This window comes from Candidatus Limnocylindrales bacterium, from assembly GCA_035559535.1.
GTDB lineage: Bacteria > Moduliflexota > Moduliflexia > Moduliflexales > JAUQPW01 > JAUQPW01.
Map to the genome: position 1 here is coordinate 1 of DATMBG010000038.1, position 57,671 is coordinate 57,671.

Consider the following 57,671-nt stretch of genomic DNA (forward strand, 5'->3'; position numbering starts at 1 on the left):
TCATTACTCCGGCAGGTTGCCCCATTCGGGTATCTCTGGATCAAAGCCCGCTTGCGGCTCCCCAGAGCTTTTCGCAGCTTGCCACGCCCTTCTTCGCTTCTTAGCCCCAAGGCATCCACCGCCTGCTCTTAGTAACTTGACTGTACAACTTTAGGCTTCAGATACTCAGTTACTTCTTTACTTAAACTTTTCAAAGAACAAAAAATGAAACACTTATTTCATGAGTTTATAACTACTTCCGTAAACTTAATATAGCATCTGGCTTTAACATTATCAACAGCTTCTTCCACTTTCTTTCCAATCTCGACTTACCCACCGTTCCGGTTTGAAATCCAATAGGTGCCTACCATGTTACTTGCTCTTTTCAAAATTAGCAAGGGGTTTCTTTAACTTTCTTTATAAATTATAGTTGTCCGGGATAAATCTATGATTTGTTTTTTTCTAAGTTTCAAAATCGAAATTCAGGATAATGGACCTGGGAGAATCTAGGCTATTCTTACTCTTTTGGACAGGAAGGCTGGCCTGGACTATACCTTTTTTTTTGTTGATAAAGGAGCCAGAGAAGGCAGATCAGACAGAGAACAAGTATTAAGGTTCGATTCACTCTTCTAAGGGTCAGGACCAGGTGCTCAATGTCGGCTCCCAGATAGTAAACCAGAGTGGTATTAAGGGGGATACTTATCACCGATGCCAGTCCATCCATCAAGAGGAACATTTTTGGTTTCATCCCCATGGTCCCGGCCATAAAAAAAGTTACCGGTCGAATTCCGGCAAAAAATCGGGCCAGAAAAACCGCCTTATCTCCATATTTGTCGAAATACTCCCTGGTTTTCTGGATTTTATCTTTGGTTAAGAAGGTATGCAGAAATTTAATCCCTAAGACCCGATCTCCCCATTTCCGACCCAGCAGATAAATGATTCCATCGCCGGTTAGTGCTCCTATAACCAGGACAACTATGGTCATATAAAGGTTTGTGTACCCTTTATAGGCCAGGAATCCTCCGGCTACAATAACGGTTTCTTCCGGAAGAGGGAGACCCAGACCACAGAGTAATAAAACCACAAAAATACCTGCATAGGTAAACTGTTCAAGGTAGACAGATAGGAGATCTAACATTCTTATAATCCATACTCCAGGGCTTTTCGGTGGACCGTTCTGACCCCAACTCCTAATAATCTCGCTGCCTTAGTTTTATTTCCTTTGGTTTCTTCCAGGGTTTTTTTATAAACCAATCGTTCGATTTCTGCCAGGGGGGTTCCGATCTGAATCACAATACTTTTTTCATTCCGGGACGGTGTTTTTACATAGGCGGGTAAATTTACGGGAAGGATATAGTTTCCATTGGTAGATAACATGGCGGATTCTATACAGTTCTCTAATTCTCTTACATTTCCAGGCCAGTCATAGAGGGACAAAAGATCCAGGGCTTTATGATTAATTCCCTGAATAGCCAGGTCGTGTTTTTTATTAAATTTTTCTATAAAATGGGTTACTAAAAAAGGTATATCTTCTTTCCGCTCCCGGAGCGGAGGTAAATCGATCTTAACCACATTTAGTCGGTAGAAAAGGTCTTCACGAAACTTACCTGCTTTAACAGCCGCCCAGAGGTCTTTGTTAGTTGCTGCAATGACCCGGATATCTACCTTGAGAGTTTTATCGCCACCAACCCGTTCAAACTCTCCTTCTTGTAAAACTCTTAAAAGTTTAACCTGGGTTGTAGGGGACATTTCACTGACCTCATCTAAAAAGATGGTCCCTCCGTGGGCCAATTCAAATCTCCCCTTTCTTTTTGAAACGGCTCCGGTAAAAGCTCCCCTTTCATGTCCAAATAATTCGCTTTCTAAAACACCTTCACTTAAAGCCCCACAATTAACCTTGATAAAAGGCATCGAAGCACGAGGACTGTTGTAATGGATGGCATTGGCAATAAGTTCTTTTCCGGTACCACTTTCTCCGTAAATCAGTACATTACTTCGCCGGGGAGAGACCTGCCGAACGATCTCGAAAACCTTTTTCATAAGGCTACTTCGACCAATAACGTTGGAAAACGTATAGTTGGCCTCTAAGGTTTGCTGTAACTGTCTGTTTCGGAGTGAAAGAACCTGAACCTCTAAAGCTTTCTCAATAAGAATTCCCAACTTCCGCAGATCCAGAGGTTTTGTAAGAAAATCATAGGCTCCTTCTTTCATGGCCTGAACGGCCAGTTCGATATCTCCAAAAGCCGTCATCATAATGAATTGGATATCCGGCTTTTCTTTTTTAATCTCCCGAATCAGATCCAGACCATATAATTTAGAAAGAAGTAGATCTGTTAATAAAAGATTAACGTCTTCCTTTTTAGCTATTTCCAGGGCACTCAGCCCATCATAGACCACAATGACTTCGTAGTCTTTCTTTTTCAAATATTGACCCAACCCATCAGCTACATTGACGTCATCTTCGGCAATTAAAATGGTTTTTTTCAAGGCTCTCCCTCCCTTTAATTTTATGGCTTTATAGATGGTAACAATCTGAGTCGTTCATCCTCTGTAAAAACGACTCCAGTTGCTACTACCGGCTATTTTTCTGAACTGATGGGAAGTTTGATGATAAAAGTTGTTCCTTTACCTTTCTCGCTAACAACCTCAATTTTGCCGTTATGACTTCGGACGATTTTTTGAGCAATCGGCAAACCCAAACCCGAACCTTGTTCTTTAGTCGTATATAAAAAATCAAAAATCTTTTCTAAATCTTCTTTAGGAATTCCACATCCGGTATCTGAAACTTCCACCTCAATATACTTTTCAACCCTTCGGGTCAGGATTTTCAAGTTTCCCCCTTCCGGCATGGCCTGGATGGCATTTCGAATCAGATTGAGCAGGACAAGCCTGAACTGATCTTCATCCAGCTCTATGAGAGGAAGTCCTTCCTCCAGTTCTGTTTGGATAATTACCTTAGACAAACGGGCTACCGGATATTGAAAATCCACTACCGATTTAATAACCTGGTTAATCTGAAGGGAAACTTTCTCAGGAGGAGGAAGCCGACCCGAGTTTAAAAAACTACTTAAATTTCGATCTAATCTCAGAATTTCTTCTTGTAAGGTCGCAATCAGATGATCTACTTCGGGGGATCTGTTTTTAATCTCTTCTATCTCGCTTTTCAGAAGCTCAAAATGGACATTCATAGAGGTCAAAGGATTACGGATCTCATGGGCTACCCAGTTGGCCAGACTGCTTACGGTGAACAACCGACTCTGGTGAACTATTTTTTCAATAAGCATGATTTTTTGGGTCACGTCGGTGATCAGCAACAAAGCTCCGCGATAGTGTCGGTCTTCCTCACTAAAAATAGGTATGATATTGATATTTAAGATTCGCTCCTGCGGTTCGGTCAGGATAACTTCTACATTGCTTAAAACCACACGTTCTTTGAGGGCTTTAGAGAATAACGCCAGTAAGTTGGCCTGGGGGATAATTTCATCAATTTTACGATTCCTGGCTTCCTTGCCACGAATGCTAAATAACTGTTCAACATTGGAATTGAAAACCCTGACCCGATTATTCTCATCGACCAGAATCAATCCATCTCCTAAATTCTCGGATTTATCCGAAAGGGCCGCTTTAATAGCTCGTATATCCATGGATTCGCTTAAGTAAAGATTCCCGTTGAGTCTCCTGATTCAGGTTTTCCTAAGAGGAAATTTAAGTTCTGTGTCCTTGTTTTCTAACTGATAGAGTAGACAAGGTTCTTAAGTTAGTCAAGGTTTTTTGAACAGTTGGATTAATTTTTCCTAATGGATCTCAGTTTCAGAATGGAACACTAAAAAAATAAGGCCGCCTCTTCAAGGCGGCCTGGCGAGTTCTCCCGAAGCCTTTATGTGGGTCGTTTAGAGTTCCTGTCTCTGCTGATTTCGGAGTCTTGCTTTAACCGGATATGAAAAACCTGAATTTATTTCAGGTTGTCCAGACTGGATGATATTTTCAGCCTGTTGAATAAGGATCACACGATCCATAATGATCATCAGGTTCTCGGTAGAACTTTCCGAGTAAGAAAGAATCTCTGAAAGATAGCCCGGAATCAGTTCTTCCTTATAGTATTCTGGATATCGGGCATTGTCCTTTTCATATCTCTGGCCATTCCATACATAGATATCCGTCCAGTAAGCCCATTGGGAATGAGATCCAGAAGTTCCACCCACCGAATCTACCAAAAGTTCGAAAATTCCATCCTGGTTAAAATCCCGAAGGCGTACCCATTGGTTAAATACCTCGGTTTGAAGGTGATCCCCGGAAAACCAGAAGATCTCGCGAATATCCTGATAACTACTGGCTCCTGAGGAACATCCTAAAATGAGATCAGGACGTTGATCCTGGTTGAGATCCCGAATATCTACGACATAGTAAAAATCCCCTGTTATTTCGGAGACTGCAATGGGTTGGTAGTAATCGAAAAATTTTTTAAGGATCGTCGCCCGATAATAATTTCCTGATATAACTCTGGGGACCAGGAGAATCTCTTCCTGGAGATCTCCATCAAAATCTATTCCAAAGATTTGTAAAGATTGCTCAAGATTAACAGGGTTTCCATCAAAATCTTTCATCTTTGTAACGGAAACAAACCCGCTCTGAGAAGGATCTTTAAAATCATCTTGCCAGATCACCAATTCAGAAAGTGGGATAGATTCTTGAGCTTCTTGGAAAGATTTTTCATAATCTGTTCCTTCGTTAAAGGCATATTCCCTGAAATCAATCTTTTGGGAATGGGCAGATTTTTTTATAGATTTTATGGACAACCCAGGAATAAAGCTCCTGGCCTCAGCACTCTCTCCCAATGATAAGAGATAAAACAACCCTACCAGGTACATCACGAACCCTCGTCTCATCAATAAGTTTTTCTCCCTTAACATAGTAGATCTTTCCTCTTCATCTTTTAAGATACCTTAACTCTTTTAACTTTTCCGCTCTTTCTTTTATCTATTGCGTATTTCATACCATCTCAAAAGTTCCATTTTAGATCTGTTTTTCCCCCTCCTTTTGTTGATCTGAAGTCGAGATTTTTAGCCTTTTCGCCTTCAATCAGGAAAATATTTACCAGCTGGAATATAGCTTTTTCCCGGAAATATTTTATAAACCCTGCCAATCTGGCAGGATTTGAAAAGATTTCCCTTAAATCATGCTTATTTTGACAGGCCTCATCTTTGCAATGGAGTTCAACAGGATCATTTTGACCTGGAGCTTCTTCCTATTTTTAAAGGCTTTTTTATTGACAGTCTCTGTGGAGTTGAATAGATTCTTAGTAAAATTTGTGGAGCTTAGGCGGGCAGATGCCTGTAGGGGAACGTGGGTATACAAGGGTGCGGTGAGTTTTTCAATGGGACTGCGTCTGCGTGTTCCCATGTTTCTCTGTCTCTAATAACCATGTCCCCCCGTTTAACAACGGATCTCGTTTGTGAAGTTTTATGTAAAGAGGGTTTACTGACCGATAAACAAAGGGATTTTATAAAATCACGGGAATCCGACTATACCCGAACCCTCCAGAGTAAATTAGCTAAAGAAGGGGAGAACGGTCAGGGAACTCCTCCCCATATTGTAGATGTTATTGCGTTCATGCAGTTGAAAATGGCATCGGATCAGACGAAGCTGATCACCGAAGAAGTTATTATGCGTTGCATGGCGAAATATTGGGGATTACCCTTTCTTAAGATCGATCCCCTTAAATTAGATTTAGATGTTGTTACTTCCTATATACCCGAACCCTTTGCCCGCCGGCATAATATACTCCCCATTGTCGTCACTCCCGATGAAACGGTCTTGACCATTGCCACCATAGATCCCTGGGATGTAGAAACTCTGGAAAATATTCAGCGGGTCAGTGGTATGAAACTGGAATTGGTGATCAGTACCCGGAGTGACATTCATAAAATCATCAAGGAATTCTTTGGATTTAAACTCTCTGTAAAGGCAGCAGAAGGGGAATTGGGACATCGGATTGATATTTCAAATCTGGAGCAATACACGGAGGTGGGGACCCAGTTAACCGAGCGCCACATTATTAATGCCGTTAATTTACTGTTTAATTATGCCTTTGAACAACGGGCAAGCGATATTCACATTGAACCCAAAAGAAAATATAGTCAAATCCGGTTGAGAATTGATGGGATTTTACATAATGTACATCAGATGCCCAAAGCCGTTCATGCGGCCTTTGTATCCCGAATTAAAACTTTATCTCGTATGGATATAGCCGAAAAGCGCCGCCCCCAAGATGGGCGAATTAAGACCAAATATAAGGACAAGCACATGGAACTCCGGGTTTCTACTTTGCCGGTTGCTTTTGACGAAAAGGTCGTTATTCGAATTCTGGACCCGGATATGTTGATTCAGAAAATTGAGCATCTTGGATTTCCACCCGAGGATGTAGATCAGTATCTTTCCTTTCTGGATTGTCCCCATGGAATTATACTTCTTACCGGACCTACCGGAAGTGGTAAGACCACAACCCTGTATTCCAGCCTGGCCAAATTATCCTCTCCAGAGATCAACATTGTAACCATTGAAGATCCTATTGAAATGATCTATGAAGAATTTAATCAGGTGGCCGTCCAGCCCGGTGTAGGAATTACCTTTGATTCCTGTCTGCGGAATATTTTGCGTCAAGACCCGGATGTTATCATGGTAGGAGAAATTAGAGACCGTGAAACGGCTGAGAATGCCATTCATGCAGCTTTAACCGGACATCTGGTGTTTAGTACCCTTCATACCAACGATGCTCCTTCGGCTATAACCCGCCTCATGGATATGGGGATTGAACCTTTTCTCATCGAGTCCTCCCTGATAGGGGTTGTAGCTCAACGTCTGGTTCGTCGAATCTGCCCTTACTGTGAAAAAGCTTACTTAGCCGATGCAAAAGAAATCACACTCTTAAATTCGGCGATTCCTATAAAGATGTTTCATCATAAGCCTTTACAACTCAAGCGAGGTATGGGATGTACCTCTTGCCGAGGAACCGGTTATTTAGGCAGAGTCGGGATTTTTGAAATTATGGCGATTAATGAAAAAATTCGAGAACTGATTAGGGTCCGTGCCGGTTCAGAGGATATTAAAAAATTGGCGATTCAAAACGGAATGAAAACCCTAAGGCAAAGTGCTTTTCAGAAGATGCTGGAAGGTATTACGACTCTGGAAGAGGTTATTCGCGTAACAGGAACTCCGTAATACTGGGGATGGTAGACTGTGGACCGTAAACGATAAGCAAGAAGCAGGGGATCCCCCCTCTTGCTACGACGGACGATCCACGGTCTGCTATCCATTGCCCACGGTTTTTAATTGGACATGTTGCAAGGATTCACACCCCTTCTTTATCATTTGTATGAAAAAAAACTCCTCTCAGAAGTTAAGAAGGATCGACGACCCTATCATGTAGGACTTATTTTAGATGGAAATCGTCGATACGCCCGGGAAAAAAAATTAGAAAACCTGTCGGAAGGATACAAAAAGGGGGCTGATAAACTAGACGAGGTTTTATGCTGGTGCGAAGAACTGAATATTAAGATGCTTACCATCTGGGTTTTATCGACCGAGAATTTATTTCGTGAAGCAGAGCAATTAACCCAGCTACTCCAGGTTATCGAAAATAAAATTCTCTCCATTGCCCAGAGCCCCTGGACCCACCGAAAACAGGTTCGAGTACGGGCCGTCGGAAAAATGGAGCTCCTTCCCGAGTCTACCCGACAGGCCATTGCTTATGCCGAAGAGGTAACCCGGAATTATCGATCTTTCTTTCTTAATATTGCCGTTGGATATGGAGGAAGACAAGAAATTGTAGATGCCATCAAAAAGCTTCTGGAAGCTCGCCTGGTACAAGACGAATCCCTTGAAACCATTGTAAACAGCCTTACACCCGATGAAATCAGTAAGTATCTGTACACCTATGACTTACCAGATCCCGATTTGATTATTCGGACCAGTGGGGAGATTCGATTAAGTGGATTTCTACTCTGGCAAAGTGCTTATAGCGAGTTCTACTTCTGTGATGTAAACTGGCCGGCTTTTAGAAAAATCGATTTTCTAAGGGCCATTCGAAGTTATCAACAACGACAGAGGAGATTCGGGATGTGAAAAAGGTCAGGAGAAGAAGTTCCTCAAGTTTGGGAGTTTTTAAACGAGACGATTATACCCGGGTTTTAAAAGAATTTCGTAGTATTAGGGATCTTTAAAAAGATTAATTAAATTTAACGCAAATAAACACCGACTCAGTTTCTGTTTATCGGTGTTTATCGGCGGTTAGAAGGATGAAAAAATTCATCTTCCTTTTGTCTTTGCTCCTCTTTCTCACAGCCTGTCCTGCACCCCAGGCACCTCCCCCCGGTAAACTACCTCCCACCCAAAGAATTCCCGCCACAGCCGAAGAGGCTTACTATAAAGGACTTGAGAATCTCAACCGGGGAAATTTTGAATCGGCCATCCAATTTTTTAATCTGACCATCCAGAAAAATCCAAAATACGCCAGGGCTTTTCAAGGCTTAGGGGATGCTTATGCCGCTCAAGAGAAATACGAACTGGCCGAGAAGAATTACTTAGAAGCTCTGGAGTTGGATCCCAGGTCCCTTCCAACCCTCTTAGGTTTGGGTTCTGTTCAGGTTAAACAAGGAAACCGTCAGAAAGCTTTGGAAACTTATCGAAAAGCCCTGGAGATCAGTCCGCAGAATCCGGTTGTTCTCAATAGATTGAAGGCACTTCAATCCACCGATTTTGATGTCCACTTTCAGAAAGGACTTGAGCTTAAGCAACAGGGTCGGTTGGATGCCGCCCTGGAAGAATTTCAAGCCGCTCAACGCTCTTCTCCTCAACAAGTAGGACCCCTGGTCGAAATAGGTTATATTTTTTTGGAAAAGCAAGATTACGAGGAAGCTGAGAAGTATTTTCAAAGAGCTTTGGCTATGAATCCCGACTTTGTTTTTGCCCTCTTAGGCGCAGGTAGGGTCCGGTTGGCTAAAGGAGACCGGGAAAAGGCCCGGGAATATTTTGAGAAAGTTTTAGGTCTTGATCCGGAAAATAAACAAGCCCAGGAATTCATGGAGAAACTAAGGGAATCTGCTTCGACGGCCAAACCTGTTCCCAAGGAATATCAAGATATTGCCGCCCGCCAGGCTATTACCCGCAGCGATCTTGCCGTTCTGATCTTGATCGGACTGGATCTGGAAGAAAAAATCAAGGCCTCTCCGGAACTCGCCTCTGCCTATCGGGTTCAACCCATATCCGATATTGCAGGCCATCCGACCAAATCGTATATTGTTAAAGTTACCGCCTATGGTCTTATGGAAGTTTTCCCGGATCATACCTTTCAACCCGATGAAGTGGTCACCCGAGGCGAGTTGGCTGCTACCATAGACCGGATTTTTAAGGCTTTTTCAAAACCCTTGACCGTGGTTCCTGCACCCACCCACGAGACTCCCTTTAAAGATGTTTTGCCGGAAAATATTTACTATCAGGCGGTGGTCAGTGTCTCCCAAGCAGGAATCATGAATGGGGCCTCGGATTCAGAATTCGGTCTGGATAAACCAGTTTCCGGGAGCGAAGCTATGGAAATCATAGCCAAAGTGAAGGAAATGCTATGACGAACCAGGAAATCGTTTCCATTTTAAACTTTATCGCAACAGCCCTCGAATTCCAGGGTGAAAATCCATTCAAAATCAAAGCCTATCAAAAGGCAGCCCGAAGTATTGAAGCTTTAACGACAGATGTGGCCTCTTTAGTGGAAAGGGGTGAACTCAGACAAATTGAGGGGATTGGAGAAGCCATCGAAAAGAAGATAACGGAATTGGTCAAGACAGGACGTCTGGAGTACTATGAAAAGTTAAAAGCCTCTATTCCGGAGGGGTTATTTGAACTTCTTAAAATTCCCCACTTAGGGCCTAAGAAACTAAAAATCCTCCATGAAAAACTCGGAATTACCACCCTGGGGGAATTGGAATATGCCTGCCATGAAAATAGACTCTTAGAGCTACCCGGGTTCGGTAAAAAAACACAACAGGCTATCCTGGAGGGTATTCAATTTGTTAAAAGTACCTGGGATCAGTTTCGTTTAGGGGAAGCTTTACCCACGGCCCTGGAACTTAAAAAACTTCTAAAGGATCGGGCTCCTGTAACCCAGATCAGTTTAACCGGAGGAATCCGCCGTTGGAAGGAAGTCATCAAAGATATTGATTTAGTTGTCAGCAGTTCAGAACCTGAAAGGGTTTTAGAAATTTTTATTCAATTCCCCCAGATAGGTCAGATTCTTTCTAGAGAACCCGGTCGATGCGTTGCCCGACTGGCCAACGGAATTCCTGTCGATTTAAACCTCGTCGATGAAGAGATTTATCCCTATTTTCTCTTTTATTCCACCGGTAGCAAGGATTTTCTAAAAGCCGTCCAGGACCTGGTCGCTAAAAAGGGTCTGATCTTGAACGATCGGGGACTATTTAAGGAAGGGCAAAAACTAATTTGTCAAAGCGAGGAAGAAATCTTCTGGCACTTGGACCTGCCTTACATCCCGCCTGAATTAAGGGAAAATACCGGAGAGCTTGTTGCAGCCAGAGAAGGCCAGCTACCTTCTCTGATAGAAGAAAAGGATATCCGGGGCCTCCTCCATGTCCATACCCATTGGAGCGATGGTATTGCCTCTATCCAAGAAATGGCTGAAGCAGCCCAGGAGTACGGTTATGAATATATCGGGATCTCGGATCACAGCAAAGCCGCCTTTTATGCCCATGGTCTTGATAAAGAAAGACTACTCAAACAATGGGAAGAAATCGACCGGGTCAATGAGGAACTCCAGGGAATCCAGGTTTTGAAGGGGATGGAAGTAGATATCCTGGCAGATGGAACCTTAGATCTGGAAGAGGCATTGCTGGCCCGATTAGACTTTGTGGTTGCGTCGGTTCACAGTCGCTTTAAAATGAACCGGGAGGAAATGACCCGACGGATTCTGAAAGCCATGGAAAATCCCTACGTAACCATCCTGGGTCATCCAACCGGAAGGCTTATTCTAAGTCGGGAGCCTTATCAAGTCGATATGGAGGCTCTGCTGGAAGGGGCTCGAAGAAATGGCGTGGCTATGGAACTCAATGCACACCCCCATCGTTTGGATCTTTACTGGCTCCATCTTAAAATGGCCATGGAAAAAGGGGTCAAAATCTCCATTAACCCAGACGCACATCAGGTGGAAGGCCTGAGCCATATGGTATATGGCATCGGTACCGCTCGAAGGGGTTGGGTTCCTAAAGAAGCAGTTTTGAATACATTTCCCTGGGAAGAATTTAAAAAGAAACTTAAAGGTACGACATAATAAGCTGTGGATTCATGATTTTTTATGAAAAATAAAAAAGGAGTTCTCTTATGAAACTAGATGCCAATACCATGTCCCTCGACTTACAAGATATTCCTGCTCAGGTAAAAGCCATTGAGCAGATGGGTTTTGATGCCGTATGGACGGCTGAGACCCAACACGATGCCTTTTTACCCCTGGTGCTGGCAGCAGAGCATACCCGGAACATCCAGATCGGTACGGCCATAGCCGTTGCTTTTGCTCGTAGCCCTGGAAATTTAGCTTATATAGCCTGGGATTTAGCAAAATATTCCAGGGGACGTTTTATTCTCGGCTTAGGGAGTCAGGTCAAGGCCCATAATACCCGCCGCTTCGGTGCAACATGGGAAAAACCTGCGGCTAAGATGCGGGAGATTGTTTTAGCCATTCGGGCCTTATGGGAGTGCTGGCAGAATAGAACCCCATTGAATTTTAGAGGTGAGTTTTTCAATCTGAACCTGATGACTCCCTTTTTCGATCCAGGACCCCATGAGTATCCCAGAATCCCTATTTATATTGCCGGGGTAAATCCTCTCATGTGTCAGGTTGCTGGCGAGGTTTGCGATGGACTCCATGCCCATCCTCTGACCTCTGCGGATTATCTGCGTGAAGTGATTTTACCCAATGTTATGAAGGGCCTGGAAAAGTCTGGACGAACCCGGGAAGATATGACCATCTGTTTAAGTTTCTTCGCCATTCCTACCGACGACCCTGATCGATCGGCCATTGAACAGATGGTTCGCCAGCAGATCGGTTTTTATGCTTCAACTCCGGCTTATAAAGGGGTCATGGAACTCCATGACTGGCAGGATGCACAGGCCCGATTAAGTAAACTCGCTCGCGAAGGGCGCTGGAAGGAAATTCCAGAGGCTATCACCGATGAAATGCTCCATGCGTTTGCAGTTATCGGTCCATGGACCGAGTTACCCACCCTCATTAAGAGGCGATACGGCGGTTTGGTCGATCGTGGGCGGTTTTATTTTCCCTTTATTCCAGGTGAAAAAGATCCTATCTGGCGTCAGGTTATCCAATCCTTTAAGAATAATACCCGTTAAAGGGAAGTCGTGTGTGGAAGTATGGGAGTATGGGGGTATAGCAGTATATACCTCCATACTTCCATACTCCCATACTCCCATACTTTCTACCTACGAAGAGATTACCTCTTCACCGGGTATCCCTGTTATCTCGGCCTTCATCTGTTGCCAGGCCTGACGGGCTTCTCCGACTGAACCCTCATCTTCGATAGTTGTGATATCTCCCGGCTCCTTATCCAGGACCACTGCCTTGAGCACCCGGCGCATAATTTTGCCGCTACGGGTTTTGGGTAGCATGTTAACAAAATTGAGATCCCCTACAACGGCAACCGGACCCAATTCCCTTCGGATGGTTTCTAAAACCTCCTGGCGGAGTTGGGGGGAAGGTTCATAGCCGTGCTTAAGGACTACAAAGGCTGAGATGACTTCTCCACGAACCGGATCCGGTCGACCGGTTACACCGGCTTCGGTGACGGCAGGGTGCTTCAGAATCGCACTTTCAACCTCAATGGTACCTATGCGATGGGCGGCGATCTTGATCACTTCGTCGGCCCGTCCGGCAAACCAGACATAACCATCTTCGTCGAGATGAGCCGAATCCCCGGTAAAGTAAACATTTTTATTCGGTATCCGTTTCCAATAATCTCGACCGTAGCGCTCGGGCTCTCCCCAGAGGGCCGGAGTTAAACTCGGGAAAGGTCGTTGAATAACCAGAATACCTTTTTCCCCGGGAGCACATAGCTCCCCCTCCGGGGTCATGACGGCTATTTCCATTCCGGGTAATGGAATGCCTGCCGATCCGGGTTTGATGGGAACCAGGGTAAGCCCATAGGGATTACCGATGACCGGTCCGCCGGTTTCTGTCTGCCACCAGTGATCTATGACCGGGATTCGGTCGTTGAGGACTTGTTTTTGTAGCCATTCCCAGGCCGGAGCGTTCAATACCTCACCGGCACAAAATATACGTTCCAGGGAGGAAAGATCGGATTTACGAGAGGGGCCTTCGCCATAGCGCATCAAAAGCCGAACGGCGGTGGGGGAAGTGAAAATACCGGTTACTCCAAATTCCTCTATGATCTGCCAGGGTGTTTCCGGACCCGGATGATCCAAAGCCCCTTCATAAGCCAGGGTGGTGCAACCGATCAACAGAGGCGCATATACAATATAGCTATGGCCAACAACCCAGCCAATATCCGAGGTAGACCACCACACATCGGTGGGTCTCATATTAAAACACCAGCGGCCCATGCTGTAAATACCTACCGAATAGCCTCCATGGGTATGGACGGCCAGTTTCGGCTTTGCCGTAGTCCCCGAAGTAGCCAGGATATAAGCCGGTTCATTGGCCTCCATGGAAATATACCCTCCCGATTGATCGGCAGCCCGTGCCAGAAACTCTGACCAAAAAATATCACGTCCGGGGGTCATGGGGATATCGTCTCGGGTTCGATGCAGAACGATGACCTGCGTAACACTATGACCGGCCGTTTCGAGGGCCGAGTCTACAATCTCCTTAAGGTGAACATCCTTTCCCTTACGGAAGGTAACATCCGCCGTAAAAACCAACCGTGAACCACTGGCTTGAATACGATCTATCAAGGCTCCGGCCCCAAAACCCGCAAAAACCACAGAGTGAATGGCACCGATTCGGACTGTGGCCAACATAAGCATAACCGCTTCGGGACAGAGGGGCATGTAAATGGTAATGCGATCCCCCTTCTGAATCCCCATGCCCCTGAGGGCCGCGGCGATACGTTCGACTTCATGGCGGAGTTGGGCGTAGGTAAAAAGACGACGCTCCCCCCGCTCGTTGATATAAATCAGGGCCGTGTGTCCCCCCCAACCCCGGTTGATATGGTAATCTAAACAATTGTAAGCTAAATTGGTCTGGGCACCCAAGAACCAGCGAAAGGTAGGAAAATTCCACTCAAAGACCCGGTCCCACTTGCGAAACCAGGGTAGTTGCTCAGCTGCCCGGGCCCAGAATCCTTCAGGATCTAACGTTGCCTCCCGACGCCAGCGTTGAGCGATTGGATTAATCAGCTCCATGACTATACCTCCTTAAGGTAAGGTTATGAAAAAATTTAATTGAAATCTTTCAAGCGGTGAAAAGGACCGGATTATTAAATATAAGAATCGGGAAGGTAAGTCAACAACTTTCTCGCAAGATAGGATAGATGAAAAATCAGAGCACGCATCAATACGTTACGTCATGTAGGGCGAAATATGGTTTCGCCCTACGACTCCAGGAACTACCCGGCCATCCGGCATTTGGAAATTCCTTCAAAATACCTCCGGATTAGCGATTCTGCTCCGTTCCGGTTTCTGTTCCCGTAGAAGATTCCTCTTTTTTAGGTTCTCCTCCTTTCATACTTTCTCCTTCCTTCGCTTTCATTCTCTTAGCCTGAAGAATCCTCACCGAAGTGGCAACTTTTTGGCCACCTTCCTCCCGGTACCATACCATGACGTGCTCACCAGATTTAATATCTGCCGTGGTTTTTACCTCTCTACCTCCCCGAATCTTGGTCTTATCATTAACAACTACAGATATCTCCTCCGGAGTCGTACTGGATGTCCCTTTTTCTAAAGTCAGTTTAAGGGTATTATCCGTCATTTCTTTAACCATTCCGTAAACTCGAGTCCCGGGAGCTCTTCGAGATTTGGAAGGGGCTTTTTTCTCAGAAGTCGAAGGTTTTGTTTCTGAAGTTGAAGGTTGGGACATACCCGGTTGCTCTTCTGCAGCATAGCTGATTCCTACAGAAAGGAAGGTTAACACTAAAATAAGGGTCAATAATTTTTTAACCATGGGCTCCTCCTTTTCATTTAAACAAAAAATCACCCTTTCAGGAGATTTTTCTTTATTTGAAAAATAGAATTGAGCTGTTCTAAAATAAAATAGGCTTCCTTCCAAATAGATACTAGTTAATTTTATTGCTAATTTTTTAATACAGACTAAAAGTTGGAGGATTAAAATCAAGCTTTTACAAGGGTCTTAGAAATTAGAAAGTAGAAGAATAGAAACCATCCCAGCCAATGTGGCAGGGTTTTATAAAAGACTTTTAAATACCCGGTCAATGTGACCGAATTTCAATGACTCCCTAAAGGTAGCTACGTCATCCCGACAGGATTAAAGTCTTAACTTTCCCTCTGTAGAGCCAGGGTATTAAGTTAGACAGATTCGGAGAGACGCGGGCCTTGCGCTTATTCTCTAACTGTCAGAACCTGTCCTGAATCCCTGGATAAAACCCAGGACAGGCCTGTCGAAAAGGGCCTTATAAAACAGGGTACCCTTACAGGGTTTTAAGGATTTTTAGGACTTTGTGGCTGTCAACAAGCTGTTCTTACGGGATTTTAACCCTTAATATCTTATTGCCCGGTAGCGGAGTGAATAGCCTTTGTAATAAGTTAAATAAAGCTACCGTAGAGTTATTTTATTAGAAAAATCATCTGGAAAGAAAAAGTAATTTCAGGTGAGAACATACGTTGCATATGTTTGTCATATTCTATAAAGATGGATCTATGAACAGAAATCTAAACAAAAAGAAGGTATTGGAAGGAGGGATCATTGCTTTTCTCGGATGGTTACTTTCTCCCCTTTCCTGGTGGAACGATGCCTTTGTAAATATCCCTATTGCCTGGTTCGTTGCCAGTATCGTGAAAGTATTCTTCCCAACGATGTTTTTACCGGCTTTTCTGGTGGCCTACTGGGCCACAAATTTCTTAGGTCTGTGGTTAATGTATTACGGTACGAAGCGGGCACAGTCGAAGAGACTCTCTTCTAAAGAAATCTGGACCTCTTTGATCTGTTCCATTTTATATATGCTCATTATTATCCTTCTCATTAAGCTAGATATCCTTAGACCCATTCCTTTGTAAGGGGTTTTCATAAATCTATGGGCAAAGAAACCATTCTTATCATAGATAGTGATCTGATGATTCTCTCCGGAATATCCAAGCTTTTAGAGCGGGAGGGATATCAGGCCTTAACCGCATCCAACGGTTCTGAAGGTATTAAGGTAATTAAGGAAAAACGAATCGATCTTATTATTCTGGATGGAAATTTACTGGAGCTGGAAGAAATAAAAAAACGGAGGGTAAGAAGACGGGTCCAAAATCTTCCGGCCATCATTATGAGACCTCGGGTTGATACCGAGAAACCGAATTCTGCCTCTGTCTTTAAGTCCATTGAATATCTGAATAAGCCTTTCAAGGCAGAAGAGTTGATGACCGTAGTAAAAAGATTTCTTCAACGTTCTACATGACTGTTTTTAAAGCTCTTTTTGTTTTTATTCTGACTTACGTTCTCATCTCGACCCGAGAAGTCCCCGGAATTAAGCTGGATCGTCCGGCTGGAGCCTTATTAGGTGCTGTTCTGATGGTTCTCTTGAAGGTCATGACGCTGGAAGAAGCCTATCGCTCCATCGACTTTAATACCATTACGCTGCTACTGGGGATGATGATCCTCATTGCTTACCTTCGTATGGCCGGGTTTTTCCGATTTCTCTCCTATTGGCTTTTAAGCCACGCTAAGAGCCCTTTTCACCTGTTAATCTCCCTGGTGTTCCTTTCCGGAATTCTGTCAGCCCTGTTTGTTAATGATACCATCTGTATCATGTTGACCCCCCTTCTTTTAACCATCACTTTGATTGCCCGGCTTAATCCGGTCCCTTTTTTAATTGCTCTGGCCACCTCGGCCAATATTGGAAGTGTGATGACCCTTACGGGAAATCCTCAAAATATGCTCATCGGAGTCTTTTCAGGCTGGCATTATGGAAAGTTTATTCTTTACATGCTGCCTGTAGGGCTCATAAGCCTTTTAATTAACGTTTTGGTTATCGCCTTTATGTTCAGAAAGGAAATTCGATGGGATGCCTTCGAGGAATTGCATTTAATTTCCCCTCGGGTGAGTCCAAGACTTTTGGCTAAATCCCTGCTGGTTTCTACATTGGTATTGGTTGGATTTCTGGCTGGCTTTGAGCTTCCCCTGGTAGCCATTGTAGGAGGGGTTGCCATCATCATTTTAGCGAATAAACGTCCCACTCTGGCTTTTAGACAGGTGGATTGGGTTCTTCTTTTATTCTTTTCCGGGCTGTTCGTGGTGGTGGAAGGGGTCAATAAAGTTGGCCTTGTGGAGATAATTCATGAAAAGATTCGTCCCCTCTTTGGAACTTCCTCGACCTGGCAGATCATCAGCTTCAGTTTTTTTTCTATACTTTTATCCAACCTGGTTTCCAACGTCCCCTTCGTTATGCTGGCTAAAGATTGGATCGGTAAGTTTATGAATCCTCAACTCATGTGGCTGGTTTTAGCCATGAGCAGTACATTTGCCGGAAATCTAACCATTGTCGGATCTGTGGCCAATATGATCGTGCTCGAACTTTCTAAAAACGTTGCCCCTATCGGCTTTTGGGAATATTTCAGAGTGGGCTTTCCGGTTACGCTACTTTCCACACTGGCCGGTATTCTGATTTTTATTTTGTATAGCCGGTATCTTTTCTGATTTACCCATTATCCGATGTCTGGAGTTATAGAAATAACGGCGTGTCGGCGGCCGGCCCTACCTGACCGATCATGGACATAGCTCTTTAATTTTGGCTCGGATATCTGGACTTTTCATCAAACTTTCTCCCACCAGAATCCCATGGACCCCCGCCGCCTTCAAAGCCAAAACATCCTCCCGACGGTGAATTCCACTTTCACTTACGATGATGCGATCTTGAGGAATATGGGGTAGAAGGGTAAAGGTTGTTGCCAAATCCGTATAAAAGGTGTTGAGATCCCGGTTATTGATTCCAAGGATAGGAGCTTCCAGAGGAAGTACCCGGTCCAGCTCCGCTCGGGTATGGATTTCAACCAGACAATCCAGGGCAAGGTCTCCGGCCAAAGCCAGAAAATCCTTTAATTGATTATCTTCCAACAGGGCCACAATAAGCAAAATGGCACTGGCTCCAAAGGCCTTCGCTTCATAAATCTGATAACTATCGAAGATGAAGTCCTTACGGAGGAGGGGAAGATGAACGGTTTCGTGGATCTGTTTAAGGTATTCCAGGTCTCCTTGGAAAAAATGCCGGTCTGTCAAGACGGAGATGGCATCGGCCCCACTTTCTTCATAAAGTTTAGCAATCTCAATGGGATTAAAATCAGCCCGAATGATCCCCTGGGAAGGGGAAGCTTTCTTAACCTCGGCAATTAAATGAATATGGGCCGAAGGTCGAAGAGCCGCTCTAAAATTAGAACTTTTATCAACGGCCCTGGCCAGCTCTTTAAGATGGGCCAGGGGAACTTCCTTTTTCCTTTGTTCTAATTCCCTCTTTTTATAGGTAACAATTTTATGTAGAATAGATGGAACGGTCATTTACAGTCGACATGGATGGTAGACCGTAAAGGAAATCCTTGGGTTCCTCTACCGTCCGGAGCTCACTTTCCTAATTTTTTAATTCCCGGATAAATTTTTTTATACCCTCGATTTTCTCCCCTTCAGGCAATTGATTATACAAATTAATCAAGGCACTCCCGACCACTGCAATCTCGGCATGGGGGGCCAGGGCCTGTATATGCTCTTTCTTGGAAATCCCGAATCCTACGGCTAAAGGGAGGTGGATCAACTGCCTGACTCGTTTCAGGTAATCCATCAATTCTGGGGCCAGTTCGGCTCTTGCTCCTGTGATTCCATAACGAGATACAGCATAAACAAATCCCCTGGCATAGTTGGCCAGCATCTTAAGCCGTTTCTCTGTACTGGCCGGAGAGACCACGATAATTGGGGCCAGGCCGTATTGGTTACAGGCTTCGTAATAATGTTCTTCCGACTCCTCATCCGGGGGAATATCCGGTACGATTAAACCCTGAGCCCCGGCTTTGGCCGCATCCTGACAGAACTTTTCAACGCCATAATTAAATATCAGATTATAATATCCCATGAAAAGCAGGGGAGCCTCCATCTCACCGGACAATTGGGACATCACCCGCAGACAATCTCGCATTTTCGTTCCTTGGTCTAAGGAAACCTTGTTCGCTATCAAAATAGTAGGTCCGTCCGCAACCGGATCTGAAAAAGGCATCTGAAGCTCGATCAGATCTGCGCCCGTTTCCTCCATGGCTTTAACCAGGCGAATCGTCTCCTCAAGCCTTGGATATCCCACTACCACATGGGTCATAAGCCCCAATTTACGTTTCTGCCGGAGGGTTTCAAGGGTCTGTAAAAGTTTCCTCATTTTGTCCGTTGCCTGTTGTCCGTTGTAAAGTCTGAAGTCATCCTTTGAATCTTTACCCGCAAAGACCTTTCACCGTTACTTTCCATCCAAAAACAACGAACAACAGATAACTCATTTTACGTTACGTGTTCTGGGTGGTTAACTTTACTTTTCAAAAACTCCTGCCATTTGATATCCTTTAAGGCTTCGGCAATGATAAAGATATCTTTATCTCCACGTCCGGAGAGATTGACGACGATGATTTTATCCCGATCCAGTTTCGGAGCCAGTTTAATGGCCTCTGCTACGGCGTGGGCCGATTCCAATGCCGGAATAATCCCTTCGGTTCGGATTAAGACCTGAAGAGCCTCTAAGGCTTCTTCATCGGTGGCATAGGAAGCCTGAACCCGTCCGGATTCCCACAGGTAGCTGATCTCGGGTCCTACGCCTGCATAATCCAGTCCGGCAGAAACGCTATGGGTTTTCATAATCTGACCGTCTTCATCTTGAAGGAAAAAGGATTTAAATCCTTCCACAACCCCCAATCGGCCTCCTTGAAAGCGGGCCGCATGCTCCCCCGGCCGAATCCCCCGGCCACCTGCTTCAACGCCGATCAGGTGGACCTTTTCCTCATTTAAAAATTCATAAAAAATTCCCATAGCATTACTTCCTCCGCCGACGCAGGCAATAATATAATCCGGAAGTCGCCCTTCTTGTTCCTGGAGCTGTTTTCTCACTTCACGACCCACCACCGATTGAAAATCCCGGACGATGGTCGGATAAGGATGGGGGCCTACGGCACTACCCAGAAGGTAATAGGTATCCCGGACATTCTCAATCCAATCTTTAAGGGCCGCATTTACCGCATCGGTAAGGGTTTTGTTCCCAAAGGTAACCGGTCGAACCTCGGCACCTAACCTCTCCATCCAAAATACATTGGGACGTTGCCGGGCTACATCTACCTCACCCATATAAATCACACATTGAAACCCAAACTTGGCCGCAACCGTAGCCGATGCAAGACCATGCTGCCCGGCCCCTGTCTCTGCAATAATCCTTCGCTTGCCCATCCGTTTTGCCAATAAAGCCTGTCCCAGACAGTGATTGATCTTATGGGCTCCGGTATGATTAAGGCCTTCATTTTTTACATAAATTTTTGCTCCCTGGAGTTGTCGGGAAAGATTGGAACAAAAATAAAGCGGCGTGGGACGTCCTGAATAATGGGTGTAAAGATCGTTTAGCTCTTTATGAAACGCCGGATCCTTTTTGGCCTCTAAATAAGCCGCTTCTAATTCTTCCAGGGCAGGAAAAAGCATCTCCGGTACATAACGCCCTCCATAAATACCAAAATGACCCCGTTCATCCGGTAGAGCTTGATAATTTGTAACTTGAACAGCTATGCTTTTCATCTATCCTGCAGGGTTTGTGATCTGCCGTCCGTTAAGAACTGCGGACTCCCAACCACGAACCCTTTCAACAAATTTCTTAATCTTTGCTGGATCCTTTCGACCCTCGGTTTCAACACCAGAACTTACATCAACAGCCATGGGAGAAGTCTCTTGAATAGCTTTACTGACATTCTCCGGGGTTAATCCTCCCGCCAAGAAAAATGGTTTTTTAAAAGTTAACTTCACTTCCCGGGTAATCCTTTGTAACCGGGTCCAATCAAAAATCTGTCCACTTCCCCCTTGGATGTTATCGAAGAGATAGTAGGGGACGTTTTGTTGATATAATGTTAACTTTGTAGAGTCAAACCCGGGACCCACTCCAAAGGTTTTAATAACCGGTCGGAGGATTTCGCAGCAATACTCTGGGCTTTCCTTGCCATGAAGCTGAACATAATCCAGTTCTACCTGCTCTGCAATCCGATTAACCTCTTCCTGAGGGGAGTCCAGGAACACACCCACAAATTTAACCTGATCCCGGAAAGTCCGGACAATATCCCGAGCGACGATGGGATTTATATAACGCTTGCTGGGTGGATAAAAAACCAACCCCAGAAAATTTACTCCCTGCTCAATACAAAAACCGGCCGTCTCCAGGTCTCGGATTCCGCAGATTTTGATTTGAACCATACCCGTAAGGTGAAAAAATGGAAAGGCCGGGGAAACCCTCCCTTTGCCCTATGCCTTTATCCCTTTTGTTTGGTTAACAATTCCGACTGGCTTCAATGTAAGCTTCTAATTTAGCCCGTGCCTTACCACTTTCTAAGATATCCCGGGCCAGCCCCAACCCCTCTTTAAGATTTTGGACGACTCCATAAACCAGAAATCCGGCTGCTGCATTGAGTAAGACGAGATCTCGTTTAGGGCCTAGATAAGCCCCTTCTAAAATCCCCCGAACGATGAGGACATTTTGATGAACGTCTCCACCGGCTATTTCATCAAAAGTACAACGGGGTATGTTAAAATCCTCTGGCTGCAGGCTATAGCTGTGAATCTCGCCCTGATGTAATTCCCACACCAGGGTTTTACCTGTTAGGGTTATTTCATCTAACCCATCTTCACCATGAACCACCATCACCCGTTGACTCCCCAACTTCCTTAATACTTCTAACATTTTGGTAGCGACATGAGGATTAGAGACCCCCAGGACCTGATATTGGGCTCCGGCAGGATTTGTTAAAGGTCCCAGGATGTTAAATATGGTTCGGATTCCCAGCTCTTTTCGCACCGGAACCACATTTTTCATGGCCGGATGAAAGAGTGGAGCCGAGATAAATCCCAGGTTGGTTTGCTGAAGGCACTTTTCAACTTGAGACGGTCCCAAATTGATTTGAGCCCCGAGACCTTCGACCACATCTAAGCTGCCACATCTTCCCCCTGCTCCCCGGTTACCATGCTTGGCAACTTTAACCCCCCCGGCGGCCAGGATAAAAGCACTGGTTGTTGACACATTAAACCTGGGAAGACCACTTCCTCCGGTACCACAGACGTCCAGAACCGCTCCTTCTACCTGAACTTTCTCACTGAATTCCCGCATAACTTTGGTCATACCGGTGATTTCCTCGACCGTTTCCCCCTTCATGGTCAGGGCAACCAGAAAACCCGCAGTTTGGGAAGGAGTTAACTCTCCAGCCATAATCTGTCGCATGGCCGTTTCCGCATCGTGTTGGCTGAGATCCTGTTTAAGAACGAGACTTTTCAGTAGATCTTGGATCATAAAAAGTCCAAAGCCCAAAGTCCGAAGTCCAGAGTCCAGAGGCTGAAATCCCAAACTCATTTAACCTGGAACTTTGGACCTGTTTAACGTATTTTCAAACTAATGGCTACCCCATCCCGAATGGGAATAATATTAGAAATAAGGGCCTCGGAACGGTAGATGAGCCGGTTATATTCCTGAACGCCCCGGGTACTGGCATCCGGCGCTTTAGGATCGAGCACACGACCGTACCAAAGAACATTGTCGGTGATCAGGAGCCCCCCGGTTCGTAACTTTTTCATGGCCTTCTCAAAAGCCAAAGGATAGCTTTCTTTATCAATATCATTAAAAATCAAATCAAAGGTATCCTGGGTAGCCTCCAGGATAGCTATGGCATCGCCTACTCTAAAATCTATATATTCGGCGATCCCTCCTCGCTTAAAAAATTCCATAGCCTGTTTGGCATTTTCTGCCTTTCCATCGGTGCAAATAATTTTACCCCCGGAGGACCCATCTCCCCTATGATTCATGGCTTTAGCCATCCAATAGGCCGAATAACCGAACCCGGAACCCATTTCAAAAATTTTCCTGGCCCCGGTGAGTCTGACCATTTGATATAATAACCGACCTACCAGAGGACCTACAATGGGAAACCCCCGCGTATATCCTATTTTTTCCATTTCCAGTAATACCTCATCCCGATCCGGGATAAGATCTGTTAGATATTTTTCGATCTCCGGATTCGTAATGTCCATACCACCAGACAATGAAAGACGAAAAGGAAAAGAGAAAAGGAAACATTAACTTTCCCCCTTGGTCTTTTCCCTTTCACCTATGTTAAGATGATGCGTATCATTTAAACAGGTCAGTACCGGGCCCTTTTCGCCGAATTCGAGGATCGTTTTGGCGGCTAAATTTTGTCCGAGTTTTCTGAAATTGGATAATTCCAACTCAATAGCCTTACAAATGATGGTTAAATTTGTAAACTTATGGGCCACCACCACCACGGTTTGGCCTGCATGGGCTTTGTAAATGCGCTCAACAGCCTGCCAGGCACGCTCCTGAAGCTGTACCAAAGACTCTCCTCCCGGTAACACCAGGGTGGCGGGTCGATGAGCCCATTCCCGCATAAGATCGGGATAGTGGGTCAGAAGTTCCTGGGCGGTCAATCCCTCTAACTGACCCTGATTGAGCTCTTTGAGCTGGTCGTCTGCCTGCACAGATAAAGTTCGTGAGGATGTTGCCTGTAACATCCTGGCAATGATTTGGGCCGTCTCGTAAGCCCGTTTCAAAGGGCTTGAATAAATGGCCTGGACAGGTTCCTGTTTTAAAGTCAAAGCCAAAAGTTGGGCCTGTTCCCGACCTCTCGGACTGAGCTCAATATCGCTGAAGCCTTGACAGCGCTGGGTTTCATTCCATAAGGTTTCTCCGTGCCGGACCAAAATTAGCCGCATCTTCTACCTCTACAAAATTTTTTCAGTCCTTATAACCATAAGCGATAATTTTCTAAAACGTCAACGAAAAAATCCAATCCGACTACACAACTTCTACCTCAATGATCGTCCGGGGATTTTGGGGGTCGATCTTTCGAACAATTTGTTGTTCACAAATCGGATTGCGTGAATTAAAAGCAGAACCCCTCAAAACCTTGACAATCGATTCGGCAAGTTGCCTCAAGGAAATTCCCTTTTTCCTGGCGTTACCGATGTAAGTTATTTTTAAAATGGTATCCCCCTTTTGGGGAACAGGCGCTTGAAGCTCCCTTAACCTTTTGATCTCGCTTTTTAATTTACGAAAAGACTGATCCAATATGTCACCGTCTATGATAAATTGATTCTTCATACCTGTACGCTCCCTCATTCTAAGTGCTGCTTAAAATACCACCCGGCTTTAGTTACCGGATAGATTTTATTTTTCTTTCAATATAGCAAATAAAAGGCGAAAGTCAAGGAAGAAAAAGGAAGAAGTGGAGATAAGGAAGCGTAAGCAAAATGAAACCTGTGGCTTCGAAGGGTTTAATTTCTTCTACCTTTTCACCGGGAAAAGGTTGCATAATTACATAGAGGTAATTCTGGTTGACCGTCACCCTTCAACTTTAACCTAAAATGAGGGAGTTATCCTATGCCACATAGATTTCTTCAAAAACTAATCCTTACTCTTTCCGGGTCTTTTTTGTTTGATGGGCGCCTCCACAGGCGAAAAAGGAGACCCACGGGAAATTTAGCCCTTATAGGTCTGTTAGGGGTTCTTCTGCTGGGTAACCGTTTATCCTCTACGACCGGAGTCGAGACCGGGGAAGGAAAGTTCCCCAATTATACTACGGCCCTTGGTATTGCGTTGGAGTCCCTTCCCTATCCTTATCCCGTACATTATCTCTCCCTGGAGATTGAAGGGCAACCTCTCCGAATGGCTTATATGGAGGTACAGCCCTCCGGTACGGGTAATGGACGGGCTGTTGTGCTTTTACATGGAAAGAATTTCTACGGAAGTTACTGGGAGAATACGATCCAGGTCTTATCGAAGGCCGGGTATAGGGTCATTGTCCCGGATCAGATCGGTTTTGGAAAATCAGCCAAGCCCGATATTCATTACAGCTTTGATCTTTTAGCTGCCAACACGGCCCAATTGCTGGACCATCTCAAAGTTGAAAAAGTTGCTGTGGTGGGGCATTCCATGGGTGGAATGCTGGCGGTACGCTTTGCCCGCAACTATCCCCAACGGACTACCCATCTGATATTGGAAAACCCCATAGGGTTGGAAGATTATCGGTTTAAAGTTCCCCCTCTGTCTTTGGAAAAGCTGATTGAAAATGAGATGACCCAGACGCCGGAGAAAATACGGGCTTTTTTTAAACATTATGTGGTAGAGTGGAAACCGGAAATCTACGAACCCTATGTGGAAGTACGTACCCGCATCCTGTTGAGTGGAGAATATCCCCGCTGGGCGAAGTCTTCGGCCTTAACCTATCAGATGATTTACCAGCAACCGGTTCGGCATGAATTTGGTTTAATTGAACCGCCAACTCTGTTAGTTATCGGTCTGGCGGATCGTACGACCCTGGGACGCGGTTCTGTTCCAGAGGAGGTATTGAAAACCCTGGGACAATATCCTGAGTTAGGAAAGGCCGCTGCCAGGGATATTCCCCATTGTAAGCTGGTGGAATTGGAGAATGTAGGCCATATCCCCCATCTGGAGGCCCCGGAGAAGTTTCATGGGGCGTTACTGGATTTCCTAAAATCTTGATTTATTTCTCCTGACCTTCAAATTCCAGGGGTGAATTAGGCGGGCCGACCAGAAGGGGATTGGCATTAGGACCGGTAATGTTAGACTGAGGCGGAGTAACCAGGAGGGGGTTGGCGTTGGGACCGGTAAGATTCGGTTGAAGAAGGGTTGGATTTACAGAAAACGGGTCGGGTTTAGGCTCGATAAGGATAGGAACGGTAAAGGTGATTTCCTCCAGGGATGCGTTTGAAGAGCCGGCTTTTCCTTTACGAGGGAAGCCCAGGGTGACACGAATCGCTTTGGGTAACTGGTTCTTGGACTTTCCATCCCAACTATTAACCCAGCGTCCGGATTGGGGATCTCTTTTGTTCTTTTCATAGTACTCAAACCTGAGCTCAGAAACCTCGGGGTCCAATTCGATGGGATCTCCTAAATCTTTGATTGAAATATCCCCGGTAAATACGATTTTCTCTCTTTTTATCAATCCCCTTTCGTTATCCAGATCATAGTAGACAAACATGAGGCCTCCTCCCCGCTCTCCTTTGGAGCCTTGGACGAGGGTTGTCGTGAAACCCAGGCTATGTTCCTCGCCGTAGAAGATCAAATGAGGTTTTGTATTACCCGCCTTTTGAAATTTGTAAGGATAAAGCGATTTAAGTTGCTGGACCATCTCATCGGTCAGAATCCGAATCTGCTGATACCGTTCCGTCGCTCCCTCCCCTCGCTCCCAGGAAAGGATTCCTATATGGAGGCTACTGGCTATAATAGCCGTAATAAGGCTGAGGATAGAAATGGCAATCAGAATTTCCAGCAAAGTGAATCCCTTCTCAGAAGGGAAAAGCGCAGGGATCGGGGCCATGGCTGTTGCCTCTTTGAGACTTTCATTTTTTGTTCGGGCCCCTGGGGTTATCTGTTGCTTTTTATTTTTTTTCACCTTTCGTCTCATTTTTTGTCAAAACGGTTCGTAAGGTAGTCAATTCTACGTCCCGCGTCTTATTCCCAGAAGACCAGGAGACGGTGACTTTCACCTCAAACATTCTAACCGGAGAAGAGGACTCCTCCTTGTCCAGAGAATAGGGCGTAACCGTTCTTTGCCACCTGTAGCCATCGGAAAATTCCCCGGCCTCCGTGCCTTCCGTCAGGGGATTGAGATCCAATTCTTCTATCAACTCTTGAGCATGGGTCAAAGCCTGGGTATATTCCTTGGAAGAGAGAACCAATCTCAAGTCGTGGGAAAAGACTTCGATGGCCGAAATCAGACCGATACTGAGTATGGTCAGCGCGATGATAATTTCCAGGAGGGTAAACCCCCCCTCCGGCGTCCATGGCTCCTTAGCCGTTGTTTTTTTTCCTTCCCTTAAAAGCCAAAGACGATGAATTGGGTATTTTGAATGGCAGGTGATAAGCCACAAACCACGGACCAAAAAACTCATTTTTTCAGTTTTACCTTCCCGGTCAGGGGATCGACCACGATGGTATGGAGAATATTATAACTATCTTTAAGAATGATCTCTCCCCCGGAGGAGTCTCCACGAGGATAGAACACAATGGCTGCCGTACCCGACGTAATCTCTTTCTTAGGACCCAGCAAGACCTTCTCGATTTTAAGCTGGGCTTCCAGAGGGGTTGCGGTAGCAGGCACCTCAATTTCCTTAGCAGGATTAGAAGAAGAGGCAGGATCCGGACCCTCTACAGGAGCCAGCCAGTAACTATAACTCGTCAGATCTAAGTACACCTGATAGGGTTGTTTCATGGTTACCGCCTGGCTTCTTGCATAGCGTAACGTGGTAGTGAGTTTATTAATGGCCGTCCTCTGTTCCAGGTTGGCAAGACTCTTAAAAAGAGAGGGAGTCACCGTAGCCAGGATGAAAGAGGCAATGACCAAAACTATGACCATCTCAATAAGGGAGAAACCTTTATTTTTTTTTAAATACCGGACACTCCCTTCAAGACCCATAAATCTGTTAATTAATTCTTTTTGCCCGGTACCGTTAGATCTGTTCAAGGTTTTGAGATAGTTTCTAAAAGGGTATATTGCTGATACTAAAAATCGACGTTGCAATGGAGTAGACCAGCAAGCCCACAATCAGTCCCATAATGACGATGATCAAGGGTTCGATGAGTCGAATGAAGCGGTTAAGGGTTCTACGGACCTCCTCGTCGTAAATATCTGCAATTTTAAAGAGCATCTCCACCAATTTTCCGACCTCTTCTCCCACGGCCAGCATGCGTACGGCCATAGGAGGAAAAACCTGACTTTCCCCCAGGGGACGGGAGATGTTTTGGCCTTCTGTGATTCTTTCGCTGATGCCGCGGACTTGAGAAGCTATATAGGTATTCTCGACGACTTCTCGAACGATTTGAAGGGCCGATAATAAAGGAACCCCTCCGGCCATCAAGGTTCCTAAAGTTCGGGAAAACCTGGCTACTTCTTTACCTTGAACGAAATTTTTTACCAGGGGGATTTTTAATTTCCAGCTATCCAGTATTAATTGGATTTCAGGATCTTTTATAAAATGTCGGTAAAGCAGAATACCCGCCAAGAGGGTTCCCAATCCCGCCCACCAGTAACTTTTGATGCCCTCACTCAATAAAATCAATACGGATAAAGTCACGGGCATTTGTTGACCCATATTCTCAAAAATCGTAGCAAATCGTGGAACCACCGTCGTAATCAAGATTCCAATAGCTCCAAGGCTGACCAGGGTAATCAGAATGGGATAAATCAGGGCAGAAATGATCTCTTCCCGAAGTCTTTGGGATCTTTCCAGGAATTCTGCAAGGTAAGAGAGGACCGTACTTAAATTTCCGCCGGCTTCTCCGGATCTCACCATCCGGACATACATCTTGGAGAAGACAGAGGGGTGTTTGGCCAGACTGTCCGAGAAAGTAACCCCTGTGTGGACATCCTCCAGGATTTTTCGAACCAGATTTTGGAATTTTCCCTTTCGGCTCAATTCGACCAGGGTGCTCAGGCTGACATCCAAAGGTACTGCAGCTTCCAGAAGAATAGCCAGTTGTTGGGTAAAGTTTAAAACATCCTTTCCACCAATCCGACCCAGAAGAGACCTTATTCTCCCCTCAGAGGGGAAATCCTCTCGCGTCGCCGAGGGAAGACCGATCTGGATGGGATAGTATCCTTGCTCGTGGAGTCGATCTACCACGACAGATTCATCCCTGGCTTCGATGGTTCCATCGATAATTTTACCTGACGTATCCGTTGCTTTATAAAAGAAAGTAGGCATCCTGGATACTACATATGCCACGGCCCGCATGGCTTGTCAAGTTTTTAGTTTCACCGGGGTCTGTATCCATTAACCGGCTCACGAATTCCCCTTGACAACCCGGCGCCGTTCCTCCATAATTTTAGAATGGAAGCATGTACGCTAAAAACTTCTTCTCCCCGAAGAGTTTACTTTAACACCTGGGAAATCTCAGGTAAAAGGCTTTTCTCGAAAATAGAGGGGTAAGGCCTCTTTGTCCTTAAGAAGACAGGCTTTATCCATAGGCCTAGGGGGTGCGTTATGAAAACCATCAGCGATATTATAAAAGATCAGGTTCCCTGTTCCGTAGCTAAAGATCAAACGGTATTCGAGGTTGCGCGTTACATGACAGATTGTCAGGTAGGAGCGGTACCGGTTGTGGAGGGGGATCGCATCTTAGGCATCTTTTCCGAACGGGATCTCATGACCCGGGTCGTTGTAAAAGAACTGGACCCCAAGTCAACTCCCGTAGGGGATGTCATGACCACCGATGTGGTCGTTATTGATACCAACGAGAGTTACGAAAACTGCATTCGGAAGATGAAGCAGTTAAATTGCCGACATCTTCCGGTGGTATCCCAGGATCGAAAGTTAATCGGAGTTATCTCGCTGAGGGACCTTCTATGGCTGGATAAGATGGAGAAGGAGGAAGAGCTTAAAATGTTGAACGAATACGTATATGGCGTGCCCGTTGCGGCTACTTAATACAGATGGGAGTATGAAGGTATGGGGGTATGAGAGTATGGGAGTATGGAAGTGGGGAAGTGAGGAAGTATGGGGATATAGTCATTCCCCTACTTTCCCACTTCCTCACTCCCACACCCCCATACCCCCACTTCCTCACTTCCCCACTTCCATACTCCCATACTCTCCTTACATGAAACCCCTGGACTATATTCGTGTAGTAGATTTATCCAGAATTTTAGCAGGTCCCTATTGCTCTATGATGTTGGGAGATATGGGTGCCGAAGTTATCAAGATAGAATCCGTTGAGGAAGGGGATGTGACCCGGGGTTGGGGACCTCCGTTTATCCAAGGAGAGAGTTCTTACTTCCTGAGTATAAACCGGAACAAGAAAAGCCTGACCTTAGACTTGAAACAGAAAGAGGGGCAACAAATTTTAAGGGAACTTATTCAGAAATCCGATGTGATGCTGGAAAACTTTAGACCTGGAGTTCTGGATAAATTGGGATTCGGTTATGAGAGGGTTCGTGAGTTAAATCCCCGGATTATCTATTGTTCGGTTTCCGGATTTGGACATACCGGGCCGAGTAAAGATAAGCCCGGATTCGATCTGGTTCTTCAAGGGGAGGGTGGGATTATGAGTTTGACGGGGGATCCTCAGGGACCTCCCATGAAGGTTGGAGTTTCTCAAGCCGATATGGTCTCGGGGATGCTGGCATTTCATGGGATTCTTCTTGCCTTGTTGGTTAGAGAGCGGACGGGAAGGGGTCAGAAAGTAGATATTTCCATGTTGGACGGTCAGGTAGCCCTCCTCAGCCATCAGGCGGGTATTTACTTTGCTACGGGTAAAGCCCCCATGCGAAGGGGAAATGAGCACCCTGCGATTGTGCCTTATGAAACTTATGAAGCGGCCGATGGGTATATCAATATCGCCGTTGGGACAGAAGGGTTATGGGCCAGGTTTTGTGAGGTTATCGAAAGACCGGACTTAAGGGATGATCCCAGGTTCCGACGCAATGCAGACCGGGTTCAAAATCATAAAGAGCTTAATTCCATTCTCAATCCCCTTTTTAAAGGAAAAAGGGTCCAGGAGTGGATCCTTAAACTGGAAGCCGCCGGAATCCCTTGCGGTCGAATTAAAAATGTAGCCGAAGTCTGTCAGGATCCGCAAGTTCTGGCTCGGGAGATGATTGTCTCCCTGCCACACCCGACCGTTGGAGAGGTGAAAATGACCGGGATTCCTATTAAATTATCCGAAACTCCTGGAGCCATAGAGTTACCACCTCCCCTGTTGGGGCAACATACAGAAGAAATCCTACAGCAGGTGTTAGGTTACAGTGAGGAAAAGATCCGATTGCTGAGAGAGAAAAAGGTGATTTAATCCAGGTTAAAAGTAAGTGCTTATCATAAAGGCCCGGAGCACAATAAGTAAAAAGTATGGGAGTGTGGAAGTGGGGGGGGGATGGGGGTCTTCCATATCCTCCACTTCCACACTCCCATACTCTTCTACTTCCTTCGTGTCCTTTGTGGTGGGCTTTGATTAAAAAGTCAATGGCCAATGAAAAGGAAAAGGTAGATCAACTGAAACCGCTGCGCCATTCGACCTCACATATTATGGCCGAGGCGGTCATGGACTTATTTCCCGGTACGAAGATCGGAATCGGACCAGCCATTGAAAATGGGTTCTACTACGATTTTGAGCTGCCACGCCCGCTTACCCCGGAGGATCTCCCTCGGATCGAAGCACGAATGCGTGAAATTATTCGTGGGAACCATCCTTTTATCCATAGGGAGATGTCCATTGAAGAAGCTCGGGAATATTTCCGGGATCAACCATACAAATTAGAGCTGATCGAAGGAATTGCCAGGGGTGAGTTGGGTACCCATGGGGAAGAAGATGCAAAACCCAGTGAAACGGTCTCCATTTATTCCCACGATCACTTTACAGACTTGTGCGCGGGACCCCATGTGAGTCATACCGGTCAGATTCCGGAAAATGCCTTTAAACTCTTAAGTATTGCCGGAGCCTATTGGCGAGGTAATGAAAAAAACCCACAACTGACAAGGATCTATGGGACCGTCTGGGCCTCCAAAGCCGATCTGGACAGGTATCTCTGGACGTTGGAAGAGGCTAAAAAGCGGGATCATCGTAGGTTAGGAAAAGAATTGCAGTTATTTATTTTACCCGAAGAAGTGGGATCGGGATTGCCCATATGGCTCCCCAAAGGGGCTCAGGTTCGAAAGTTGATCGAAGAATTTGTCTATCAGAATCAGGTCGAGCGAGGGTACCAACATGTTTACTCTCCCCATATCGGCAAAAAACAATTATGGATTACCAGCGGTCACTGGGATTTGTACAGTGATAAGATGTATGCACCCATGGACATCGAGGGGGTAGAATACCTGGTCAAACCCATGAATTGTCCCATGCATATGATGGTGTATAAGTCCCAGTTACGTTCCTATAAAGATCTACCGATTCGGATTGCCGAAACGGCCACGGTGTATCGTCGTGAACAATCTGGTGAATTAACGGGCCTTCTGCGTGTACGCATGATTACCCAGGATGACTCCCATATTTTTGCCCGACCCGATCAAGTTAAGGATGAATTTCTCCATGTGCTGGATCAGGCCCTTTATCAATTTGGTGTATTCGGATTTCAGGAGTTTGAGATGTGGGTTTCGGTCCGGGATCCCCGCAACAAATCCAAGTATTTGGGTGATGATGCCCAGTGGGAAAATGCCGAACGGGCCATCAAAGACGCGCTGGATTCGCGCCATCTGAAATATATTGTCGCAGAAGGGGAAGCCAAGTTTTACGGACCTGCTCTGGACATTATGATTCGGGATGCATTAGGTCGCAAATGGCAGTGTACCACGATTCAGGTAGATTTCCAACTGCCAGAGCGCTTTCAACTGGAGTATATGGACTCCGAAAGTAAACCCCAAAGACCCGTCGTGTTGCATCGGGCTCCGCTGGGTTCCCTGGAGCGCTTTTTTGCAATTCTGATCGAGCAATATGCCGGAGCCTTTCCGGTTTGGCTGGCACCGGTTCAGATAAAAGTTATTACCATCTCAGATCGTCACCGGGATTATGCCTTTCAAGTGGCCTCACGCCTGCAGGCCGAGAAGTTCCGGGTTGAGGTTGATGACCGTTCAGAGCGGATGAATGCAAAGATTCGAGATGCCCAACTCCAGAAGATCCCTTACATGTTAATCGTAGGGGATAAGGAAATGGAGGCCAAAGCCGTTGCCGTCCGTCTGCGTACCGGAGAGGATCTCAAGGCCATGCCCCTGGATGACTTCATTGCACTGGCCCGGCGGGTGGTAGAGGGCAAAAGCCTGGAGTTAAAGTAATCAAGTTTTGGTAGGATTCCGGTGACTTTACCAACTTTTCCACTTGACAACTTTTGGATAGAATGTTACTCTTTTAAAGGTTAAGAGAGGAGTTTTCCTCTTTTTAACCTTTATTTAGTAGGCACGTAGCTCAGTGGGAGAGCGCTACCTTGACACGGTAGAGGTCGATGGTTCAATCCCATCCGTGCCTACCATTAATTTTATTTGTTTGTCCTTATCCTTTGAGTCGGTAAAAAAATTCCTGATCTGGAGGAGCAGCCTTTAAAGATCAGGTAAGAGCGTTGCGTTGAACGATCCTTGAGAAAAGAAAGTGAAGAAATCTTTAATCCTCAAGATCGTTTGACCTTACGGGGGAATACATACTGGAAGTTGCCAGAGTAAATGAAAAAATTCGAGCCCGAGAAGTAAGGGTTATTAACCAAGACGGCGAGCAACTGGGGATTATGCCTTTAGAAAAGGCTTTGGAAGAGGCCCGAAAGGTTGATCTGGATCTCGTAGAAGTAGCGCCTGGTGCGACCCCGCCTGTATGTCGCATCATGGATTATGGAAAATATAAGTACCAGCAAAGCAAAAAGGCGCAGGAAGCTAAGAAAAAACAGGTCGTTATCCACATAAAAGAAATCAAAATTCGGCCTAAGACCGATGAACACGATTATCAATTCAAACTTCAACATCTGATCAGATTTCTCAAGGAAGGTAATAAAGCTAAAGTTTCGGTGGTATTCAGGGGCCGGGAAATGATGCACGCCGACCTTGGACAGAAAATGCTGGAGCGTATTGCTGAGGATATAAAAGAATTTGGAGTGGTCGAGCAAAAACCTAAGCTCGAAGGAAAAACCATGAGTATGATCCTTGTACCAAAGGCTAAAGGTACGGAACAAAAGGCTAAAACGTAAATCAGGAGTCAGAAGCCAGGGGTTCCTAAGTTAAAGATTCTAACTTTTAACCCCTGCTGTGTTTTATTTAAAAATGCCGAAGATCAAAACAAGACGGTCTGCTGCTAAACGGTTTAGAAAAACAGCTTCCGGAAAGTTCAAAAGAGAACGGGCCTACGGGAGCCATATTTTGACTAAAAAATCCAGGAAGAGAAAGCGAAGACTCAAACAAAATACCCTCGTTTCAACGGAAGATCTGAAAAAGGTCAGACGGTTGCTACCCTATGCCTAAAACATAAAACGTAAAACGTAAAGAGTTTGCGGCCTCTTGGGAGTTGGTTACTTTTTTACGTTTTACGTTTTATGTTTTAAATTCATGTCTAGAGTTAAAGGTGGAAATAAAAGATTAAAAAGAAGGAAGAAGATTTTAAAGCTGGCTAAAGGCTTCGTAGGGAGTAGACACAGGTTATTCAGGACAGCCAAAGAAGCTGTCATGAGGTCTTTACGCTATGCTTATCGAGATAGAAGGACCCGGAAGAGAAATTTCAGAAAATTATGGATTACCCGTATTAATGCCGGAGTAAGGGAACATGGACTTTCTTATAGCCAGTTCATGTATGGGCTTAAACTTGCGCAGGTAAAACTGGATAGAAAAGTCCTTGCCGATATGGCCGTTCGGGATCCCCAGGCTTTTTCCGATTTGGTCCAACTCTCCAAAAATACCCTTCAGCCTACCTCTTAAAGACGAAGGGGAAAGGCGAAGGGGAAAAGGTAAAGAATCTTTACCTTTTCCCCTTCGCCTTTCCCCTTTAATCGGGTGAGTAGTCTCAACGAGATTTTAACCGAGATAAGCTCCATAAGGGCAGAGGCTCAAAAAGAGTTCCAAAGTGCTCAAAACCAGATAGAATTGTCTCAAATCAAGGCGAAATACCTGGGTCGTCAGGGTTCGGTCACCCGGTTACTTAAACGACTTTCAGAACTGTCCCCGGAGGAAAGACCTCAGATAGGAAGTGCGATGAATCTTCTCAAAGATGAGCTCAACGAGCTTTATGAGAAGATGGAGCTTAAGATCAAGAAAAATGCTCAGTTGCGGGCCTTGGAGCAGGAACGGATAGATATTACCCTACCCGGAAGACGGCCACCTTATGGTCGAAAGCATCCCCTTACCCAGATAACCGACGAGATCAAGGAGATATTCCAGGGAATGGGTTTCGCTATCGCAGAAGGCCCTGAGGTTGAGTACGATTATTATAATTTTGAAGCTTTAAACATGCCTAAGAACCATCCGGCCAGGGATATGCAAGATACTTTCTATATCTCCGAGGATATCGTGTTGAGAACCCATACTTCCCCGGTTCAAGTTCGGGTTATGGAAGCCCATAAGCCCCCTATCCGGGTCATCGTGCCAGGTAAGGTCTATCGCCACGACTCGGATATCACCCATAGTCCCATGTTCCATCAGGTCGAGGGGCTTCTGGTCGATGAGAAGGTTACCCTGGGGGATCTCAAAGGGACCCTGGAAGTCTTCGTCCATAAGATGTTTGGTAAAGAAACGCGGCTCCGTTTTAGAGCCAGTTTCTTCCCCTTCACGGAGCCCAGTGCAGAAGTGGATATCTCTTGTATGATCTGCAAGGGAAATGGCTGTCGGGTATGCTCCCAAACCGGCTGGTTAGAGATTCTGGGGTGTGGGATGGTAGATCCAGCCGTTTTTAAAGCCGTGAATTATGATTCGGAAAAGTATACAGGATTTGCCTTTGGCATGGGTGTGGAGCGAATTGCCATGTTAAAGTATGGGATCGATGATATCCGATTGTTTTTTGAAAGTGATTTGAGATTCTTGAAACAATTCTAAGCCGGGAACCAGAGACCGGAGACTTGTTTGTGGCCGGTTTTCCAACCCCGGTCTCCGGGCTCTAAGCATGCACCCCGGCCTGTCCGGTAGACAGATTAAGTCTCCAGCCTCCAGAAATGAAAGTAAGTTATAGCTGGCTAAAAGATTATGTAGACTCCCCTTTATCGGTGGAAGAGATCGCAGAGAGCTTGACCAGAGCAGGCCTGCAGGTGGAGAGTATCCTTCGACAATCTCCTGGTTTCCAGGGGGTCGTGGTAGGTCGAATCCGACAAATTCAACAACATCCCCAATCGGATAAATTATCCATTTGCCTGGTAGAAGCGGGTCCTGGACACGAATTTTCGGTAGTATGTGGGGCTCCCAATGTGGTGGTAGGAGCTAAGGTCCCGCTGGCCCTGGAAGGAGCCGAACTGGCCGATGGAACCCGGATAACTTCCTCCAAAATCCGGGGAGTTCTCTCCCAGGGGATGATCTGTTCCGAGAAGGAACTAGGCCTGAGTGAGATTGCCGATCGAATCCTGATTCTTCCTGAACAGACCCCGGTAGGAGTTCCGTTATCGGAGGTCTTGTCGGAGCACCAGGATATTATTTTAGAAATTGCCATCACTCCCAATCGGGGGGATTGCCTCAGTTTGATTGGGATAGCTCGGGAAGTCGCCGCCTTAACCAATGGCGTGCTTAAAAAACCTTCTATAACCCTTCAGGCCCCGGGTGCGCCTATTTCCCAGTTTACCTCTGTAACCCTCCAGGCTCCTTCCCTATGCCCCCGCTATACCGCCAGTTTAATTCGTCAGGTAGAGATAAAACCCTCTCCGGCCTGGTTAAAAAGTCGATTAGAAGCGGTGGGAATTCGGTCCATTAACAATGTGGTCGACGTGACCAACTACGTCATGATGGAATGGGGTCAACCGCTCCACGCCTTTGATTTTGATAAATTGGAAAATCACCGAATTGTAGTACGACAGGCCAGGGAAAATGAAAAACTTACAACATTGGATGGAGTCGAACGGATTTTGGATCCTGAAATGCTGGTGATTGCCGATGGGAAGAGGGCCATAGGCATTGCAGGGATCATGGGAGGGCTCAATACGGAGGTGGAGAATACCACCCGACAGATTCTTTTGGAAAGTGCTTTTTTCTCCCCCGAGAGTATTCGCAGGACTTCAAAAAAATTAGGATTACGTACCGAGGCCAGTTATCGATTTGAAAGGGGGGTTGATCCCTTAGGAACCCCCATTGCGCTCAAACGGGCAACGCAACTTATTCAGGAAGTAGCCGGAGGGGAGGTTGCGTCGGGAATTATCGATGAATTTCCTGTTCCTTTCTCTCCAACCCGGCTATCCCTTCGAACTCAGCGGGCTCAACAGATTTTAGGTGTCGACCTGACCGCCCGACAGATGAAATCTATCCTGGTAAGTTTAGAATTTTCGGTTTCTGAGAAATCCGATGAAATCCTCGATGTGGAAGTCCCTTCCCATCGCTCCGATATCACCCGTGAGATTGATCTCATTGAAGAAGTCGGAAGAATCTATGGCTACGATAAGATCCCTTCCACCCTTCCTTCGGGAAGGATTGTTCCCCAGGATGAAAAAATCTCCCGGAAAGTAGAAAGCCTGGTTCAGCAGGTTCTTATCGGTGAGGGCTTTTATGAGGTTATCAATTATAGTTTTATGGGTAAATCTGCTCTGGATAAACTCAAAATACCCGAATCAGACTATCGAAGAAAGACCGTTACCTTAGAAAATCCCATTATTGAAGAGCAGAATCAACTCAGGACTACCCTTATTCCTCATCTTCTTCAAAATGCTCACCTGAATTTCAAATATAATGTAGATTCTTTAAGGCTTTTCGAGATCAGTCGGGTTTTTATACATAGGGACGGATCTGTTTCCAGGGTCGGTGGGGAAACCGGGTCAGCCCGCGAAATAGCCCTATTACCCGAAGAACCTCTTTTCGTAGCCGGTGTGATGGGAGGTTATCGAGAAGAGGTTTACTGGGGAGAGGCCAGAAAGCCGGTAACTTTCTATGATCTAAAAGGGGTTCTTGAAAATATCTTCTCAATTCTCAAGGTTTCTTATAAGCTACAAAACGCCCAAATCCCTTTTTTACATCCCGGTCAGAGTGCGGAAATTCAAGTTGAGGGACAAACCGTGGGATATCTGGGAAAGATCCATCCCGAGGTAGCCGAAGTCTATGAGTTGGAGCAGCCTATCTATCTTTTTGAGATGAATCTGGATCAGATTATTCCCCATGTACGTCCATCGGTATCTTTCAAACCACTACCCAAGTTTCCCTCTGTTCGCCGGGATTTAGCCGTTTTAGTTCCTCTGACAGTAAAAGCGGAGGAGGTTGAAACCCAAATCCGGAGGGCGGCCGGGCCTATTCTGGAAGATGTTAGATTGTTCGATTTGTATCAGGGGGAGCAAATTGCAAAAGGTTTTGTCAGTTTAGCTTATTCCCTGGTTTATAGAAACCCAGAAAGAACCCTCACAGATGCCGAAGTCAATTCGGTTCACAGTGAAGTGATTCAGAGCCTTGAACGAACCCTGGGTGCCCGATTAAGAGAATAGGCAGGGCTTGCAGGATTTACGGAATTCCAGCGTAAAGTTCTGTAACTGTTGTAAGTCCTGGCTATCGAATCTTTGATATTTTGGCGAAGATTATAGACGGTAAGGCCGTTTCAGAACAAATACGGGAAGCTCTGAAGAAAAAGATAGAAACCTTACGGAGTAAGTATGGAAAGTCTCCCGGATTAGCCGTCGTTTTGGTAGGCGATAATCCGGCTTCGCAAATTTATATCCAAAACAAACGAAAGGCTTGTGAGTATGTGGGAATTCGATCCTATTACCATCAGCTGGATGCCCATACCCCCCAAGAAAAACTCCTCGACTTAATTCACAAGTTCAATCAAGATCCACAGATTCACGGAATTTTAGTCCAACTCCCACTTCCCAAGCATATTTCTGAGGAAAAGATTTTAACCTCTATTTTGCCTGAGAAAGACATTGATGGTTTTCACCCTCTGAATGTGGGTAAACTGGTTTCCAATACACCCGGTCTAAGACCCTGTACGCCTGCCGGAATTATAGAGCTTTTGGATTACTATAACATCCCTATAGAGGGCCGGCATGCCGTTGTAGTGGGTCGAAGTAATATCGTGGGTAAGCCCCTTGCGTTAATGTTACTTCACCGTCATGCCACGGTCACCATCTGTCATTCCAGAACCTTATCTCTGAGTTCCCATACCCGTCAGGCCGATATTCTCGTTGCCGCCATAGGAAAGCCCCAATTTATAAGGGGGGATATGGTGAAGGAAAATGCGGTGGTGGTGGATGTGGGAATTAATAGGGTAGATGGAAGGCTGGTAGGGGATGTGGATTTTGAATCTGTAGCTACAAAAGCCGCGGCCATTACGCCGGTTCCCGGTGGCGTCGGTCCCATGACCATCATAAGGTTATTGGAAAATACGGTGCAAGCTTTTGAGAGCCTAATAACCCCTAACCCTTAGTTCTTGGTTTAGCGGATATGTCGCCAAACTAGGAACTGTAGGGAGACATCAGGAGGAAGTATATGTTCTCAGTTGGTGATAAGGTTGTCTATCCGGCCCATGGGGTAGGAAGAATAGAAGCAATTGTTGAAAAGGAAGTCGCAGGAGAAAAGATGAGCTTTTATGTTCTCAGTATTTATGGTAAGGATGTTAAAATTATGGTTCCCACCCTCAATGCCGATAAGGTGGGTCTCAGGCAAGTGGTCCGGGAAGAGGAGCTTGAGAAGGTGTTTCATATCCTCAAGGATGGAATCGATAAGATGCCTTCAAAATGGAACAAGAGATATCTTTTTAATATGGATAAAATCAAGACCGGCTCTATTTATGAAATTGCCGAAGTGTTTCGTAATTTAACGCTGCTTAGCAAAGAAAAAGAGCTCTCTTTTGGCGAGAAGAAAATGCTGGATAGCACCCGGGACTTGATTGTTAAGGAAATTGCCTATTCAAAAAAAATCGAGACCTCTCAGGCGGAAACTTTGGTCAATAAATATTGCGATGTTTAAATATTTTAGTGTTTTCTAAAAGACCAGAAAGGTGATATTATATTAATAACATCATCCTACAAGGGGTTAAAATCATACCAAAAGGTATTACTCCTTGTTTTTTTGTTAAAGGTAGAGGAGGTAAGGGGGTGATGAGCTTCTAAATATTCTATATAAGGTAAGGGGTGAAAAAATTGAGTCAAAAGATCTGGAAGATAGGATTCGTGGGTTTGACTTCTGTGCTGGGATACCTGGGAGCTAAAAAACTGGGAGGACCCCTTTATACATCTATTCTTGGAGGATTTACAGGGGGTTTCTTAGGTTTTTTGATTATCCTGGGAGAAAATTATTTAGGAAGAATCCCTTTACAGGTCATTGCAGGTGGTCTTCTCGGATTAGGAACCGGACTCGTTCTCGCCAACCTGCTGGTCTATTCACTACTGGATATCGTTTTACAAAAAAGTGCCATTACGCCCTATGTTTATTTTATTATTCATTTGGGATTTGGTTACTTGGGGCTGGTTCTGGGGTGGAAGAAGAGCTATAATCTCGATTTTCGGGATATTAAATCCTTCTTTTCAGCTCCTCCCCCCACCAAAAATTATAAAGTTCTTGATACCAGCGTGATCATAGATGGGAGAATAGCCGATATCTCAGAAACGGGGTTTCTGGAAGGCGTTTTGATTATTCCGCAATTCGTGCTCAAAGAACTCCAACATATCGCCGATTCTCCTGACCCTATAAAACGAAATCGGGGTCGTCGAGGACTTGAAATTTTGCACAAAATTCAGAAACGAATTGACACGCAGGTGGAAATCCACGACAGGGATTTTCCTAAAATTAAGGAAATCGACGCCAAGCTCATCGAGCTGGCAAAAATACTCCAGGCTAAGTTAATCACCAATGACTTTAATTTAAGTAAAGTCGCCGAACTTCAAGGAGTTTCCATACTCAATGTAAACGAGTTAGCCAATGCTTTGAAACCGGTTGTGTTACCCGGAGAAGTCATCGAGGTTGTAGTTCTGAAGGAGGGTAAGGAGTTTGGACAGGGTATCGCCTATCTGGACGATGGAACCATGATCGTCATAGACAATGCTAAAAAATTTATCGGAAAAACGGTCAGTGTATCGGTTACCAGTGTCTTACAAACTACAGCCGGTAGAATGATTTTCGGGCAACTAGCCAATAAATCTTAAATTGCGCTCTGCTGTCCGTTGCTCACCGGTAGGGGGGCACCGGACGGTGGATAACAGATAAATGCCCGGAGTTGCTGCTCTCGTGGTAGCTGCTGGCAGTGGCAAGAGAATGGGAACAGGGAATATTCCAAAACAATTCTTACCCCTTGCCTCTCTACCTGTCCTGGCCCATACTCTTGCCAGATTGGAAAGTTTTCACTGTCTCTCTGAAGTCGTCCTGGTAACCCGACAGGAAGATATAGAGAAATGCCGGTCTGACCTGGTTCATAAATATCACTTTAAAAAGGTCCGGTCTATCGTCCCAGGAGGAACGACCCGACAAGATTCTGTATACCGCGGCTTGCAAGCTCTGGATTCGGAAACGGAAATTGTGGTCATCCATGATGGAGTCCGAATTTTTATCACGGAAGAAATGGTTTCTGAGTCTATTCAAGAAGCTCGAAAATATGGAGCTGCTGTGGTGGCGGTTCCTGTGAAGGATACAGTTAAGCGGGTATCTGAGGATGGATTTGTTTCTCAGACCCTTGACCGGAGCGGGCTGTGGGCCGTCCAAACCCCTCAAACTTTCAATTATCCGCTTATTCGGTCTGCTTATGAAAAGGCTCGTGAAGATGGTTTTTATGGGACCGATGATGCCATGCTGCTGGAACGTTTGGGGTTTAAAGTGAAAGTCATCCCGGGTACTTATCGCAATATAAAAATTACAACACCGGAAGATCTGGTATTGGCCGAAATGATTTTACAAAACGAGTTAAATGAGAATCGGGATCGGTTATGATGTCCACAGGCTCGTCGAAGGACGAAAACTCGTTTTAGGTGGGGTTGAAATCCCTTTTTCCAAAGGGTTATGGGGTCATTCCGATGCAGATGTTTTAATCCATGCTATCTGTGATGCCATTCTGGGAGCCCTGGGAGAAGGAGATATTGGAAAACATTTCCCGGATTCTCTTCCAGAATATAAAGATATTTCCAGTACCGTTCTTCTTCAGGAAGTTATAGCTCTTGCACATCAACGCCACTTTCAGGTGGGGAATCTGGATGCCGTGATTATCGCGGAGCAACCGAGATTGGCCGATTATATAGAAAAAATGCGCGAAATCATCTCCCACTTTACCCAACAACCTATTTCCAGGATTAATATTAAAGCTAAAAAAGGAGAGGGTTTGGGATTCGTTGGAAAAGAAGAAGGCATCGAAGCTCAGGCGGTGGTTATTCTATATCCGATGTAAGGAAGTAATAAGATTTAATAAAGTTCAGAACAGGCTTTAGTACACTGTTTACTTGGTTTTGCCTGACTTTTAAGCGGCCCTCACCCCCGGCCCATCTCCCCTTGTGGGAGAGGGGCGTTGGGGAGTGGAAACGGCTCTGTGAGGTCAAAATTAAGTAAACAAGGCATGAGTCATTTGTAGCTTCAGAAGTGAGATGGCTAAAGCCGTTAGGACAAAATTATGAAACCAACTAAACCGGTTGTTAAAAAAGATACTCCCAAGGAATTGGAAACGAAAGGTTCAGGAACTCAGTTTGTCGAATCGATTAAATCTTCCTCCAGGTATATAATTGGAGCAATTCTCCTTGTTCTGGTTTTAGGTGTTGCTTTCCTGGGCTGGTGGTATTATCGGACTAATCTGGAGGAAAAAGCTTTAGCTCTGGAATATCAAGGCATGAAAGCTTATCGTGAAGCAGGGGCTTCAGAAGATAAAGCCAATGAGTTATATCCGAAAGCGGTAGCTACCTTTGATCAGATTTTAACCCAATACCCCGGAACAAAAAGTGCCCAACGTGCCTTGTTTTATAAGGCAAACTCTTATTACCTAGCAGAAAGCTACGATGAGGCCATCAATGGATTTTCCCAATATCTCGAAAAGTATCCCCGGGGAGAATTTTTTATAGCTTCTGCCAAAGGGGTAGGCTATGCCTACGAACAGAAGGGAGATTACCAGAAGGCTCTGGAAGCCTATCAAAAGTTTCAGGATAAAATCTCCTCTGCTTCGGATAAAGCGGAGATTCTGTTGGCCATCGCCAGATGCCAGGAAGCATTGGGACAAACCCAGGAAGCCATTGCAACTTATGAAAAAATAGAATCGGAGAATTTACCTTCTGTATGGAAGAGAACCGTCGAAGAGAGGTTAAAAGTCCTGAAGAAACAGAAGGCCACCGGCGATGAGCCATAACGAAAAGTATGGGAGAGACAATTCGGGACAATTTACAGCTTGTCCGAGAACGAATCCAGAAGGCTGCACAACGAGCAGGTCGAAAACCCGAGGAAATTATACTGGTTGCTGTAACGAAAACGGTGGAAGTTCCCAGAATTTGGGAAGCTATTTTGGCAGGGGTTCAACATATCGGAGAGAATCGGGTTCAAGAAGCCCAGGAAAAAATAAAAGATATTGGAAATAAGGTAACCTGGCATATGATCGGGCACCTTCAAACCAACAAAGTTAAACAGGCCCTGGATCTTTTTCAGTTAATTCACTCGGTGGATAGCCTAAAATTAGCCAGGGAATTAAGCAAAAGGGCCGAAGCAAAAAATCAAACGGTGGATATTCTCATTCAGATCAATCTGGCCCATGAAGAAACCAAATTCGGATTCCCTGTGGAAAAAATTCAGGAAAACGTACAGGAAATCGCAGCCCTTCCCCGATTGGCCATTAAGGGCCTTATGACCATTCCTCCCCTGGCCGAAAATCCTGAACACACACGACCTTATTTTAAGAAGTTAAGGGAGATTTCCGAAGAGTTACGTAAAATCCCCCAGGTTGAAATGAAGTTCTTATCTATGGGAATGACCAACGATTTTGAAGTTGCTATTGAAGAAGGGGCCAATATGGTCCGGATCGGGACGGCTATATTTGGACCCAGACCTTGGCAATAACTTCAGAACAGAGACTTTATAGCCATGCTGAAAGAAAAAAAGATTGCTTTTATCGGGGCCGGTAATATGGCAGAGGCTTTGGTGAAAGGTTTGTTAAACTCTCCTTTAGGGATTAAACCTGAAAATCTTTTCATGAGTGACATCCGAAAAGATCGACTGGATTTTTTAAGTCAAAAATATGCGGTTCAGGTCTCGCCGAGTAATCCTTTCGTAGCCCGGAAGGCAGATATTCTCATCCTTGCGGTAAAACCTCAAAATATAAGGGAAGTCTTAACAGATATTGCACCCGAAGTTACTCGAGATAAGCTGGTTATTTCCATTGCGGCAGGGGTAAAATTACAAACTATTCAAGATTTATTGGAAACGGGGGTTCGGGTAGTACGTACCATGCCGAATACCCCGGCCCTTGTTCAGGCCGGTGCTTCTGCCATAGCACCTGGTAAGTGGGCTTCTCCAGAGGATTTGCAAACAGCCAAGGCCATTTTCGATGCCGTGGGGATAACGATTATTGTGGATGAAAAATTGATCGATGCCGTAACCGGATTAAGTGGGAGTGGTCCGGCTTATATCTTTTTGGTTATCAATGCCCTTGCAGATGGCGGCGTTAAAATGGGTTTTTCTAAGGAAGTTGCTTTAAAGCTGGCTGCACAGACCGTTTTCGGCGCCGCAAAACTAGTCCTTGAAACCGGAGAGCATCCTGCAAAACTCATAGATATGGTCACTTCCCCTGGTGGAACTACCATTGCCGGTCTTCATGCTCTAGAAAAAGGGGGCTTGCATGGCATCTTTATGGATGCTGTAGAGGCTGCCACGCTAAGATCTATCGAATTAGGTCGCTAAGGAGGTTAATCATGTTTATCGCCAGTAATTTTATTGAGGCTTTAGCCAGAATCCTGGATATGGCGTTGTCCCTTTACTGGTGGATCGTTGTGATCGCGGTGATTTTATCCTGGATTCCCCTGGACCCCTACAACCCAACTGCACAGGCCATTAAAAATTTCTTTACCAAAGCAACCGAACCGGTCTTTAGTTTCATTCGGAGAAAACTTCGATTGTACCTGTATACTTATCCCATCGACTTCACGCCGTTCATTGTGATTCTGGCCATCTACTTCCTGCAAATATTTCTGGTTCGATCTCTCATAGACTTGGCAAGAAGTCTCCACTGATTTCCATGATTGAAACGCGACAAACCGATCAAGGTTTAATCCTTAAAGTTCATATTCAACCCAGGGCTTCTAAGAATGAAGTGGTAGGAGAGTATAAAGGGGCTTTGAAAATAAGGATCACGGCCCCACCGGTCGATCATCAGGCCAATAGAGCTCTGATTGCATTTCTGGCGGAACTCCTGGGGATTAGAAAATCCCAAATCGAAATTCTCTCTGGTCATACCGGACGGAATAAAACGGTGATTTTTTATAGTTGTAATAAAGAACTTATAACTCTCCTCCTGACTTAAGAGCTTATACCATTTTTTATTTAATTGAAATTGCCATATCAGAGGCTAGAGCAGATTGGTGTGAATCTTTTGTCAGGGTGAGCATTACCCGGAACTGCCCGGCATTCAACCAAAACGATGGACCTTGAAGGGGGTTAGGTGGCCTAGGCGGCAGGATAAGAGTAAGATACCTGAGTGGGAACCCCCTTCCGGACCTTCCTCCGCTTGGCATCGGATAAGCCCTTCAGAGAGCGCATCCCAGACTATTTACCGGTGGGGGTAGATCCGTTTCCATACACTCAGGTCGAGTTCGAGCACCTGCGTTACCAATCTCCTGGCTGGTATAGAAGCTTTGTCAGCGGACGTGAGGTGTGGGGATAATTGTTGTTAAGGGAGAGGAAAACATGGGTAACCGTTATCTCGACTGGTTCAGGCAGCCGAAGCGGATTTGCGTCATGCCCGTCACGCCCTGGAAGATCGTGACTTTGAGTGGAGTTGTTTTGCTTCCCATCAGGCCGCGGAAAAAGCCTTGAAGGCTGTGTTCCAAAAGCTAGGCATGGAGGCTTGGGGTCATACTTTAACGGCCCTGATAGGAAATCTGCCGTCGTCCCTCCCGGTCTCAGAAAGTTTGGTAAACTACGCCAGGATGTTGGACAAGCACTATATCCCTATGCGTTACCCCAACGGATTTGAATCTGGGGCACCCATGGATTTTTACACAGAGGAAGAGGCCCAAAATGCCATTCGATATGCGGAGGCAATCCTTGAGTTCTGTCGTGATCAAATCAGCTAACCGCGAGGTTATCACACGCCATGTAGAAGCTTATGTGGCCTGGTTAAGGGAGAAGCATCCAGAGGTAAAACGGGTAATCTGGTTTGGTTCCTGGGTAACGGGGTTACCAACGGTTGGAAGCGATGTGGATTTGTGTTTGATATTGTCCTCTTCGGATAAGCCCTTCAGAGAGCGCATCCCAGACTATTTACCGGTGGGCTTTCCGGTGGGGGTAGATCTGTTTCCGTATACTCAGGCCGAGTTCGAGCGCCTGCGTTACCAATCTCCTGGCTGGTATAGAAGCATTGTCAGCGGACGTGAGGTGTGATACCGTTATGGATTTAATTTGCCGTATATCTTACCCCAGAATACCAATCTCTACAGATACTTCCCTGGATAATATCCGGTAAACCCTCTAACACCTTTTGCCGGGGTTTAGAGCAACAATAGGTCCCTAACCATTGGCAGCAAGGCGTTTGGGGAGACGGTATACAACTGCCCCCATAAATGAAACAGCTCATCACCATGCTGGGAGTCTTATAGATCCCTTCACCATTTATAAAGTTCCGGTTAAAATTAAACCCTAACTTTTACCCAGCCAGGCCAGGGGGTCCACCGATTTCCCTCCCACTCGGATCTCAAAATACAAATAAGGCCCTTTAATAGAATCCGTGCTTCCCACTCTACCGAGGATTTGTTGGGCCTGTACCTCATCGCCGGGTTTTACATAGACTTCATCTGCATGGGCATATAACGTATAAAAATTCCCACCATGGTCTAAAATGATCAGGTTTCCATAACCTTTAAACCAGTCTGCATACTTAATAACCCCTTTCCCCACCGCGTAAATAGGGGTTCCCTCCGGAGCTTCTATATCGATCCCTTTATAGAAGGTATAGGTATTGGTCCCTGGATATTTAAACCTGCCAAATCTCGTTATTAACTTTCCCTTTACCGGCCAGATGAGTTTACCTTTCACAAAGGAAGAAGGGACTTTGAACTCTTGGGTATTCCGACCTTGTGCAGGTTCTGTTTCTTTTTTTCTTTTTTCCTTTTCTTTTTCCCACGTTGTGATCAGATTCTCCAGCTCCGTGGAGGACTCTTCCAACTCACCGATAAGTTTTTGATAAATATTTTTATCTTCCCTCAATTTGGCCAGAAACTGGGTCTTTTCTGCCTTCTGATCTTCTATTTCTTGTTTCTTTACCCGGACCTTCTCCCGGTATAGCGTTGCTTTTTGGTTGGAGGACTCCAGTTCTTTTTTCTTGGCTTCTAACTCTTTGATATTTTCATCGAGCTGGGCTATCAGCGTCATATCGTTTTTCGCAATTAAACTTAAATACTTAATCCGCTGAATTAAATCTTCATGATCCCTGGCTGCAAAGAGGGTACGGAGATACCCCAAACTTCCTAACTTATAAATAGCAACCATTCGGGTATTCAATTGATTTTTTTGTTCTTCATGCCGGTGATTCAGCTCATTTAGTTCTTTTTCCAGTTCCTGAATTTTTTTCTCGGTCTCTTTAACCTTACGCTCGTAAATTTGCAGTTCACGCTCCTGGGCATTCAAGGATTTCTCGATCAATTCCAGTTGCGATAAAACATTTTGTTCAGCCGCCCGGGTCTGCTCGAAAATCTTCTTTTTTTCCTTGAGTTCCTTTTGAATCTGTTGAAGATGTTTAAGTTCGGCTTCTATCTTTTCATCTACAGACTGGGCTTGTAGGGATAAGCTAAAACCGAAAAAGCTGATTAGTAGGTATTGAGAAATCTTTTTAAGGTAAGGGCACTTCCACACCATCCCATCAGCCCTCCAAAGATAAGAATCCCAATAATGAGGTCTGAAGAAAGAAACGAGACGGATAAAAATTTGAACAGGATATAAGAAGAGTGGTTAAGACTGGAGATAAAGATATTATAGACCAGGTATAGGAGTAAAAGCGAACAGGAAGATCCAACAACCCCTCGAAATATACCCTCTATGAGAAAAGGACCTCGAATAAACCTATCGGTAGCGCCGACAAGCCGCATAATATCCAATTCTTCTTTACGGGCATAGAGGGTTAATTTAATCGTATTAGAAATAATAAAAACCAGTCCTATAAAGAGTAAACTTCCTACAAAAAAGCCTACCAGTCTTAATAAACTGACGATTGCCGAAAGGCTTTCCAGCCAGTCCTGACCATATTGAACTTCGTCAACCCCTTGAAATTTCTCGATAAGAGTGGCCAGTACTTTCATTCCTTCCGAACTTTGATAACGCTTCTTAATTTTTATTTCAAAAGATGCCGGAAGCGGATTTCCGGTCATTCCCGAAAGTAAACTTTCCTGCCCTTTGAGCCTTTCTTGAAAAGTCTTCAAAGCAGCTTCCTTGGAAACAAAGGAAATGGCTTCAATCTGTTTTAACTCACTTAAAGCCTTTTCAAGGGCTTTGACCTGTTCATCTGATATGGGGTCTTTCAGATAAACGGTCATATGAACGGCCTCACTCCACTTCTGAACAACTTCATTCAAATTTACATAGACCAAAAGGAAAACGCCAAAGATGGAGAGAGATACAGCAATGGTAACGATGGCAATAAAATTGGTTAGTTTAGTTTGCTTAATGCTGGCGTAGGTCTCGCTAATCAGGTAGATGAAAGAATAAAACCTCACCGGTCTGTTCTCGGTGGTCCTTTGTCCGTTGTTGCATCCTTAACGGCTCAGATCTCAACAAACAAAGGACCACCCATAAAGAGCAAGCTATTCAACCAAACTCCTTTGAGCCATATACTGCCGTAATTTTGCCGGATCTAGATATTTTAGTAATTCATCGGGGGGAGGCTCGAAATTAACTTCCGGCCAGTTTCTGGGCTTTTCACTGCTTAAGATATAAGTTCGCATACACTTGCAGCCTTTATGAAGGGGGGGTTTAAAGATCTCGGTTTCGAAATGATCTGGATGAAACACCATCCCATGCAAGAACCGGCATAGCGGGCAGGTATCTCGATCTATGATGGCCGAATAGATAATCCTGACCACCCCCCGTCTACTCAGATCGGAAGTCGGCGTAATAGTCTTGATCTTTTTAATCAGATCGGTTTCTAAGGTTTCTAAGGGAGACTTTACCAAGGAAATCTCAGATTTTGGATTTTTAACTCTCCGGTTAGAAGTTTGTTGTCTGGAGCTTGGACGGGAGGAAGTATGAGTTGGGAGATTTTCATTGTCTTCATCTTCCAGACCCATTTCCGGCGTTACCAATCTGAAAGCATTTTCAAGCTTTTTTCTTTCCCAATAGTTTTTCAGGAAAAGATTTTTCATCTTTTCCTTAAAGCTACCATCTTCCGCGGGATATAGATCGGTTTTTTCAGGTCCCCTGGATAAAGGTCTATGGGGGCCAAAAACAGAGGGTTCTTCCTTCATAGAACCGTTGGATTCAGTCTCCTCAACGGAAGAAACAAATTTACTTTCAGAATCAGGGGATTCCATATCCAGACCGGAAGGGGCTAACTCTTCCTTTAGTTCTTCTTCCAAAATTTTAGGGATAATCTCTTCCACGGTGGAAGGATTTTCCTCCTGCTCTTCTTCGTCTGGGTTTTGATTTGGGGGGGTAAATTCAAAGGGTTCTTCCGGTAAAGATATTTCCTCTTCTTGAGATCGAAGTGAGGCCTCCGTCTCTAAATTTTCAACCCCCGGTTGAGTCCCTGTAGGTTCGGTTTCAGTTGAAGAGGCTTCAAGGATTATCTCCGGCTGATTTTCTTGATTCACCTGAGGTTCTGAAGAAGAGATTGGAACCGGCTCCTCATCGGGTAATGGATCCGAATCAAGGACCGGGGTCTCCTCGATTGTCGACACTTCAGGATGGTTTTCTGCCATCAAGTCTTCTTCGGTAAGGACCGACTCAGGCGAAAGTTCCTTCTCTTCTTTACGCTCAATATCCTGTGGGATGGTCTTCTTTTCATCGGATATTTCCTCCCCGGACAGGCGGGCCTCAGGAGCTGCTTCCAGGGGTACAGTTATCGGAACGTAGGCCTGGGATATTTCCTCTTCATACAGATCCATTTCGGTAAGCCCCTCCCTCTCCCTCTCAGCATATGGGGAGGGTAGGAGGGGGGCGGTAATTCCTTCCTCCTCAACAGATAGTACCGGAGTTGCGGTTTCCTCATCCTTCTGTTCATGGGTTTCGGAGATTTTACTTTCGCAAAGGTCGATCTCACCGGATTCTACGACCTGCTCAGGGATCTCGGCTATACCGGTGGAAAGGTGGAAAACAGAAGACTCCCCATCTTCCTGGGTATCTGGAGTTTCCCGGGTTGCTTCTTCCTGAAAGTTAACCTCAGCAGCTCCCTCAGACTCAGAAGAGATAAATATATCAGGATATAGTCTCGAGGTGATTACTTCTTCCGGACTTTCCTGCATTTCTGGGGTATTCTCCCTGCTTAAAGTTTCTGTTTCAGGTGATAGGACTTTTACTTCCTCCGACTTTTGAGCCTTTAAATTATCCAGGGTCTCTGCATCCCCATAGGTTTTAATATTTTGTACTTTTTGCTCTTCCAGAGTCTTTAGAGATGCCATGACCGGTAAGCTTTCAACTCCCTCACCCTGTAGGGTATTCTTTGCAGTAACTCTATTTTCTGGATATTTTTCTCCGGCTTTTTGTTTTATTCCCATGAGATTTCCGTTAGCCGTATCCCGGACTGCTCCCCAACTTTGACTAAATTTTTTAAAAAGGGTACGAAAAACATTGGGTTGAGCGCCGAAAATTTCTTGCCAGAAGCTTTCACCACACTTAGAACAAAGTGTAGAGCCCCGTTCATAGGAATATCCGCAGCTTCTGCAGCGAGATATCTTCAAGTTCTTATCTCCATCGATTTCCTCCAGGGACACTTTGCCTTCAAGGATCGCCAGGCATTTTCTAAGTTGAGAGGTAGCTCCTGTTTCTATCGGTTGAGGGGTATCAGAGGTATGACGGTTCAGGGTTATAAAAATTTCCTTCCCTTTTGGAATAACCCCGATCTTTTCCCCTTTATGGAAAACGTAATCCCAGTTCTTGTCTTTTTGAGGGTTGATACTATTGGGAAGCAATCGAAATCCAAGCTGTAACTTTTCTAAATTCAAAGCCGGACAAAAGGTATAAGGGAGTAAGTTTGCTTGAATCTTGAGGAAGAGCTGTTCTTTGTCCACAAAAAAGATACCCAGTGTAGAATCCATCTCCCCACAGCGGAACCAACTGTTTTCCCAGTTACTTTCCATATCCCGTATCTGAGCTTTGTGACATCCTATAAAATTGTAACTAAACGAAGTCGCTCCATAGCAATAACGGGGATCCCGTCCCCTGAGATAATTTCCATAACACTGAAGCCAGCCGGTAAGGATTTCCTCATCGATTAACTTGTCATCCAGGTAAACTTGAAGGGGAGTTTCTGTTTTGAGCTCTTCATAAATTTCACGAAAAATTAAAATATCTTTGGGTTTAAAATCGAGGGTGTAAACGTGGGGTTCCAGGGGGTCTTCTTTAAGATTGTATTGGTAATAACCATCCCAGTTTTCCAATAATTCTTGAAACCCCTTCAACTTAAATTTAATCCGGAGGTTCCAATCTTCTTTGAGGCTTAAAAGGGGTTTTTCGGTTCCTTGAAAAAACTTGACCTGGTATTGTTCTTCAATTCGGTCGATTTCTGACTTTATCCAATCGTTGCCGGGCTCTATCTCCAGGATTGCCTGGAGTCGGGATAGGGTCTTCTTGAGTAGAATTTCTGAGTGTTCTTTGTCTTCTTCCGCCTGAGCCAGAAATTGATCTGCCTGATCTCGAAGAGCATCTATCTGGACTTTAAGCTTAAACGTTTCACAGCGCTCTATATACGTCTCCAGTAAAGGATCTTCTGTCAGTTCAAAAGCCTGCCTGAGATATCGAATAGCCTCATCGGCTCGCTCTAATTTTGCCTTAGGAGACCTGGCCCGGTCTGCCTTCCGAATACATTTTAAGGCCCTACCTTTTAAAGATTTTATAAGTTGCTTATCTGTTTTATCTATCTTAACCATAGTCTTACCCACTTAGAGGTTAATAACCAAAAATTCCTGATTTTTGGATTTGATTCTTGTATCCTAAAATAGGGCTATTGTCAAATATTTTTTTCTAATGTTTTAAAGTTTTTCTGCCGGTAAATTCCTGGGATTTGTCCAAGCAAATATTTTACCCTTCCGATATGCTATTGCTCTCCCTTCAAACTTGCTTTAAAGTTATAGTAAAAAGATAACTTAAAATGTTGAGATCGTGCTAAAAGTATTCATTCCATGAAAAAACTTTGCCCCCCCTTCGCAGGAAGGTTTTTTATTTTCTTAAGTGTCCTGATATCCATCCTTTTCCTCCATCCTGATTCGTTAAAAGGTGAAGTAAAAGCTGAGGATTTGCAAGGGAAAAAAGCGTCTAAAGAAGCTTTTCTTAGCTTAGATATCCATTCTCAGTTCGTTTTAGATATTTTAAATAAATTACTGGGATTTCCCATCGGTCCTTTATTAGGAAAAGCTGAAATCAAAAGTAAAGTGACCGGGTTTTTATCCGATCTCACGATCCATGCCTCCTTAAAATTCCCACAAGCTTCTTACCGGAGAATTTATACCGAAGGGCTTTCCATTGAGCTGGAGCTTAGAAATCCTCAAAGTCTTCAAGATCTTTCCCTCACAGCTTCTCTTAAACTATCCCAGGCCCATGTTTATGGCCTTAATCTCACTAACCTGACGGCCCAGGTCAGGTTAGAGAAGGGGTATTTGAACATTTCGGATCTCTCGGCCACCCTTTTTGATGGGAAACTGATAGGAAACGTGCAAATTCCCCTGAGACCTGTCCCCTCCACTTTATCTCTTATTCCTTCCCGGTTAAATCTACAGGTGGCCTCCACGCCCCTCAAACTGAATATAGAAGGAGGCGCTAATTTCCAAATTGAAGCTTCTTCGATTAGTCCAAAATTGGTTAAAGGTCTATCAAAGAAGTCGGTTCCAGGAGTCTCAAAGGAGCCTAAGTTAAACCTTCAAATACAGGCTTCTTCTCCAGAACTCCAGGTTGTGTTGAAGGATATTTTTGGCCGGGACACGGATTGCTTTCTACCCTCTCCCTTCTGCCCTCTCGTAAGGAATCTCCAGGGAGAGCTGGTGTATTTGAGGGGAAAGATCGCAGGGCCTCTCTCCCGGCTGGGATTTCAAGGAGATTTTTTATTAAGAGAAGTAAAACTCTATGATACCTCTATTCAACAGATAGAAGGTCGGGCCGGCTATCCAGATCTGGGTAACCAACAAATTCAACTGGATTTTGGAGAGGTGGTCACACCTTATCAGATCTTCGATCGAGCTACCTTCTCCCTTCGTAGAAATCGGGTCGATCGGTGTCCTGATGGTAAAACCAATTCCTGCCCCGACTCTCTAACCTGGTCGCTTCAAGCTCAGAAAGGAACCAGTTACCTAAAAGGTAATGGCTCCATGGCTCTGAATACCGGAACTTTTGAAACCGATTTAAATGGGAAAGATCTTAATTTACTTGATTTAAGCCGGTTACCCAAAACAGCCTTCCCTTATCAAGGCCAACTGGATATTCAAATACGAGGATTCGGGTCTTTAGCCAATCCGCAGGTTCAAGGTTCTTTAAGATTCAAAAATTTACAGTTTAAAAACCTTCCGGTTCCGGATATTTTAGCCGAGTTTACTCTTAAAGAAAAACAGCTTAAATCCACGATCAATGCCTTTAAAGGGGAGTATGTGGCCACCCTGAATCTTCTCTTGACCCCGTCCCTTGATTATACCTTCCGCATGACCCTGCAGCAGGCAGGGGTAGAAAAAATTCTGGGTTTTTTCTATCCCCTGGAGGATATCAAAGGAACTCTGTCCGGGCAGATCTTTTCTGAAGGTAGTTTGAAAAATCTCGAAGAGGCTTCGGCCAAAATTACTTTAAATAGAGTTAACCTCCAAATCTATGATCAGGACTTTTTCAATGAAGGCGTAATAGAGTTGGCCGTTACGAGAGAAAAATTAAGTTTTATTTCCCTGAAAATGCGGGAACGGGCTGGAGAACTGGGATTGTTTCTTCAAGGAGATCTGAATTTTAAAGGTGAGTTGAATTTAGGGGTGGACGGTTTGATCGATCTGCGTTTTGTTGCTCCTTTCGTTCCACGCCAATTCATTCGGGAATTAAACGGAAGGGCCCAGGTTCTGCTAGACCTTCGGGGAGCTTATAGGAATCCTGAATTTAATGGAGTTGTGGAAATCCGACAGGGTCTGGTAGGCTTTACCAGTTATCCAGATCCCATTACCCAGATAACTGGAAAATTTCTTTTAAAGAAAAATCGTATCGAAGTAACCCAGATCCGGGGACGCCTGGAGACTCCGGGCGTTGGAGAAGACGCCTCTTTCCTCGAAGCCAGTGGAAATCTTTTTTTAGAGGGTAAATCGCTTTCATCGGTGGATGTGGTCCTTCGGGGGCAAAATGTAACGATCCGGCAACCTTTTGAGTTCCTTGCAGTAAAAACCAACCTCCAGGTAACTTTGAAAGGAAAACCCAACGCTCTTTTGCTCTCGGGAACGGTGGCGGTTGTCAATGCCCAATACCTGGAGGTATTAGATATTCAATCTTTAATTCGAATGACCGGCAGGCAAAGAGATTTGCAGAAACCGGCTGAATTTCCCGTCCGAACCCTTGGCTTGGATGTGGCCGTTAAGTCGCCCCGCACTGCCAGGTTAAGGGGCAAAACCATGGACCTTAACCTGCAGGTAGATCTGACCCTCCGGGGAACTATCCAAAGGCCTGAAATTCGGGGCCATATTGGCACAACTGGAGGAAAGGTCACCTTTGAAAATCGGGATTATAGTGTTTCCTCAGGATCCATTGATTTCATCGATCCCAGTGGACTCAACCCGGATATTAACCTTCAAGCCAGGACGGAGATTAGAAACTATCAAATCTTCCTCACCCTTCAAGGAAGTTTGAAGGATTTTTCATTGAGTTTAAGTTCCGATCCACCCCTTCCCGAGCGGGATATTACGGCCCTGTTGGCTTTCGGGGGAACTTTCGATCAGGTCCTGGGAACCTTTAGTACGCTGGGGGCCGAGCAGGTCGCAAGACTCGTTATCCCACCCGTACAGAGTCAATTTGGAGGAAGACTGGAAAGATTAACCCGACTGGACAGGCTCGAAATAGAACCCTTCGAAGCCCAAAATGGAACCGGTCTGGGATCTTCTTCCTTTACGCCCAGAGTTATTATCGGTAAAGAATTTTTTAAAGATTTCTTCCTTACTTTTTCTACCACCGTGGGGGTTGCTCAGGAAAAGCAGTTGGTTCAATTAAGGTATGTAATCTCCGACCGCTTTTCCCTCATCGTTGAACGGGATAACGAAAATCAAACCAACGTAAGTGCCCGCATACGATTTGAGTTCAAATAATAGCTGTCCAGGTTTTAGAGATTTTAACGCTTCCCGGCCACTTCCAGTTTTACAGGTCCCGAAGAGCTTTCTTCCAAAGCTTCTCCCGGTTTAGCCCCTTTAATCCCGATCACGGCATGGCTCCAGTGGAGTCGGCCTCTCAAATCTTCTTGAGCGCCAATGGTTTTCAAAGCTTCTACTGCCTCGGTAGTCAAGCAGAGTGCCCCTTCATCTTTTAGGGCCAGGATTACAATTTTTCCTTCTTCAAGTTTGCCGATAAACTTCGCCATACGACGGGATTCTCTCTGCCACCTGTGGGTATCAAAGGCGGTCGATTCTTCAACCCTTCCCGTCTGAGGATTTACAACGACTACATTATAACCTCGACTCTGGGGGGAAACAGCCTGCCCATTAACAAGGATAACGCCTAAATTTCCGGCATACAGACCTGCACTTTGAACGATAAGGTCTACCGGAGCTTCGATTCCTGTTTTTCCAATTTTGGAAGGAAATCGCTCTCCTTTAACCAGAAAGTCCTCCCAATCTTTACGATGCACGATCTGTCCCTTCCTTTGACAGGGTTCAGGACAGGTTTGATAGTGAAAAAGGAAATGTTGACCTTTTATAAAGGTCTCAGGCTTCAATTGCAGAAGGCTGATTAAAGGGTCTGCTTGAAGGGAATAATCCCGGTAAATCAGTCGCATAGATCCTGCTATTCCGTTTCGATAGACATAGGCCCCCTGGTAATTATCGGGCAGATCCAGAAAGAAGAGATGGGCTCCACGAGGTAAAGTGGGATAAAGGGATTTCATCTGATTTTGAATTTCCTGCACCATCTCTCCGGCATGGTGCCATCGTTCATTTTTTTCGCGCGTTGTGAAGAGGTTTAACAGGGTTAAAATCCCTATCATTAAGTATCCAGGACCGGGAAGATACAGGGACCGGAGGAATAATTTTTCCTTCGTAGGGGTGACCGGCCGGTCACCCGTACTCCTTTTTTGACCCAATCCCAATCCCAGAAAAAGCAAGAATCCAACCGAAGGAAGGTAAAGAAACCGCTCGGCCGCGATATTCATAACCGGCAGGAGGGTTACCGGAATCCAGAGACAGGCCAGCCCTGCGATGCGGGACATTCTAAACAAAGCATACACAGACAGGCTATAAGGAAAAAGAAGAAGATATTGAATCCAATTCATATGGGAAGGCAGGATAGCTTCAAAGGGAAACAGCAATTGACGGGCATACCAGACCAGGATACTGACCATGAACCATCCCCACTTAAGATGGACCGAGCCCTGTGGATTTAAATAGCCACCGATTCCGCCCAGCAGGATAAATCTCAAGACCAGATAAACGGCCAGAATAAAGAAAAAAGGGGATAACCTTTTCAATTTTGAAAGAAAGGGCTTCTCTCCTATCATCCAATCTATCAAGAATAGAACCAGAGGGAGGGTGATGGCCATCTCTTTGCTCATGAGAGCCCCTATAAAAGCTCCTATACTCCCTGACAGCAGGAAGATACGGAAGCGCAGAGATTCAGAGGGGGGACTGTGGAGATATCGGGTAAAAAGCAAAACGCTGAGCAGATAGAAAAAGCTACAAAGTACATCCACTCTTCCGGACAACCAGGTGACGGCTTCTGTATGAACCGGATGGGTTACGAAGAGCAGGCTGACAACCCAGGCAATATAACCGGAATGGGAAGAAGAGAGCAGGATCTTTACCCAAAAATAAATAACCAGAGCACTGAGCAGGTGCAGGAAAAGATTTGTCAGGTGATATCCAAAGGGATTAAATCCCCAAATTTGCCTGTCTATAAACGCAGACAATCGAACTACAGGCCGGTAGTAGGTTTCGTTAAATAAGATGGGAGTACCCTCCTCATCCGTTGCCGGAGTTCCTAAAATTGGGCGTTCCCGATCTCGATGATTCGCAAGACCCTCCCCTCCAAAGGCCAGTAAAACTTCCTTCCAGGTATAGGGATAAATGAGGAAAAAATCGTCTGCAACAAAATAGTTAGGGAGCGTGTTTTG

General features: G+C 45.2%; 52 protein-coding genes, 1 tRNA gene and 1 rRNA gene (1 of these 54 running past the window's edge). 31 read left to right on the forward strand and 23 right to left on the reverse strand.

Going from position 1 to position 57,671, the window contains the following annotated elements; genetic code table 11:
• From VNM22_13590 to VNM22_13610, 5 genes are all read right to left on the reverse strand, one after another.
• Window positions 1-142, reverse strand: a 23S ribosomal RNA gene (locus VNM22_13590); the annotation flags it as partial.
• A 354-nt stretch (window positions 143-496) separates the two neighbouring features.
• Window positions 497-1,117: a DedA family protein gene (locus VNM22_13595; GenBank protein ID HWP48193.1), complete on the reverse strand. Its 621-nt coding sequence runs from the start codon at window positions 1,115-1,117 to the stop codon at window positions 497-499.
• A gap of 2 nt (window positions 1,118-1,119) precedes the next feature.
• A complete protein-coding gene (locus VNM22_13600) occupies window positions 1,120-2,466 on the reverse strand; it encodes a sigma-54 dependent transcriptional regulator (GenBank protein HWP48194.1) in 1,347 nt (448 codons plus the stop codon).
• Window positions 2,467-2,558: 92 nt separating this feature from the next.
• The gene (locus VNM22_13605) at window positions 2,559-3,623 is read right to left on the reverse strand and encodes an ATP-binding protein (protein HWP48195.1); all 1,065 of its coding nucleotides are present in this window, start codon (window positions 3,621-3,623) and stop codon (window positions 2,559-2,561) included.
• A gap of 246 nt (window positions 3,624-3,869) precedes the next feature.
• The gene (locus VNM22_13610; protein HWP48196.1) at window positions 3,870-4,865 is read right to left on the reverse strand and encodes a hypothetical protein; all 996 of its coding nucleotides are present in this window, start codon (window positions 4,863-4,865) and stop codon (window positions 3,870-3,872) included.
• A gap of 535 nt (window positions 4,866-5,400) precedes the next feature.
• On the opposite strand from VNM22_13610, the gene VNM22_13615 reads away from it, so the two are divergent.
• The 5 genes from VNM22_13615 to VNM22_13635 all read left to right on the forward strand — a co-directional run bounded on the left by VNM22_13615 (window position 5,401) and on the right by VNM22_13635 (window position 12,384).
• Window positions 5,401-7,197, forward strand: a complete 1,797-nt coding sequence (locus tag VNM22_13615) for a GspE/PulE family protein (GenBank protein HWP48197.1) — start codon at window positions 5,401-5,403, stop codon at window positions 7,195-7,197.
• A 117-nt stretch (window positions 7,198-7,314) separates the two neighbouring features.
• Window positions 7,315-8,100: a polyprenyl diphosphate synthase gene (gene uppS, locus VNM22_13620; protein HWP48198.1), complete on the forward strand. Its 786-nt coding sequence runs from the start codon at window positions 7,315-7,317 to the stop codon at window positions 8,098-8,100.
• A gap of 173 nt (window positions 8,101-8,273) precedes the next feature.
• Window positions 8,274-9,599, forward strand: a complete 1,326-nt coding sequence (locus VNM22_13625) for a tetratricopeptide repeat protein (GenBank protein ID HWP48199.1) — start codon at window positions 8,274-8,276, stop codon at window positions 9,597-9,599.
• The gene (gene polX, locus VNM22_13630) at window positions 9,596-11,311 is read left to right on the forward strand and encodes a DNA polymerase/3'-5' exonuclease PolX (protein ID HWP48200.1); all 1,716 of its coding nucleotides are present in this window, start codon (window positions 9,596-9,598) and stop codon (window positions 11,309-11,311) included. Before VNM22_13625 ends, polX begins: the two co-directional genes overlap by 4 nt.
• 50 nt (window positions 11,312-11,361) lie before the next feature.
• Window positions 11,362-12,384, forward strand: a complete 1,023-nt coding sequence (locus tag VNM22_13635) for a TIGR03617 family F420-dependent LLM class oxidoreductase (GenBank protein ID HWP48201.1) — start codon at window positions 11,362-11,364, stop codon at window positions 12,382-12,384.
• A 90-nt stretch (window positions 12,385-12,474) separates the two neighbouring features.
• On the opposite strand, the gene VNM22_13640 is transcribed toward VNM22_13635, so the two are convergent.
• Together VNM22_13640 and VNM22_13645 are read right to left on the reverse strand one after the other, a co-directional pair.
• Window positions 12,475-14,412, reverse strand: coding sequence for an acetate--CoA ligase (locus VNM22_13640; GenBank protein ID HWP48202.1), 1,938 nt, complete (start codon window positions 14,410-14,412; stop codon window positions 12,475-12,477).
• A 250-nt stretch (window positions 14,413-14,662) separates the two neighbouring features.
• Window positions 14,663-15,169, reverse strand: coding sequence for a hypothetical protein (locus tag VNM22_13645; protein ID HWP48203.1), 507 nt, complete (start codon window positions 15,167-15,169; stop codon window positions 14,663-14,665).
• Window positions 15,170-15,882: 713 nt separating this feature from the next.
• Here VNM22_13645 and VNM22_13650 point away from each other — a divergent pair.
• Genes VNM22_13650 through VNM22_13660 form a run of 3 tightly spaced genes read left to right on the forward strand, consistent with a single transcriptional unit; the run spans window position 15,883 to window position 17,863 of the window.
• Window positions 15,883-16,239, forward strand: coding sequence for a hypothetical protein (locus tag VNM22_13650; GenBank protein HWP48204.1), 357 nt, complete (start codon window positions 15,883-15,885; stop codon window positions 16,237-16,239).
• Window positions 16,240-16,256: 17 nt separating this feature from the next.
• On the forward strand, window positions 16,257-16,625 hold the full coding sequence (locus tag VNM22_13655; protein ID HWP48205.1) for a response regulator: 369 nt from the start codon (window positions 16,257-16,259) through the stop codon (window positions 16,623-16,625).
• Entirely contained in the window at window positions 16,622-17,863 is a 1,242-nt protein-coding gene (locus VNM22_13660) for an anion transporter (GenBank protein HWP48206.1), read from the forward strand. The genes VNM22_13655 and VNM22_13660 overlap by 4 nt, the downstream gene beginning before the upstream one ends.
• 69 nt (window positions 17,864-17,932) lie before the next feature.
• Here the strand turns inward: VNM22_13660 and trpC are convergent, their stop codons facing one another.
• The 8 genes from trpC to VNM22_13700 form a co-directional block, all read right to left on the reverse strand.
• A complete protein-coding gene (gene trpC / locus VNM22_13665; GenBank protein HWP48207.1) occupies window positions 17,933-18,718 on the reverse strand; it encodes an indole-3-glycerol phosphate synthase TrpC in 786 nt (261 codons plus the stop codon).
• A gap of 70 nt (window positions 18,719-18,788) precedes the next feature.
• Window positions 18,789-19,577, reverse strand: coding sequence for a tryptophan synthase subunit alpha (trpA, locus tag VNM22_13670; GenBank protein ID HWP48208.1), 789 nt, complete (start codon window positions 19,575-19,577; stop codon window positions 18,789-18,791).
• Window positions 19,578-19,693: 116 nt separating this feature from the next.
• Complete coding sequence (gene trpB, locus VNM22_13675) at window positions 19,694-20,965, reverse strand: tryptophan synthase subunit beta (protein ID HWP48209.1); 1,272 nt, start codon at window positions 20,963-20,965, stop codon at window positions 19,694-19,696.
• Window positions 20,966-21,631, reverse strand: a complete 666-nt coding sequence (locus tag VNM22_13680; protein ID HWP48210.1) for a phosphoribosylanthranilate isomerase — start codon at window positions 21,629-21,631, stop codon at window positions 20,966-20,968.
• Between the two features lie 73 nt (window positions 21,632-21,704).
• The gene (gene trpD / locus VNM22_13685; GenBank protein ID HWP48211.1) at window positions 21,705-22,718 is read right to left on the reverse strand and encodes an anthranilate phosphoribosyltransferase; all 1,014 of its coding nucleotides are present in this window, start codon (window positions 22,716-22,718) and stop codon (window positions 21,705-21,707) included.
• Window positions 22,719-22,801: 83 nt separating this feature from the next.
• Window positions 22,802-23,452: an O-methyltransferase gene (locus tag VNM22_13690; GenBank protein HWP48212.1), complete on the reverse strand. Its 651-nt coding sequence runs from the start codon at window positions 23,450-23,452 to the stop codon at window positions 22,802-22,804.
• 45 nt (window positions 23,453-23,497) lie between these two features.
• Complete coding sequence (locus VNM22_13695; GenBank protein HWP48213.1) at window positions 23,498-24,151, reverse strand: histidine phosphatase family protein; 654 nt, start codon at window positions 24,149-24,151, stop codon at window positions 23,498-23,500.
• An 82-nt stretch (window positions 24,152-24,233) separates the two neighbouring features.
• A complete protein-coding gene (locus VNM22_13700; protein HWP48214.1) occupies window positions 24,234-24,539 on the reverse strand; it encodes a hypothetical protein in 306 nt (101 codons plus the stop codon).
• Between the two features lie 279 nt (window positions 24,540-24,818).
• Between VNM22_13700 and VNM22_13705 the strand changes: the two genes are divergently transcribed.
• Entirely contained in the window at window positions 24,819-25,940 is a 1,122-nt protein-coding gene (locus VNM22_13705; protein ID HWP48215.1) for an alpha/beta hydrolase, read from the forward strand.
• 1 nt (window position 25,941) lies between these two features.
• On the opposite strand, the gene VNM22_13710 is transcribed toward VNM22_13705, so the two are convergent.
• The 4 genes from VNM22_13710 to VNM22_13725 all read right to left on the reverse strand — a co-directional run bounded on the left by VNM22_13710 (window position 25,942) and on the right by VNM22_13725 (window position 29,164).
• Window positions 25,942-26,853 carry a type II secretion system protein GspJ gene (locus tag VNM22_13710; protein HWP48216.1) on the reverse strand — a complete coding sequence of 304 codons (912 nt, stop codon included), beginning with the start codon at window positions 26,851-26,853 and terminating at the stop codon, window positions 25,942-25,944.
• Window positions 26,840-27,352: a prepilin-type N-terminal cleavage/methylation domain-containing protein gene (locus tag VNM22_13715; protein ID HWP48217.1), complete on the reverse strand. Its 513-nt coding sequence runs from the start codon at window positions 27,350-27,352 to the stop codon at window positions 26,840-26,842. The genes VNM22_13710 and VNM22_13715 overlap by 14 nt, the downstream gene beginning before the upstream one ends.
• Window positions 27,349-27,876, reverse strand: a complete 528-nt coding sequence (locus VNM22_13720) for a GspH/FimT family pseudopilin (GenBank protein ID HWP48218.1) — start codon at window positions 27,874-27,876, stop codon at window positions 27,349-27,351. The genes VNM22_13715 and VNM22_13720 overlap by 4 nt, the downstream gene beginning before the upstream one ends.
• 64 nt (window positions 27,877-27,940) lie before the next feature.
• The gene (locus tag VNM22_13725) at window positions 27,941-29,164 is read right to left on the reverse strand and encodes a type II secretion system F family protein (GenBank protein HWP48219.1); all 1,224 of its coding nucleotides are present in this window, start codon (window positions 29,162-29,164) and stop codon (window positions 27,941-27,943) included.
• Window positions 29,165-29,443: 279 nt separating this feature from the next.
• Here VNM22_13725 and VNM22_13730 point away from each other — a divergent pair, with 279 nt between their 5' ends.
• The 21 genes from VNM22_13730 (at window position 29,444) to VNM22_13830 (ending at window position 46,585) form a co-directional block, all read left to right on the forward strand.
• Window positions 29,444-29,887 (forward strand): CBS domain-containing protein, encoded by a 444-nt coding sequence (locus VNM22_13730; protein HWP48220.1) that lies wholly within the window; start codon window positions 29,444-29,446, stop codon window positions 29,885-29,887.
• 13 nt (window positions 29,888-29,900) lie between these two features.
• The gene (locus tag VNM22_13735) at window positions 29,901-31,247 is read left to right on the forward strand and encodes a CoA transferase (GenBank protein ID HWP48221.1); all 1,347 of its coding nucleotides are present in this window, start codon (window positions 29,901-29,903) and stop codon (window positions 31,245-31,247) included.
• Window positions 31,248-31,402: 155 nt separating this feature from the next.
• Window positions 31,403-33,223 (forward strand): threonine--tRNA ligase, encoded by a 1,821-nt coding sequence (thrS, locus tag VNM22_13740; protein ID HWP48222.1) that lies wholly within the window; start codon window positions 31,403-31,405, stop codon window positions 33,221-33,223.
• 119 nt (window positions 33,224-33,342) lie between these two features.
• Window positions 33,343-33,417: transfer RNA gene (locus VNM22_13745), tRNA-Val, on the forward strand.
• Window positions 33,418-33,585: 168 nt separating this feature from the next.
• The gene (infC, locus tag VNM22_13750; protein HWP48223.1) at window positions 33,586-34,119 is read left to right on the forward strand and encodes a translation initiation factor IF-3; all 534 of its coding nucleotides are present in this window, start codon (window positions 33,586-33,588) and stop codon (window positions 34,117-34,119) included.
• Window positions 34,120-34,192: 73 nt separating this feature from the next.
• Entirely contained in the window at window positions 34,193-34,390 is a 198-nt protein-coding gene (gene rpmI, locus VNM22_13755; GenBank protein ID HWP48224.1) for a 50S ribosomal protein L35, read from the forward strand.
• 84 nt (window positions 34,391-34,474) lie between these two features.
• Complete coding sequence (gene rplT / locus VNM22_13760; protein HWP48225.1) at window positions 34,475-34,840, forward strand: 50S ribosomal protein L20; 366 nt, start codon at window positions 34,475-34,477, stop codon at window positions 34,838-34,840.
• Window positions 34,841-34,915: 75 nt separating this feature from the next.
• Window positions 34,916-35,950, forward strand: coding sequence for a phenylalanine--tRNA ligase subunit alpha (pheS, locus tag VNM22_13765; protein HWP48226.1), 1,035 nt, complete (start codon window positions 34,916-34,918; stop codon window positions 35,948-35,950).
• A 116-nt stretch (window positions 35,951-36,066) separates the two neighbouring features.
• A complete protein-coding gene (pheT, locus tag VNM22_13770) occupies window positions 36,067-38,520 on the forward strand; it encodes a phenylalanine--tRNA ligase subunit beta (GenBank protein HWP48227.1) in 2,454 nt (817 codons plus the stop codon).
• 80 nt (window positions 38,521-38,600) lie between these two features.
• Window positions 38,601-39,458, forward strand: a complete 858-nt coding sequence (gene folD / locus VNM22_13775; GenBank protein HWP48228.1) for a bifunctional methylenetetrahydrofolate dehydrogenase/methenyltetrahydrofolate cyclohydrolase FolD — start codon at window positions 38,601-38,603, stop codon at window positions 39,456-39,458.
• A gap of 62 nt (window positions 39,459-39,520) precedes the next feature.
• The gene (locus VNM22_13780; GenBank protein ID HWP48229.1) at window positions 39,521-40,000 is read left to right on the forward strand and encodes a CarD family transcriptional regulator; all 480 of its coding nucleotides are present in this window, start codon (window positions 39,521-39,523) and stop codon (window positions 39,998-40,000) included.
• A 173-nt stretch (window positions 40,001-40,173) separates the two neighbouring features.
• Entirely contained in the window at window positions 40,174-41,175 is a 1,002-nt protein-coding gene (locus tag VNM22_13785; GenBank protein HWP48230.1) for a PIN domain-containing protein, read from the forward strand.
• A gap of 61 nt (window positions 41,176-41,236) precedes the next feature.
• Window positions 41,237-41,953, forward strand: a complete 717-nt coding sequence (gene ispD / locus VNM22_13790; protein ID HWP48231.1) for a 2-C-methyl-D-erythritol 4-phosphate cytidylyltransferase — start codon at window positions 41,237-41,239, stop codon at window positions 41,951-41,953.
• Window positions 41,931-42,404, forward strand: a complete 474-nt coding sequence (gene ispF, locus VNM22_13795) for a 2-C-methyl-D-erythritol 2,4-cyclodiphosphate synthase (GenBank protein HWP48232.1) — start codon at window positions 41,931-41,933, stop codon at window positions 42,402-42,404. Before ispD ends, ispF begins: the two co-directional genes overlap by 23 nt.
• A 219-nt stretch (window positions 42,405-42,623) precedes the next feature.
• Entirely contained in the window at window positions 42,624-43,346 is a 723-nt protein-coding gene (locus tag VNM22_13800; protein ID HWP48233.1) for a tetratricopeptide repeat protein, read from the forward strand.
• 8 nt (window positions 43,347-43,354) lie between these two features.
• Window positions 43,355-44,047: a YggS family pyridoxal phosphate-dependent enzyme gene (locus tag VNM22_13805; protein HWP48234.1), complete on the forward strand. Its 693-nt coding sequence runs from the start codon at window positions 43,355-43,357 to the stop codon at window positions 44,045-44,047.
• 24 nt (window positions 44,048-44,071) lie between these two features.
• Window positions 44,072-44,887, forward strand: coding sequence for a pyrroline-5-carboxylate reductase (gene proC, locus VNM22_13810; protein HWP48235.1), 816 nt, complete (start codon window positions 44,072-44,074; stop codon window positions 44,885-44,887).
• An 11-nt stretch (window positions 44,888-44,898) separates the two neighbouring features.
• Window positions 44,899-45,216 (forward strand): YggT family protein, encoded by a 318-nt coding sequence (locus tag VNM22_13815; GenBank protein ID HWP48236.1) that lies wholly within the window; start codon window positions 44,899-44,901, stop codon window positions 45,214-45,216.
• Window positions 45,217-45,221: 5 nt separating this feature from the next.
• Entirely contained in the window at window positions 45,222-45,506 is a 285-nt protein-coding gene (locus VNM22_13820) for a DUF167 domain-containing protein (GenBank protein HWP48237.1), read from the forward strand.
• 427 nt (window positions 45,507-45,933) lie between these two features.
• Window positions 45,934-46,278 carry a HEPN domain-containing protein gene (locus VNM22_13825; GenBank protein HWP48238.1) on the forward strand — a complete coding sequence of 115 codons (345 nt, stop codon included), beginning with the start codon at window positions 45,934-45,936 and terminating at the stop codon, window positions 46,276-46,278.
• Window positions 46,223-46,585 carry a nucleotidyltransferase domain-containing protein gene (locus VNM22_13830; GenBank protein ID HWP48239.1) on the forward strand — a complete coding sequence of 121 codons (363 nt, stop codon included), beginning with the start codon at window positions 46,223-46,225 and terminating at the stop codon, window positions 46,583-46,585. The genes VNM22_13825 and VNM22_13830 overlap by 56 nt, the downstream gene beginning before the upstream one ends.
• A gap of 255 nt (window positions 46,586-46,840) precedes the next feature.
• Here VNM22_13830 and VNM22_13835 read toward each other — a convergent pair whose 3' ends face one another.
• The 3 genes from VNM22_13835 to VNM22_13845 all read right to left on the reverse strand — a co-directional run bounded on the left by VNM22_13835 (window position 46,841) and on the right by VNM22_13845 (window position 52,275).
• A complete protein-coding gene (locus tag VNM22_13835; GenBank protein HWP48240.1) occupies window positions 46,841-48,055 on the reverse strand; it encodes a peptidoglycan DD-metalloendopeptidase family protein in 1,215 nt (404 codons plus the stop codon).
• Window positions 48,007-48,909: a permease-like cell division protein FtsX gene (ftsX, locus tag VNM22_13840; protein ID HWP48241.1), complete on the reverse strand. Its 903-nt coding sequence runs from the start codon at window positions 48,907-48,909 to the stop codon at window positions 48,007-48,009. Before ftsX ends, VNM22_13835 begins: the two co-directional genes overlap by 49 nt.
• An 87-nt stretch (window positions 48,910-48,996) precedes the next feature.
• Window positions 48,997-52,275 carry a minor capsid protein gene (locus VNM22_13845; GenBank protein HWP48242.1) on the reverse strand — a complete coding sequence of 1,093 codons (3,279 nt, stop codon included), beginning with the start codon at window positions 52,273-52,275 and terminating at the stop codon, window positions 48,997-48,999.
• 366 nt (window positions 52,276-52,641) lie between these two features.
• On the opposite strand from VNM22_13845, the gene VNM22_13850 reads away from it, so the two are divergent.
• Window positions 52,642-55,659 carry a translocation/assembly module TamB domain-containing protein gene (locus tag VNM22_13850; protein HWP48243.1) on the forward strand — a complete coding sequence of 1,006 codons (3,018 nt, stop codon included), beginning with the start codon at window positions 52,642-52,644 and terminating at the stop codon, window positions 55,657-55,659.
• 23 nt (window positions 55,660-55,682) lie between these two features.
• On the opposite strand, the gene VNM22_13855 is transcribed toward VNM22_13850, so the two are convergent.
• Window positions 55,683-57,671 carry the 3' portion of an interleukin-like EMT inducer domain-containing protein gene (locus VNM22_13855; protein ID HWP48244.1) on the reverse strand. It continues 60 nt past the right edge of the window, so only the last 1,989 of its 2,049 coding nucleotides appear in the window; its start codon lies beyond the right edge, outside the window; it ends in the stop codon at window positions 55,683-55,685.

What these genes read in the sequence shown, in the direction of transcription:
- VNM22_13615 (HWP48197.1), top strand. Translation starts at nt 5,401, where the DNA reads ATGTCCCCCCGTTTAACAACGGATCTCGTTTGTGAAGTTTTATGTAAA.
- VNM22_13735 (HWP48221.1), top strand. Translation starts at nt 29,901, where the DNA reads ATGAAGGTATGGGGGTATGAGAGTATGGGAGTATGGAAGTGGGGAAGT.
- pheT (HWP48227.1), top strand. Translation starts at nt 36,067, where the DNA reads ATGAAAGTAAGTTATAGCTGGCTAAAAGATTATGTAGACTCCCCTTTA.
- VNM22_13650 (HWP48204.1), top strand. Translation starts at nt 15,883, where the DNA reads ATGAACAGAAATCTAAACAAAAAGAAGGTATTGGAAGGAGGGATCATT.
- VNM22_13705 (HWP48215.1), top strand. Translation starts at nt 24,819, where the DNA reads ATGCCACATAGATTTCTTCAAAAACTAATCCTTACTCTTTCCGGGTCT.
- VNM22_13645 (HWP48203.1), bottom strand. Translation starts at nt 15,169, where the DNA reads ATGGTTAAAAAATTATTGACCCTTATTTTAGTGTTAACCTTCCTTTCT.
- rplT (HWP48225.1), top strand. Translation starts at nt 34,475, where the DNA reads ATGTCTAGAGTTAAAGGTGGAAATAAAAGATTAAAAAGAAGGAAGAAG.
- VNM22_13655 (HWP48205.1), top strand. Translation starts at nt 16,257, where the DNA reads ATGGGCAAAGAAACCATTCTTATCATAGATAGTGATCTGATGATTCTC.
- VNM22_13595 (HWP48193.1), bottom strand. Translation starts at nt 1,117, where the DNA reads ATGTTAGATCTCCTATCTGTCTACCTTGAACAGTTTACCTATGCAGGT.
- VNM22_13690 (HWP48212.1), bottom strand. Translation starts at nt 23,452, where the DNA reads ATGGACATTACGAATCCGGAGATCGAAAAATATCTAACAGATCTTATC.
- VNM22_13725 (HWP48219.1), bottom strand. Translation starts at nt 29,164, where the DNA reads ATGCCTACTTTCTTTTATAAAGCAACGGATACGTCAGGTAAAATTATC.
- polX (HWP48200.1), top strand. Translation starts at nt 9,596, where the DNA reads ATGACGAACCAGGAAATCGTTTCCATTTTAAACTTTATCGCAACAGCC.
- VNM22_13800 (HWP48233.1), top strand. Translation starts at nt 42,624, where the DNA reads ATGAAACCAACTAAACCGGTTGTTAAAAAAGATACTCCCAAGGAATTG.
- trpC (HWP48207.1), bottom strand. Translation starts at nt 18,718, where the DNA reads ATGACCGTTCCATCTATTCTACATAAAATTGTTACCTATAAAAAGAGG.
- VNM22_13695 (HWP48213.1), bottom strand. Translation starts at nt 24,151, where the DNA reads ATGCGGCTAATTTTGGTCCGGCACGGAGAAACCTTATGGAATGAAACC.
- ispF (HWP48232.1), top strand. Translation starts at nt 41,931, where the DNA reads ATGAGAATCGGGATCGGTTATGATGTCCACAGGCTCGTCGAAGGACGA.
- VNM22_13605 (HWP48195.1), bottom strand. Translation starts at nt 3,623, where the DNA reads ATGGATATACGAGCTATTAAAGCGGCCCTTTCGGATAAATCCGAGAAT.
- VNM22_13805 (HWP48234.1), top strand. Translation starts at nt 43,355, where the DNA reads ATGGGAGAGACAATTCGGGACAATTTACAGCTTGTCCGAGAACGAATC.
- VNM22_13625 (HWP48199.1), top strand. Translation starts at nt 8,274, where the DNA reads ATGAAAAAATTCATCTTCCTTTTGTCTTTGCTCCTCTTTCTCACAGCC.
- VNM22_13715 (HWP48217.1), bottom strand. Translation starts at nt 27,352, where the DNA reads ATGAGTTTTTTGGTCCGTGGTTTGTGGCTTATCACCTGCCATTCAAAA.
- VNM22_13845 (HWP48242.1), bottom strand. Translation starts at nt 52,275, where the DNA reads ATGGTTAAGATAGATAAAACAGATAAGCAACTTATAAAATCTTTAAAA.
- VNM22_13830 (HWP48239.1), top strand. Translation starts at nt 46,223, where the DNA reads ATGCCATTCGATATGCGGAGGCAATCCTTGAGTTCTGTCGTGATCAAA.
- trpD (HWP48211.1), bottom strand. Translation starts at nt 22,718, where the DNA reads ATGATCCAAGATCTACTGAAAAGTCTCGTTCTTAAACAGGATCTCAGC.
- ispD (HWP48231.1), top strand. Translation starts at nt 41,237, where the DNA reads ATGCCCGGAGTTGCTGCTCTCGTGGTAGCTGCTGGCAGTGGCAAGAGA.
- trpA (HWP48208.1), bottom strand. Translation starts at nt 19,577, where the DNA reads ATGAGGAAACTTTTACAGACCCTTGAAACCCTCCGGCAGAAACGTAAA.
- VNM22_13720 (HWP48218.1), bottom strand. Translation starts at nt 27,876, where the DNA reads ATGGGTCTTGAAGGGAGTGTCCGGTATTTAAAAAAAAATAAAGGTTTC.
- VNM22_13820 (HWP48237.1), top strand. Translation starts at nt 45,222, where the DNA reads ATGATTGAAACGCGACAAACCGATCAAGGTTTAATCCTTAAAGTTCAT.
- VNM22_13640 (HWP48202.1), bottom strand. Translation starts at nt 14,412, where the DNA reads ATGGAGCTGATTAATCCAATCGCTCAACGCTGGCGTCGGGAGGCAACG.
- VNM22_13780 (HWP48229.1), top strand. Translation starts at nt 39,521, where the DNA reads ATGTTCTCAGTTGGTGATAAGGTTGTCTATCCGGCCCATGGGGTAGGA.
- VNM22_13680 (HWP48210.1), bottom strand. Translation starts at nt 21,631, where the DNA reads ATGGTTCAAATCAAAATCTGCGGAATCCGAGACCTGGAGACGGCCGGT.
- VNM22_13660 (HWP48206.1), top strand. Translation starts at nt 16,622, where the DNA reads ATGACTGTTTTTAAAGCTCTTTTTGTTTTTATTCTGACTTACGTTCTC.
- proC (HWP48235.1), top strand. Translation starts at nt 44,072, where the DNA reads ATGCTGAAAGAAAAAAAGATTGCTTTTATCGGGGCCGGTAATATGGCA.
- VNM22_13835 (HWP48240.1), bottom strand. Translation starts at nt 48,055, where the DNA reads ATGGTGTGGAAGTGCCCTTACCTTAAAAAGATTTCTCAATACCTACTA.
- VNM22_13610 (HWP48196.1), bottom strand. Translation starts at nt 4,865, where the DNA reads ATGAGACGAGGGTTCGTGATGTACCTGGTAGGGTTGTTTTATCTCTTA.
- VNM22_13815 (HWP48236.1), top strand. Translation starts at nt 44,899, where the DNA reads ATGTTTATCGCCAGTAATTTTATTGAGGCTTTAGCCAGAATCCTGGAT.
- uppS (HWP48198.1), top strand. Translation starts at nt 7,315, where the DNA reads ATGTTGCAAGGATTCACACCCCTTCTTTATCATTTGTATGAAAAAAAA.
- VNM22_13730 (HWP48220.1), top strand. Translation starts at nt 29,444, where the DNA reads ATGAAAACCATCAGCGATATTATAAAAGATCAGGTTCCCTGTTCCGTA.
- VNM22_13700 (HWP48214.1), bottom strand. Translation starts at nt 24,539, where the DNA reads ATGAAGAATCAATTTATCATAGACGGTGACATATTGGATCAGTCTTTT.
- trpB (HWP48209.1), bottom strand. Translation starts at nt 20,965, where the DNA reads ATGAAAAGCATAGCTGTTCAAGTTACAAATTATCAAGCTCTACCGGAT.
- rpmI (HWP48224.1), top strand. Translation starts at nt 34,193, where the DNA reads ATGCCGAAGATCAAAACAAGACGGTCTGCTGCTAAACGGTTTAGAAAA.
- VNM22_13635 (HWP48201.1), top strand. Translation starts at nt 11,362, where the DNA reads ATGAAACTAGATGCCAATACCATGTCCCTCGACTTACAAGATATTCCT.